The sequence below is a fragment of the Arthrobacter sp. Alg241-R88 genome (assembly GCF_900537115.1).
In the GTDB taxonomy this organism is placed as follows: Bacteria; Actinomycetota; Actinomycetes; order Actinomycetales; family Micrococcaceae; genus Arthrobacter.
This window is the reverse complement of the sequence record NZ_UNRG01000005.1, coordinates 1-57,671: the sequence shown is the minus strand read 5'-3', so window position 1 is coordinate 57,671 and position 57,671 is coordinate 1. Positions and strand designations below refer to the sequence as shown.

45 protein-coding genes and 1 pseudogene (1 of these 46 running past the window's edge) are annotated in these 57,671 nt (G+C 63.0%); 22 read left to right on the top strand and 24 right to left on the bottom strand.

Going from position 1 to position 57,671, the window contains the following annotated elements; all coding sequences use genetic code 11:
* The 6 genes and pseudogenes from G6R19_RS20425 to G6R19_RS12505 form a co-directional block, all read left to right on the top strand.
* Positions 1-386: pseudogene (locus G6R19_RS20425) on the top strand (IS3 family transposase); its annotated part reaches 163 nt to the left of the window's first position; the annotation flags it as partial.
* A 379-nt stretch (positions 387-765) separates the two neighbouring features.
* Entirely contained in the window at positions 766-3,885 is a 3,120-nt protein-coding gene (locus G6R19_RS12525; RefSeq protein ID WP_275898068.1) for a DEAD/DEAH box helicase, read from the top strand.
* An 883-nt stretch (positions 3,886-4,768) separates the two neighbouring features.
* Positions 4,769-6,346, top strand: coding sequence for a class I SAM-dependent DNA methyltransferase (locus tag G6R19_RS12520; protein WP_163165414.1), 1,578 nt, complete (start codon positions 4,769-4,771; stop codon positions 6,344-6,346).
* 146 nt (positions 6,347-6,492) lie between these two features.
* Entirely contained in the window at positions 6,493-7,506 is a 1,014-nt protein-coding gene (locus G6R19_RS12515) for a restriction endonuclease subunit S (RefSeq protein ID WP_163165412.1), read from the top strand.
* Positions 7,506-9,242, top strand: a complete 1,737-nt coding sequence (locus tag G6R19_RS12510; RefSeq protein WP_163165410.1) for a hypothetical protein — start codon at positions 7,506-7,508, stop codon at positions 9,240-9,242. The genes G6R19_RS12515 and G6R19_RS12510 overlap by 1 nt, the downstream gene beginning before the upstream one ends.
* Positions 9,239-12,379, top strand: a complete 3,141-nt coding sequence (locus G6R19_RS12505; protein WP_163165408.1) for a type I restriction endonuclease subunit R — start codon at positions 9,239-9,241, stop codon at positions 12,377-12,379. The genes G6R19_RS12510 and G6R19_RS12505 overlap by 4 nt, the downstream gene beginning before the upstream one ends.
* An 88-nt stretch (positions 12,380-12,467) precedes the next feature.
* On the opposite strand, the gene G6R19_RS12500 is transcribed toward G6R19_RS12505, so the two are convergent.
* Positions 12,468-12,728 (bottom strand): helix-turn-helix domain-containing protein, encoded by a 261-nt coding sequence (locus tag G6R19_RS12500; RefSeq protein WP_163165406.1) that lies wholly within the window; start codon positions 12,726-12,728, stop codon positions 12,468-12,470.
* Positions 12,729-13,445: 717 nt separating this feature from the next.
* Here G6R19_RS12500 and G6R19_RS12495 point away from each other — a divergent pair.
* On the top strand, positions 13,446-17,012 hold the full coding sequence (locus tag G6R19_RS12495) for an AAA family ATPase (RefSeq protein ID WP_163165404.1): 3,567 nt from the start codon (positions 13,446-13,448) through the stop codon (positions 17,010-17,012).
* 516 nt (positions 17,013-17,528) lie between these two features.
* On the opposite strand, the gene G6R19_RS12490 is transcribed toward G6R19_RS12495, so the two are convergent.
* On the bottom strand, positions 17,529-18,023 hold the full coding sequence (locus G6R19_RS12490) for a GNAT family N-acetyltransferase (protein ID WP_163165402.1): 495 nt from the start codon (positions 18,021-18,023) through the stop codon (positions 17,529-17,531).
* On the bottom strand, positions 18,020-18,886 hold the full coding sequence (locus G6R19_RS12485) for a ribokinase (protein ID WP_163165400.1): 867 nt from the start codon (positions 18,884-18,886) through the stop codon (positions 18,020-18,022). Before G6R19_RS12485 ends, G6R19_RS12490 begins: the two co-directional genes overlap by 4 nt.
* 142 nt (positions 18,887-19,028) lie before the next feature.
* Between G6R19_RS12485 and G6R19_RS12480 the strand changes: the two genes are divergently transcribed.
* The 3 genes from G6R19_RS12480 to G6R19_RS12470 all read left to right on the top strand — a co-directional run bounded on the left by G6R19_RS12480 (position 19,029) and on the right by G6R19_RS12470 (position 23,213).
* Entirely contained in the window at positions 19,029-20,468 is a 1,440-nt protein-coding gene (locus tag G6R19_RS12480) for an MFS transporter (protein WP_163165398.1), read from the top strand.
* A gap of 26 nt (positions 20,469-20,494) precedes the next feature.
* A complete protein-coding gene (locus G6R19_RS12475; RefSeq protein WP_163165396.1) occupies positions 20,495-21,496 on the top strand; it encodes a nucleoside hydrolase in 1,002 nt (333 codons plus the stop codon).
* A 400-nt stretch (positions 21,497-21,896) separates the two neighbouring features.
* Complete coding sequence (locus G6R19_RS12470) at positions 21,897-23,213, top strand: S8 family serine peptidase (protein ID WP_163165750.1); 1,317 nt, start codon at positions 21,897-21,899, stop codon at positions 23,211-23,213.
* A 12-nt stretch (positions 23,214-23,225) separates the two neighbouring features.
* On the opposite strand, the gene G6R19_RS12465 is transcribed toward G6R19_RS12470, so the two are convergent.
* Positions 23,226-24,008: a GntR family transcriptional regulator gene (locus tag G6R19_RS12465; RefSeq protein WP_163165394.1), complete on the bottom strand. Its 783-nt coding sequence runs from the start codon at positions 24,006-24,008 to the stop codon at positions 23,226-23,228.
* A 128-nt stretch (positions 24,009-24,136) separates the two neighbouring features.
* Here G6R19_RS12465 and G6R19_RS12460 point away from each other — a divergent pair, with 128 nt between their 5' ends.
* Complete coding sequence (locus G6R19_RS12460; protein WP_163165392.1) at positions 24,137-24,514, top strand: VOC family protein; 378 nt, start codon at positions 24,137-24,139, stop codon at positions 24,512-24,514.
* Between the two features lie 51 nt (positions 24,515-24,565).
* Here the strand turns inward: G6R19_RS12460 and G6R19_RS12455 are convergent, their stop codons facing one another.
* Positions 24,566-25,159: an HNH endonuclease gene (locus G6R19_RS12455; protein ID WP_163165390.1), complete on the bottom strand. Its 594-nt coding sequence runs from the start codon at positions 25,157-25,159 to the stop codon at positions 24,566-24,568.
* A 119-nt stretch (positions 25,160-25,278) separates the two neighbouring features.
* On the opposite strand from G6R19_RS12455, the gene G6R19_RS12450 reads away from it, so the two are divergent.
* Positions 25,279-26,688, top strand: a complete 1,410-nt coding sequence (locus tag G6R19_RS12450) for an amidase (RefSeq protein WP_163165388.1) — start codon at positions 25,279-25,281, stop codon at positions 26,686-26,688.
* Between the two features lie 71 nt (positions 26,689-26,759).
* On the opposite strand, the gene G6R19_RS12445 is transcribed toward G6R19_RS12450, so the two are convergent.
* The 4 genes from G6R19_RS12445 to G6R19_RS12430 all read right to left on the bottom strand — a co-directional run bounded on the left by G6R19_RS12445 (position 26,760) and on the right by G6R19_RS12430 (position 30,862).
* Positions 26,760-27,533: a DeoR/GlpR family DNA-binding transcription regulator gene (locus G6R19_RS12445; protein WP_163165386.1), complete on the bottom strand. Its 774-nt coding sequence runs from the start codon at positions 27,531-27,533 to the stop codon at positions 26,760-26,762.
* A 133-nt stretch (positions 27,534-27,666) separates the two neighbouring features.
* Positions 27,667-28,671 carry a 4-hydroxythreonine-4-phosphate dehydrogenase PdxA gene (gene pdxA / locus G6R19_RS12440; protein WP_163165384.1) on the bottom strand — a complete coding sequence of 335 codons (1,005 nt, stop codon included), beginning with the start codon at positions 28,669-28,671 and terminating at the stop codon, positions 27,667-27,669.
* On the bottom strand, positions 28,671-29,876 hold the full coding sequence (locus G6R19_RS12435) for a four-carbon acid sugar kinase family protein (protein ID WP_163165382.1): 1,206 nt from the start codon (positions 29,874-29,876) through the stop codon (positions 28,671-28,673). Before G6R19_RS12435 ends, pdxA begins: the two co-directional genes overlap by 1 nt.
* Positions 29,873-30,862, bottom strand: coding sequence for a 2-keto-3-deoxygluconate permease (locus tag G6R19_RS12430; RefSeq protein WP_163165380.1), 990 nt, complete (start codon positions 30,860-30,862; stop codon positions 29,873-29,875). Before G6R19_RS12430 ends, G6R19_RS12435 begins: the two co-directional genes overlap by 4 nt.
* 442 nt (positions 30,863-31,304) lie before the next feature.
* Here G6R19_RS12430 and G6R19_RS12425 point away from each other — a divergent pair, with 442 nt between their 5' ends.
* Entirely contained in the window at positions 31,305-32,147 is an 843-nt protein-coding gene (locus tag G6R19_RS12425; RefSeq protein ID WP_163165378.1) for an alpha/beta fold hydrolase, read from the top strand.
* A 101-nt stretch (positions 32,148-32,248) separates the two neighbouring features.
* On the opposite strand, the gene G6R19_RS12420 is transcribed toward G6R19_RS12425, so the two are convergent.
* From G6R19_RS12420 to G6R19_RS12400, 5 genes are all read right to left on the bottom strand, one after another.
* Positions 32,249-33,505: an SLC13 family permease gene (locus tag G6R19_RS12420; RefSeq protein WP_240341860.1), complete on the bottom strand. Its 1,257-nt coding sequence runs from the start codon at positions 33,503-33,505 to the stop codon at positions 32,249-32,251.
* 447 nt (positions 33,506-33,952) lie between these two features.
* On the bottom strand, positions 33,953-34,336 hold the full coding sequence (locus G6R19_RS12415; protein WP_163165374.1) for a universal stress protein: 384 nt from the start codon (positions 34,334-34,336) through the stop codon (positions 33,953-33,955).
* A 40-nt stretch (positions 34,337-34,376) separates the two neighbouring features.
* Positions 34,377-36,347, bottom strand: a complete 1,971-nt coding sequence (locus G6R19_RS12410) for a tripartite tricarboxylate transporter permease (RefSeq protein ID WP_163165372.1) — start codon at positions 36,345-36,347, stop codon at positions 34,377-34,379.
* A gap of 8 nt (positions 36,348-36,355) precedes the next feature.
* Positions 36,356-37,549, bottom strand: coding sequence for a hypothetical protein (locus G6R19_RS12405; protein WP_163165370.1), 1,194 nt, complete (start codon positions 37,547-37,549; stop codon positions 36,356-36,358).
* Between the two features lie 69 nt (positions 37,550-37,618).
* Positions 37,619-38,698: a PrpF domain-containing protein gene (locus tag G6R19_RS12400; protein WP_163165368.1), complete on the bottom strand. Its 1,080-nt coding sequence runs from the start codon at positions 38,696-38,698 to the stop codon at positions 37,619-37,621.
* Positions 38,699-38,971: 273 nt separating this feature from the next.
* Between G6R19_RS12400 and G6R19_RS12395 the strand changes: the two genes are divergently transcribed.
* Positions 38,972-39,886, top strand: a complete 915-nt coding sequence (locus G6R19_RS12395) for a LysR family transcriptional regulator (protein WP_163165366.1) — start codon at positions 38,972-38,974, stop codon at positions 39,884-39,886.
* Between the two features lie 99 nt (positions 39,887-39,985).
* Here the strand turns inward: G6R19_RS12395 and G6R19_RS12390 are convergent, their stop codons facing one another.
* From G6R19_RS12390 to G6R19_RS12375, 4 genes are read right to left on the bottom strand one after another with little or no spacing between them, the layout of a single operon-like run.
* Complete coding sequence (locus G6R19_RS12390) at positions 39,986-40,558, bottom strand: hypothetical protein (RefSeq protein ID WP_163165364.1); 573 nt, start codon at positions 40,556-40,558, stop codon at positions 39,986-39,988.
* Between the two features lies 1 nt (position 40,559).
* Positions 40,560-41,528 carry an ABC transporter permease subunit gene (locus tag G6R19_RS12385; protein ID WP_163165362.1) on the bottom strand — a complete coding sequence of 323 codons (969 nt, stop codon included), beginning with the start codon at positions 41,526-41,528 and terminating at the stop codon, positions 40,560-40,562.
* Positions 41,521-42,423 carry an ABC transporter permease gene (locus G6R19_RS12380; protein ID WP_163165360.1) on the bottom strand — a complete coding sequence of 301 codons (903 nt, stop codon included), beginning with the start codon at positions 42,421-42,423 and terminating at the stop codon, positions 41,521-41,523. Before G6R19_RS12380 ends, G6R19_RS12385 begins: the two co-directional genes overlap by 8 nt.
* Positions 42,420-43,157, bottom strand: coding sequence for an ABC transporter ATP-binding protein (locus G6R19_RS12375; RefSeq protein ID WP_163165358.1), 738 nt, complete (start codon positions 43,155-43,157; stop codon positions 42,420-42,422). Before G6R19_RS12375 ends, G6R19_RS12380 begins: the two co-directional genes overlap by 4 nt.
* Positions 43,158-43,278: 121 nt before the next feature.
* Between G6R19_RS12375 and G6R19_RS12370 the strand changes: the two genes are divergently transcribed.
* On the top strand, positions 43,279-44,763 hold the full coding sequence (locus G6R19_RS12370) for an ATP-binding protein (protein ID WP_163165356.1): 1,485 nt from the start codon (positions 43,279-43,281) through the stop codon (positions 44,761-44,763).
* On the opposite strand, the gene G6R19_RS12365 is transcribed toward G6R19_RS12370, so the two are convergent.
* Positions 44,749-45,438: a response regulator transcription factor gene (locus G6R19_RS12365; protein WP_163165354.1), complete on the bottom strand. Its 690-nt coding sequence runs from the start codon at positions 45,436-45,438 to the stop codon at positions 44,749-44,751. The genes G6R19_RS12370 and G6R19_RS12365 overlap by 15 nt on opposite strands.
* A 425-nt stretch (positions 45,439-45,863) precedes the next feature.
* Between G6R19_RS12365 and G6R19_RS12360 the strand changes: the two genes are divergently transcribed.
* Positions 45,864-46,709 (top strand): hypothetical protein, encoded by an 846-nt coding sequence (locus G6R19_RS12360; protein ID WP_240341859.1) that lies wholly within the window; start codon positions 45,864-45,866, stop codon positions 46,707-46,709.
* Between the two features lie 162 nt (positions 46,710-46,871).
* Here G6R19_RS12360 and G6R19_RS12355 read toward each other — a convergent pair whose 3' ends face one another.
* Positions 46,872-47,597 carry a hemerythrin domain-containing protein gene (locus G6R19_RS12355; RefSeq protein ID WP_163165350.1) on the bottom strand — a complete coding sequence of 242 codons (726 nt, stop codon included), beginning with the start codon at positions 47,595-47,597 and terminating at the stop codon, positions 46,872-46,874.
* 160 nt (positions 47,598-47,757) lie between these two features.
* On the opposite strand from G6R19_RS12355, the gene G6R19_RS12350 reads away from it, so the two are divergent.
* Both G6R19_RS12350 and G6R19_RS12345 read left to right on the top strand, forming a co-directional pair.
* Positions 47,758-49,014: a S8 family serine peptidase gene (locus G6R19_RS12350; protein ID WP_163165348.1), complete on the top strand. Its 1,257-nt coding sequence runs from the start codon at positions 47,758-47,760 to the stop codon at positions 49,012-49,014.
* A 190-nt stretch (positions 49,015-49,204) separates the two neighbouring features.
* Positions 49,205-50,102, top strand: a protein-coding gene (locus G6R19_RS12345; RefSeq protein ID WP_205484390.1) for an IS5 family transposase whose coding sequence is annotated in 2 segments (ribosomal slippage) — positions 49,205-49,555 and positions 49,557-50,102 — 897 coding nt in all. Because the reading frame shifts where the segments join, the coding sequence is not laid out codon by codon here.
* Here G6R19_RS12345 and G6R19_RS12340 read toward each other — a convergent pair.
* Together G6R19_RS12340 and G6R19_RS12335 are read right to left on the bottom strand one after the other, a co-directional pair.
* Entirely contained in the window at positions 50,099-50,551 is a 453-nt protein-coding gene (locus G6R19_RS12340; RefSeq protein ID WP_163165346.1) for a DUF4383 domain-containing protein, read from the bottom strand. The genes G6R19_RS12345 and G6R19_RS12340 overlap by 4 nt on opposite strands.
* Positions 50,552-50,764: 213 nt before the next feature.
* The gene (locus G6R19_RS12335) at positions 50,765-51,571 is read right to left on the bottom strand and encodes an alpha/beta hydrolase (protein WP_163165344.1); all 807 of its coding nucleotides are present in this window, start codon (positions 51,569-51,571) and stop codon (positions 50,765-50,767) included.
* A 337-nt stretch (positions 51,572-51,908) separates the two neighbouring features.
* Here G6R19_RS12335 and G6R19_RS12330 point away from each other — a divergent pair, with 337 nt between their 5' ends.
* The gene (locus G6R19_RS12330) at positions 51,909-52,112 is read left to right on the top strand and encodes a cold-shock protein (RefSeq protein WP_066274236.1); all 204 of its coding nucleotides are present in this window, start codon (positions 51,909-51,911) and stop codon (positions 52,110-52,112) included.
* 99 nt (positions 52,113-52,211) lie between these two features.
* On the opposite strand, the gene G6R19_RS12325 is transcribed toward G6R19_RS12330, so the two are convergent.
* The gene (locus G6R19_RS12325) at positions 52,212-54,014 is read right to left on the bottom strand and encodes an SARP family transcriptional regulator (protein ID WP_240341858.1); all 1,803 of its coding nucleotides are present in this window, start codon (positions 54,012-54,014) and stop codon (positions 52,212-52,214) included.
* Between the two features lie 117 nt (positions 54,015-54,131).
* On the opposite strand from G6R19_RS12325, the gene G6R19_RS20235 reads away from it, so the two are divergent.
* Entirely contained in the window at positions 54,132-54,299 is a 168-nt protein-coding gene (locus G6R19_RS20235) for a hypothetical protein (RefSeq protein ID WP_205484388.1), read from the top strand.
* Positions 54,300-54,426: 127 nt separating this feature from the next.
* On the opposite strand, the gene G6R19_RS12320 is transcribed toward G6R19_RS20235, so the two are convergent.
* Positions 54,427-55,161 (bottom strand): FCD domain-containing protein, encoded by a 735-nt coding sequence (locus tag G6R19_RS12320; RefSeq protein WP_163165340.1) that lies wholly within the window; start codon positions 55,159-55,161, stop codon positions 54,427-54,429.
* Between the two features lie 190 nt (positions 55,162-55,351).
* Here G6R19_RS12320 and G6R19_RS12315 point away from each other — a divergent pair, with 190 nt between their 5' ends.
* Together G6R19_RS12315 and G6R19_RS12310 are read left to right on the top strand one after the other, a co-directional pair.
* Complete coding sequence (locus G6R19_RS12315; protein WP_163165338.1) at positions 55,352-55,888, top strand: gluconokinase; 537 nt, start codon at positions 55,352-55,354, stop codon at positions 55,886-55,888.
* Positions 55,889-55,938: 50 nt separating this feature from the next.
* Positions 55,939-57,342, top strand: coding sequence for a GntP family permease (locus G6R19_RS12310; RefSeq protein WP_163165336.1), 1,404 nt, complete (start codon positions 55,939-55,941; stop codon positions 57,340-57,342).
* Positions 57,343-57,671: the final 329 nt, after the last annotated feature.

Sequence of the window (57,671 nt, the reverse complement as noted above, 5' to 3'; positions counted from 1 at the left end):
GTCCAACCCCGTCTCGGTTCGGGATGGGGGGAAGCACATTTCATCAACGCTGCGATTGACGTCCACGCCGATGACCCGGCATTCGGCTACCGGTTCATCGCCGACGAACTCAACGCCGGCGATAAAAAGGTGGCCAGCGAACGCCGGATCTGGCGGCTCTGCTCGGCTAATGGCATCCTTTCGGTCATCCACCACCGCTAACGGGTCGGAGGTCGTAAGGCTGGTCCGCCGGTCCACGATGACCTGCTCAAGCGGGACTTCAGCGCCGCTGCACCGGATAGGAAGTGGGTCGCGGACATCACCGAGCACCCCACTACGGAGGGCAAGCTCTACCTGGCGCGATCAAGGACCTGTATTCAAACCGGATCGTTGGCTATTGGTTGCTTGGTCGCTGCCGATTCAAAGAGGCCGTGGCGTCATTCCTCCCGCACCACGCCGCACTATAAGCGGCACAACTACGGCGTCAGCCTCAGACGACCCTAACCATGCTCATCTGCGAAGGGCCTGTTTGGTCCTGGGGGTCCCGATCCGAGAAAAACGCTCCGACGAACCAGTTCTGTTTCGGGGTATCTACCTCTTCTGACAACATGCCTCGAGAACTCCTGTTTTCATGTAACGGCCCGATCCGGCCAAGGATCATTAGACCACCACCCAGTGCAATCCTGAGTGCACGACGCTTGAATGGTCTTCCGCATCGATTGCGGTTTTGCACGCTAACCTGGCGAAGTGACTAATTCCATTGGGGGAGTGGCAGCGGCAGGGCAGCTGCCCGAAGGCTTGTACGAACTATTGAATACGGACGTACTTGGTCAGCGTTTGGGCCGCGCTGCAGAACTCCAGCCCGTGTTCGCGGACGTGGAAGACGAAGACACTCCTGATATCCTCTCCCGTCATGTCGCCGACGCCGTTCGCGACGCTCTCGCTGACGCACGCCCTGCGGACAGGGTTGCCCTGGCCAACCGGCTACTCGAAGCGTTGCAGCAGAATGACCGCATCGCGGACGGGCCCACGGTGCTCCACTCGCTCCACCGCCCGGATGCGCTCAAGCGTCGCCAGCTCCGCCGTCCCACGACAAGACTCAGCGACTCCGCGCTCCTGACCAACAGCAACGAGGACCCAAACCTGGCAGCAGAACTGCGCGCAGAAATCGAATCGGCGGACAGCGTCGACCTCCTCTGCGCCTTCGTCCGCTGGACCGGCATCAGGCTCCTCGAGCCGGCACTCGAGCAGCTCAGAGGCCGCGGCGTGAAACTTCGCGTCATCACCACCACCTATATGGGCGCCACCGAACGCCGCGCCATTGACGTGCTCGTCAACAGGTACGGGGCCGAGGTGAAGATCAGCTACGAAACCCAGGCCACAAGGCTGCATGCGAAGGCCTGGCTGTTCCGCCGTAACACCGGATTCGACACCGCCTACGTAGGCAGCTCCAACCTGAGTCAGGCCGCGCTGCTCGACGGGCTGGAATGGAACGTCCGCCTTAGTTCCGTCGCAACGCCTGCCCTCCTGCAGAAGTTCGAGGTTACCTTCGACAGCTACTGGGAGCAGCGGGCCTTCCAGAGCTACGATCCAGAACGCGACGGCGAGAAGCTGGACGCTGCACTGGAACGCAATGGCGGACGTCGCACCGCGGCCCCGGACGCTCCCACTGGGCTTGAGGTTCAGCCGTTCTTGCATCAGGAGGAGATGCTGGAGGACCTGGAAGCAGAGCGCCTCAAGGGCTTCAACAACAACCTCCTGGTCGCCGCCACCGGTACCGGAAAAACCGTCATCGCAGCGCTGGACTACAAGCGGCTGAGTGAATCTGCCGGCAGAGACCTAAAGCTGCTCTTCGTCGCCCACCGGCAGGAAATCCTGAAGCAAGCGATGCGCACTTACCGCGACGTCATGCAGGACGGCGCCTTCGGTGAACTCTACGTAGGGGACCACAAGCCGCAAGCGTGGAAGCATATCTTCGCGTCGGTCCAGTCGCTGTCTTCCCTTGGCATAGAGCAGCTTGAATCGGACTTCTTCGACATCGTGGTCATCGATGAGTTTCACCACGCCATGGCGCCCACCTACCGCCGCCTGCTCGACCACCTCAAGCCGCAGCAACTCCTCGGGCTCACTGCTACACCGGAACGCGGGGACGGCGTCGACGTCGCCAAGCAATTTTTCGACGGCCGAACCGCCAGCGAACTGCGTCTATGGGACGCCCTGGACGCCGACCTGCTGGTGCCCTTCCACTACTTCGGCGTCTCGGACGACGTCGACCTAAGCCAGTTGGAATGGAAACGCGGCAACTACGACACCACCCAGCTGAGTGCCCTCTACACGGGAAACGACGCCCGTGCTGCGAAAGTAATCCGCGAACTCAGGGACAAGGTCACCAGCACCGACCAGATGCGGGCCATCGGCTTCTGCGTCTCGGTGCAGCACGCGCACTACATGGCTGAGGTCTTCAACCGGGCGGGCATTGCCTCCGTGGCCGTCGACGGCACGACTGACAATGCTGACCGCGAGGATGCCCTCAGGCGCCTGGGGCAACGGGAGATCAACTGCATCTTCGCCGTCGACCTTTTCAACGAAGGCCTGGACCTGCCGCAGGTGGACACCATCCTGCTGCTCCGGCCCACGCAGAGCGCCACGGTGTTCCTCCAGCAGCTGGGACGCGGGCTGCGGCGTGCGGACGGCAAGGCGGTGCTGACGGTCCTGGACTTCATCGGCCAGCAGCGCCGTGAGTTCCGCTTTGATCTGCGCTACCGCGCGCTGACAGGCTACGGCCGAAAGGAACTGGAGAAGGCGGTCGAGGACGAATTCCCGTACCTGCCTTCCGGCTCGCACATCGTGCTGGACCGGGTGGCGCAGAAGGTGGTGCTGGACAGCATCAAGGTACAGCTCCGGTTCAACCGGCCACAGCTGGTCCGGGACATTGCCTCGTACGCCGAGATTGAGCTGGAGGCTTATCTGGAGCGGTCCGGCAACGACGTGAAGACGATCTACCGTTCCACCAAGGACTCATGGACCGGTTACCTCCGGCAGGCAGGGCTCATCGAGGGGCTTTCACCGCTGGAGACCGTGTTGCGGGGGAAGCTCGAGGAGCTGTCGGACGCGGAGGAGAAGAAACTGCTGGGCCGCATGGCCGCGCTGATTCACGTGGACGATCCGGAACGCGCCGCCGCCTATTCGATGCTGGTGGTTCCCGACGCGCCCCGCTACGCGGAGCTTGGCATACGCGACAAGGCTTTTGCCCGCATGCTTTTTTATACGCTGTGGGATGACGGCGGCGGATTCACAACGTACGACGACGGCCTGGACCACCTGCGCGGCTACCAGTTTGTGTGCCGCGAAATTTGCGAGGTCGTGAAGCTTGGAGTGGCGGCATCGAAGCATGCGGCGAAGAGCCTCGGCGCGGGTCTGCAGCACATTCCGCTGCTCTCGCACGCCACCTACCGGCGCGAGGAGGTTCTGGCCGCGTTGCAGTACGGCTCGCTGGAACAGGGCAAGAACGTCCAGCACCGGGAGGGCGTCGCTTGGTGCCCTGCAACTTCCACCGATGCCTTCTTTGTCACCCTTAACAAGGATGACAAGAAGCACTCGGCGACGACGATGTACAAGGACTACGCGATCAGCCCCGAGCTGTTCCACTGGGAATCGCAGAACGCCACGTCTCCAAAGAGTCCAACAGGGCGGCGGTACGTGGACCGGGCCTCACATGGTACGAGTGTTCTGATCTTCACGCGGGACACGGCGGACGATGAGACCGGTCTGACAGTCCCCTACACTTGCCTGGGCCAGGTGGACTACGTTCAGCACTCTGGGGAGAAACCGATTGCGATCACATGGAAGCTGCACCGGCCAATGCCGGCGGATGTGTTTGCGACTGCAGCGGCAATTGCTCAATAGCAATTCGCAATCACTGCTCCTGGTTAGGTGTTTGGAGCATGTCCGCCTCTAGCGCTTCCCAGCTCTAGCACAGTCTTCTGGCGGTGCGCAGGCTGGACTGCTGTGGTTTCGAATTAAAGATGATTCTGTTCCGCAACTCGAAGCAACCAACGGTGAAGGTGAAAGGCCTGATCAAGTTGCAACATAGTTGTCAATGGTCCAGCACCGGCAAGGCAGCGAACGTCCCACTAGTACCATTGAAAGTCTGCACAGCGTTTTGCCGTAAATGGGCCAAGCACCGTTTGCTGGTGTCCCCCATCAGAACCCCTACCAATGTTTGAAAGCCTATGAGAGAACAATAGAACCCTGTCTCAGGATTGGCGACGCCAGGTTGACTGGGACCGAGCTCACCGGATTAACGAGCAGTGTGCATCTGAACACTCCCCTTGAACGACCAGGAACCTCCTGTTGCTGCGCGTTCAAAAACGAAACTGGCAACAGCTGTGTCCGCCTACTCCTCGTCCACGCGGCCTGGCACCTGCAGAACAGGCGCCGACGCTCGTTCGCGCCCAGCGGGAAGATCCCGATTCGGAACCCCGCAGCGTACGCCAGCTCCCCCCGAGGCGCCAACCGAGATGATTTCGCAACCAGGCCCGCTGACCTGGACCAGGTTCCAGGAAGATGCACGCCTCGCGCAAATGTTGCCATCGCTGTTGAACGAGATCGCATAACATACGAAAAGGGCGTATGTCTCAGTGTCTGGTGAGTCGTTCTGCTTAGCGCGAGTCGAGCATCACCCGGGGCCAGCGGCGCGGCATTGCGGTAATTCCAGCGGCCGCTTATATCGTCGGACAAGATTACGTAGGAATGAAATCGCGCTCAGGCGCGGAGGAGAAAAACGCATATGGTGGGACCCACACCGAAACCGAAACGCACAAAGTCGCTAGAGCAGACCCTGTGGGAAGCTGCCGATAAGCTGCGCGGGAATCAGGAGCCAAGCGAGTACAAGCATGTGGTGCTTGGGCTCGTATTCCTCAAGTACATCTCCGACCGGTTTGAAGAGCGCCGGCAGGCCCTTGAAGCCGAGCTGACCGCCGACGGCATCAAACCCGAGCGGCTTGTATCTTTCCTGGAGGATCGGGACGAGTATGCTAGTCACAACGTCTTTTGGGTGCCTGAGTTTGCTCGCTGGGGCTACATCCAGTCCATAGCAAAGCTGCCCCATGTTGGCGAGCATATCGATCAGGCGATGGACTTGATCGAGAAGGAGAATCCCTCAATCCGCGGTGTGCTGCCCCGTAACTACGGCCGCGACGGCCTCGACAAGCGCCGCCTCGGTGAGTTGGTCGACCTGATAGGCTCGATCGGCTTCACGACGACAGACGACCACGGAGCTGACGATGTACTCGGCCGGGTCTACGAGTACTTCCTCGGCCAGTTTGCGGGTAAGGAAACGGGCAAAGACGCCGGAGCCTTCTACACTCCTCGATGGGTGGTTAAACTACTCGTTGAGATGCTCGAACCCTACAAGGGTCGTGTCTACGACCCTGCCTGTGGCTCGGGCGGCATGTTTGTGCAGTCAGCCGACTTCGTGAAGGCCCATGGTGGCAAGCGAACCGATCTCTCCGTTTACGGACAGGAGTTCACCGATACCACCTGGAAGCTTGCCAAGATGAACCTCGCCCTGCGGGGCATCGAAGCCGACCTTGGCGTGCGGTCCGCAGACTCGTTCCTTTCGGATCTACATCAGGATCTACGGGCCGATTTCATCATCGCCAATCCGCCGTTCAATGTGTCCGATTGGTGGGATCCGAAGCTTGCGGACGATCCCAGATGGAAGTACGGCACCCCACCCCAGGGCAATGCCAACTTCGCCTGGGTGCAGCACTTCATCCATCATCTCGCGCCGAAAGGCACAGCGGGTTTCGTGCTCGCCAACGGCTCGCTGAGCTCCAAGACCGGCGGCGAGGACGAAATCCGTCGCAAGGTCGTTGAGGCTGATCTCGTCGACTGCATTGTCGCCTTGCCCGACAAGCTCTTCTTCAACACAGGTATCCCCGTCTCGCTCTGGTTTGTCTCAAAGGACCGCCATGGCAACGGTTACCGCAGACGTGAAGGCGAAGTGCTTTTCATAGATGCGCGCAAGCTGGGCTCGATGGTGAACCGAAGGCTGCGTGAACTGACAGATGGCCCCGAAGGCGACATACAGAAGATCGCCGGCGCCTACCATGCCTGGCGTAACCATGAGGGCGGTTATGAGGACGTACCCGGGTTCGTTAGGGCGGCGTCATTGGAGGAGATCAGACGACAAGACTTCGTACTTACGCCTGGCCGATATGTTGGTGCCGGGAAAGTGGAAGCCGACGACGAGCCGATCGACGAAAAAATTGAGCGCCTAACGAATGAACTATTTGACGAGTTCGATCGTGGCAAGGCATTCGAGAAGGTCGTGCGCGAACGTCTAGGGGGTATACAGGCGTGACAGTGATGTCGATTCAGGATGCCTTTCTAATGAATCCCCCGGTGGCCCTGCGAAGGACAATTGCGGCGCCCTTCGTCGATATGGCGTCTCTTGCGCCTTTCACACGCGATGTGAGGGCGGCGTGTACGAAGCCTTACTCGGGCGGGATGAAGTTCATGGATGGCGACGTCTTGATGGCGAGAATTACGCCGTCGCTCGAGAACGGTAAGACCTCCATCTACCGTGCCAGTCCAGAAGCCGAGGGTCTCCCAGCGTTTGGCTCGACTGAATTCATCGTGATTCGTGGACGTGAAGGAGTTTCGGACAGCACCTTCGCCTACTACGTCTTCACGTCACCGGAAGTGCGCGAGCACGCAATCAGTTCAATGAATGGCAGTTCTGGACGGCAACGCGTCCAACACGACTCATTGGCGCGATTTAAGATCGACCTGCCGTCGATCGAGGAGCAGCGCGATATCGCCGGGACGCTAGGCGCCCTCGACGACAAGATTGAGTCGAACCGGCGTCTGCGCGCGCTGCTGCGTGAGCTTGGACGCGCAAGGTTCCAGCAAGCTGTCGAACACGAGAGCCATACGAAGGTCTTGGACGACCTGACGATCTCGATAACTCGTGGCGTGACACCCAAATACGCTGATGGGGAGCCGCTGGCTCCTCTCGTGATCAACCAGAAGTGTATCCGGGACGGATGGGTTTCGCTCGGACCGGCTCGTCAGATGCAAGCGCGCGATGTGCCCGTCACGAAACGTGCCGGGAGTGGCGACATCTTGGTGAACTCTACGGGGACCGGTACACTAGGTCGGCTTGCTCGCTGGCATAGCGGCGACATTTTCGTCGATAGTCACGTTTCGGTAGTTAAGCCCGATCCCAGCCAAGTTGAGCCAGTCATCCTGGCCTACGCATTGTTCGGTCGCCAGGCGGATATCGAGGACTTTGCCACAGGCAGTACCGGGCAGACTGAGCTCAGCCCCGCTCGGCTGGGGTCGCTCCCGGTCTACATTCCGGGTGGAAAGCTTAATGGTCTGTCTGTCGACCTGTATGCAATTGAGGAAAGGGCCCAGCAACTTGAGGCTGAGATTACGCGACTTGAAGCCGTTCGCGACACGCTTCTTCCTGAACTGGTTTCCAGGCGCATTGGCCTCCCAGTAGAAGTACGCGCCTGATGCCGGTAACTGGAGCAGTCGCAGCATTAGGCGCCATCTGCTCGTTATTGTTCGTTGCCATTGCGGCAATGGTTGCCGCGCGGAGGAAGTCAGAGGAGCCATGGCTGCTGCGCGCGCCGCTGCTCTGGCTTGTCCTGGCTGTACTGCTTGGCCTCATCTCGATTTATTCTCTCCTGATGCTGCTCGCTTTCGATGCTCCCGACTTCAAGCTCCCGGCCACTGCCAACGTATCCAACCCGGTCTTGGTTGCAGCGACGTTGGTTGCTGGTGGTCTCACTGCGGCCTATGCCGTTCTGCGGCTGAGGGCTCACCTCGTGGCCGAGGAGAAGGGGAAAATTGACGCTCGCGGTGATTCACGGGCAGATGATAAACACCGGAGCGATCTGGAAGTGGCACTTATAGAGCGCTTCGCCAAGGGCGTTGAGTTGCTTGCTTCGAACCATGCGATCTCGAGAATCGCGGGTGCGCACCTGATTCTCGCGCTTGGTGATGAGTGGAAACGCGGAGTGCAGCGATGTCTCGATGTGCTCGTCTCGCATCTTCGAGGACTGCGGGAGAATCATTCGTTCGATGATGAAGCGGGAAGTTCCTATGGTGTTCGTGAAGAAGTTCGTCTAATTACGAGCGAGGTGATCAGGCGTCTCTCCGAATTAGAAGGTCGATGGGATGTCCGGGCTGGTGATTTCCGCGGTGCAGTTCTTGGAGATGTAGATCTAACGGAAGTTAGGGGACTCTCCGTGCTTGACTTCCGCGAGGCGCGCATCCTCGGTGACTTGACACTCTCGAGACGGGCGAGCGATGAGGTGCCCCAGCTTGCAGGTTTGACCTGTGACGGCGATTTGTCCGTTGAGTGGACGAAGTCCCATGAACAGCGGGAGGCTGAACTTCGAGATGAGATTGACCTTTCAGCGGCAGCCGTAGGTGGATCTATCGTATTTTCCGGCGAGTTGCTGGATCTTGACTTGAAGTGTTCTGACCTTCGGGCTGGAGGGGATTTCTCACTCGCCTTTGAAGAGTTCGAATGCGATGTAACGCTGGATGCAGCGAACGTACAAGGAGAGATCCGCATAGGTTCTACGGCCCTGAGTACAGCGTTCGGCGTGAACGGCGAGCAGACCTCGCTCTCTCTCGCGGATGCTGCGTTTTCGAAGCTTACACTTAGAAATCTGTCATCAGGCCCGCTGCTCAACCTGTCTGGCGCGAGCGGCGAGGTTGATCTCTCGGACTCTCGGTTTTCTTACGAAGTTGTAGCGAATCATCTGGACGCCAGCACTGGGCTGAATTTAAGACGATCGAAGTTCGAAGCTGCTTTGGTTCTTGACGGGGCTACTATTCCTGCCGCCGTGGATGTAGAAGGACTTATCCTGTCGGCCTCCGCTCGTAGCGGCATTCAATCATCGGATTTCGCCTTTCGAGATCGTTTGCTTGGTTCGAGCGAGGTGCGACCCGCAAGGGGGCTCACTAGTGACTCAACATTCAACTGGCGTCGAGCAATGGAGCCTATACGAGATGGCGCAGATCCAAGCTTTATAGAGGAGCTCGAACGGCGACTGGCCGATGCCGAGACTAATCTCCCGCTCGATTGGCAGCAGAGGACAACTTTTACTTCGCGGATTATGAGCGATGTGTCAAGAGCGGCCGCAAAGACGGACCAAACAAAGGACGTTATGCGAAAGGTGCAGGAGGTTCTACGCGAGTCACTTGACCTGGCCTCTGCAGAGAGGGAATCTGTGTGAGCTCTTTCAGAGAGAACATCATTGAGCTCGCGACACTCGAGTACTTCGCAGAACTTGGCTTTCAGCGGCTTCATGGCCCGGACATTGCGCCGGGCGAACCTGCCGCAGAGCGCAACTCTTACGAGGATGTCTTCCTGTGGGGACGACTGCAGGATGCCATTCGGCGGATCAATCCCGAGATCACGGCGGCCGTCGCTGACGAAGCGTTGAAGCGCATGCAGCGAGCTGAATCGCAGAGTCCGATTGATGAGAACTATCGCCTTCACAAGATCATCACCGAGGGCTTGCCGGTGGAGAGCCGTGCGGCGGACGGAACGCTGCGCACCTCACGGGTGTGGCTCGTGGATTTTGAGAAACCATGGAACAACGACTGGGCAGCGGTCAATCAGTTTACGATCATGGAAAACGGGAAGAGCCGACGCCCCGATGTGCTCGTGATGGTAAATGGCATGCCGCTCGCACTGTTCGAGCTGAAGAACCCGGCTGCTGAGCATGCCACCTTAAAGTCGGCCTGGAATCAGGTACAGACTTACCGGCAAAACATTCCGTCGGTGTTCGTGCCCAATGCTGTTACCATCCTCGCCGACGGTACTTCTGCATCGATGAGCTCGTACACCGGCGGCTTCGAGCATTTTGCGCCATGGAAGACGATCGGGGGGCCCGAGATTGTCGGGAGTCTTCCTGCCCTGGAAATACTTATAAAGGGTGTTTTCGAGCCGAAGCGGTTCCTTGATATCCTGCGGAACTTCGTGGTTTTCAGCGACGAAACCGCAACAGACAAAACGACAGGTCAGCCGACGCGTGTTCTGCTGAAGCGTGTGGCAAAGTATCACCAGTACTGGGCGGTGAACGCAGCCGTTGAGTCGACCGTGCGCGCATCGCGTCCGGACGGTGATCGCCGCGGTGGCGTGGTTTGGCACACTCAAGGTTCTGGTAAGAGCTTCGAAATGTTGTTCTACGCCGCGAAGATAATGCGAGATCTGCGCATGACGAATCCAACCTTGGTGTTCATCACTGACCGCAACGACCTAGACGACCAGCTCTTCGGCGAGACCTTCGCGCCCGCGCGAATCCTTCCAGAGAAACCTGTGCAGGCGGCAACGCGTACCCATCTTCGTGCGAAGTTGAAGCGCGCCTCAGGAGGAATAGTCTTCACGACGCTGCAAAAATTCGTGCCTGGGGAAGATGGCGATGTCGATCCGATGCTGACTGACCGCCGCAACATCGTTGTAGTGGCGGATGAGGCGCATCGATCTCAGTACGGCTTCAGTGAGAAGCTCGACCGGCATGGCAGGCTGAAGGCTGGCATGGCGAAACACCTGCGCGATGCCCTACCCTCTGCGACCTACCTTGGATTCACCGGTACCCCGATTGAGTCAAATGACAAGAGCACGAGCTCAGTGTTCGGCGACTACGTTGACGTGTACGACCTAACCCGCGCTGTCAAGGATGGCGCGACGGTGAAGATCTTCTACGAATCGCGGCTTGCCAAGATTGACCTTTCTGATCAAGATCTCGAGGCGCTTGACGAATTGGCCGAAGCGATCACTGAGACCGTCGAGGAAGATGCTGCTACGGCAGCTAAGTCGCGTTGGTCGCGCCTGGAAGCCATCGTCGGTGCGGACTCACGTCTTGACTTGGTCGCTCACGACATCGTGGACCACTGGGAAAAGCGCCGTGCAGCGCTATTGGGCAAAGGCATGATCGTGGTGATGAGCCGCCGCATCGCGGTGAAGCTTTACGAGAAGATCGTGGCATTGCGCCCGGACTGGCATTCGGACGACCCGGCAAGCGGCAAGATCAAGGTCGTCATGACTGGGTCTGCCTCCGACCCTGCTGAATTCCAGCCACATATCCACTCGAAAGATGTCCGTAAGGACCTCAAACTCCGTGCCAAGAACCCCGACAATGAGCTGGAGCTTATGATAGTGCGGGACATGTGGTTGACCGGTTTCGACGCCCCATCGCTGCACACGATGTACGTTGACAAGACAATGCGAGGTGCGGGCCTGATGCAGGCCATCGCCCGTGTGAACCGCACCTTCCGGGACAAGCCTGGCGGCCTCGTAGTCGACTACATAGGGGTCTTTGCAAACCTTCAGGCAGCACTTGCCGAGTACTCGCCGTCAGACCGCGATCAAGCCGGTGTGCCGATTCACGAGATGGTGTCGGTGATGCTGGAGAAGCACGACATTGTGCGCGGCTTGCTGCACGGCGTTCAGTACGACTCCTCGCCTGGTCTCTCCGCGTCCCAGCGTCTCGCTGAGTACGCGAAGGTGCTCGACTTCGTTATGGTCGATCCCGACCGGACGAGCCGCTTCAATAATCAAGTGCTGGCACTTGCCAAGGCCTTCGCCTTAGCGGGTGCCCGCGACGAGGCTGCCGTAGTCCGTAACGACGTGCGGCTCTTCACGGATGTACGCGCAGCAATTCTAAAGATTCAGAACCCCGACTCAGGACGAGGCGGGTCCGGTGCAGTCGAGATTGACACAGCGCTTGGCCAGTTGCTGAACGAAGCGGTCGCTGCGGATCAGGTCGTCGACATCTACAGGCTCGCGGGGGTCGAGACGCCGGAGCTATCTATTCTTTCGGATGCGTTCCTTGACTCCCTCGCCGATAAGGAAAAGCCCAACCTGCAGATGGGGCTTCTTCGCCGCCTACTCAACGATCAAATCCGAACAGTGCGTCGCACGAATCTCGTGCAAGCCCGAAAGTTTTCCGAGCTGTTAGACGAGGCCATTAACCGCTATACCAACCGGTCGCTCACCACGGCAGAGATCATCGCGGAGCTGATCACTCTCGCGAAGCAGGTGCGTGAGGAACAGAAGCGCCACGTCGACCTCGGACTCCGTGAGGACGAGGTGGCCTTCTACGACGCCATTTTGCAGAGCGATTCGGCAGTTCTCCAGCTCGGTGACGAGGTACTCAAAGACATTGCGCGGAAGCTGGTGACGACTGTGCGTGAGTCTGCCACGATTGACTGGAACCTCAAGGATTCAGTGCGTGCGGCCATGCGGTCCAAGGTCCGCCGTTTGCTTGCTCGCTACGACTACCCCCCGGACGTCGAGGCGAAGGCGATCGAATTGGTTTTGGAGCAGGCGGAGCTGTTCGCATCCGGTGAAACGCTGAACTCGTAGCTGCGGCTGAGGGAGGCCGGCTTTTTGCGTAAGTGGCTACCCGAGCCCTACGCCCGAGGTACAACTGCGTGTCGTTCTAGTCGTCCATCTACATGCTCACGGGCGTGTCCAGTTCCTCCTCATTTTCAAAGTCGCCCGCTACTATACGTGCGGCGGTCCGCCGATAAGCCTCGGCGATAAAGTCTTCAATGTCGTTGGACGCGATTCGCCACATGCCACGTCCGCCGACCTGGATCCCGCGAAGCTTCCCGGTCCGAAGCAGCGCCCGGATCTGGTTCTGATTTACATTGAGCTCTTCTGCCGCCTGCGCGATGGTCAGGAAGCGGTGCTTCTTGGGTTCGTCGGTCATACGTGCATTTTATGACCGTACAACGGTGGCGTGCTCAGGTAACGCAACAGACGGGATTGTCTCAACGGCAATTCGAGCGACCGGAATAGAGCTGGACACCCGCAAGGGCGTTCAGCATAAGTTTTCGTGCCCACGGCACCGAGCAAACGGGCGCTGGCGCCCAGCCGTGCCGCCACCGCTGCATGTTTGGCCGTTTGCTGCCGGAATACTCCGACAGGACGCCGCCGTCGAAGCTTTCCCCGCCTGTACGGGGGCTAGGCATAAGTGAAGGCTCGCGTGCCGCGTCGTGCTCTCGCTCTTGGGTGGACTTCACGCAGTACCTTGAGAACAAACTGCTCTCTGATAGGGCTATGGAGGGTCCGCTCGCAGCTGGGTGTTGGCTAAAAGTTCGGTGCATCGAGGGTGCGGCTATGAGGTTGAACAGGATGCCGGGGCGCCACCAGTACGAAAGCGGATTGTCGGTTCGTTTAGGTGGCTTCAAATCAGAGATATGTCGCACAGGCAACGCTAACCTTGTCCAAGCACCTCAAAGCGGAACCAGATCGAGAGAAGGAATCAGTGACAGCACGGGCACTGCCATACAGACATCTTTCCTTCCGTGTACCCTGGCATGACTCAGGCTGGAACGGGTCCATATGCGCAAACCCTATCGAAAACGGTTCCTGTATACGTCTGACGCGCATTGCTGAGGACCGCAATGACAGGCTCGAAGTTGCGATGGCAGGCAGACCCTGGGCGGAGCTGGCTGATGATGAGCTGCCGCCGTGCCACCTTGAACGGGCGGGATTCATGTCACCGGTGCCGCGTCGGATAGTGAAGGCTCATCCCTACTCCGACTGGAACGACGTCTATCGGAAGTTCGAGCCGGTCTCGCTTGATCTACCTGCTTACTCCGCAGATTGTGTCCCATTTCGGTGGATGTTGCGAGAGAACGCTGACAGTCTGTCTCAAACCCACGGACTCGCCTACGAACACCGGCTCGAAGAAGAAATTGATCGAGAAGCCAAGCTGAAGGATCCCGCTTGGATTCAGCACGAGCAGAATCAGCGCGCGATGCTGGACGCGTTCTTCTCGGCCGTTGAGCCCGGCGCCTCCTTGGTGTTCATCTATGCCAAAGACACCCCGCTGTCAGATGATCCTAGGCGGGTTCTCGTCGGTGTCGGGCGGGTAACAGGAAAATCCAGGAGCCGACCTTACGGAAATCGTGGAAGCGGTTTCGGATCAGTTACCTGGGAAACCCCGATCCAGCACTCAATCCGACCAACGATGGAGGACGGATTCCTGTTGCCGTACCACCAACTGCTGGAACTAGCGGAGGATAGGGATTTAGATCCCGGCGACTATGTAGTGATGGTTCCGGAGGAACTAACTAGCCAATTCTCTTATGCCACAGAGCACGTCAGCCACGATGCCGCGCTGAGCCTTCTACTCCTGTTGACTGAAAGCGTAGAGAAATTCTCCGCCGTAGTTCCCGGCGACTGGGACCGCGTCCGTGCATGGCTGAGCGAACGTATCGCCGAGGCCTGGGAGGCCCGGGGCGCTTTTCCTGGCCTTGGATCGGCACTGACTGCGTTCGGCATAACACAAGGGGTTCTGCTTGCTTATGCGATTCGCGGTATGACGTCCAACACTGACGACAACCCGTGGGACGTCGTCGATCGTATTTTCCGCAACCCATCAGACTTTCCTGACCTAAGACCCAAGCCGGGGCCAATGCTATGTAAGACGTGGGCAGCCCTGAAGCAACCCCGGCGCGAACTGCTCACGTTGATCTCCCGATTCGATTTCACGATCGAACAAGCCACGCGGATGTTCGTTGAAACCGAACGAATTAAGGCAGGCGTCGAGGTCAGCGATGACGAGTTGATTGAAAACCCCTACCGCTTCTTTGAGGCCGACCGTTTTCGGCCGGATCCCACAGCGCTTCCCATTATCGATCGGGGCGTTTTCCCCATCGAGACCCTTCGCAATAGCTTTCCACTTCCGGTACGCAGCCGCATCGATGACGCCCTGGACGAACGTCGCGTGCGCGCTATCTGCGTCGGCTTGCTCGAGCGGGCAGCCCAGGAAGGGCATTCCCTCATGTCTCAAAACAAACTCGTGCAGGCCGTCAGAGATGAACCTCTTGACCCACCTTGTCCGCTGACGAATGACATCATCGCCGTAGCCGAAGGGAAATTTGCTGCCGAAATTCAACAAGCTTCGATGGCCGATGGGCAGCCCGCCTACCAATTACTACGGCTTCACCACGCACGGGACAGGATCTCGACACTGGTCCGCAAACGTATGAAGGCGAAACCCTTGCCTGTAACAGCCAACTGGGAGGACGTGATTGGTGCCCTGTTGAGAACGTCGGCTTTAGACGACCCTGACGAGAGCCAAGCACGCATCGAAAAGGCTGCGGCGCTGGAGACGTTGGCCCAATCGAGGCTCTCGGTCCTGGTCGGGCCTGCTGGCACCGGCAAGACGACCCTCTTGCGCGCCCTGTGTTCATTACCTCAAGTCGCGGAAGAAGGTGTTCTTCTCCTTGCCCCGACTGGCAAAGCCCGGGTGCGCATGCAATCGGCAATCGGGATACCTGCGCAGACACTGGCGCAACTACTGGTCCCGTCGGGACGGTACAGCCCTGACACCGGGCGATACCAGCGATCCGACGAACCGCGACGTAGTGGTTTCTCAACCGTCATTGTCGATGAGTGCTCAATGCTTACGGAGGAGCAATTAGACGCTTTGCTGGACGGTCTTGAAGGCCACAAACGCCTGATCCTTGTTGGTGATCCTCGCCAGCTTCCGCCTATCGGCGTCGGTCGGCCATTCGTGGACATCGTAGAACACATACGGGCCGAAGGAGGCGTAGCAGGTTTCCCCCTTGTCGGCCCGTCAATCGCCGAACTTACGGTCAGGCGACGTCAACTTTTTACAGGAGCCGCCAATTCCGAACGACCCGACCTAGTCCTAGCCGATTGGTTTTCAGGCGTTGGTGTTCCGCCTGGAGCTGACAGCGTCTGGGACGAGCTCAATCGTCACTCTGATCTGGGCACCCTCGCGGTCCGCCAGTGGTCCACCTCAGCGCAGCTGCACCAACTCCTGAAGACCGAACTTGCGGCCTCTCTCGAGCAGATGTCAGATTGTGACGATCAGCTGGGGTTCCAGGCGTCGTATGGCGGCAACGTCAGTGGTCAGCACGTGTACTTCAACCGTGGGAGTGCTGGACTGGTGGAGGCTTGGCAGATTCTCTCACCGGTCCGTAGCGTAGTCGGTGGCGTCAATGAGCTGAACCGTTTGATACAGCACACTTACCGCGCATCCATGCGCAATTTGGCGCAAGAACCCGTCGTGTGGAAGCGCAAGATTCCCAAGCCGGTTGGGCCGCAGGAGATTGTTTATGGGGATAAAGTCATCAACGTCCGCAATAAGGCAAGGACTCGTTTCTGGCCCGAGAATGACGACGCGCTTGCCTACGTCGCGAATGGGGAGATCGGGGTCGTCGTGGGCCCATTCAAAAAAATCGGTTCCAAAATCTCGCTTAACCAGTGGGAGGTCGAATTTTCCACGCAGCCGGGAGTGGCTTACAAATTCTGGCGGTCGGAGCTAGGGGACGACGAGGGAAGCCCGTTCCTCGAGCTCGCCTACGCCCTCACCGTTCATAAATCCCAGGGCAGCGAGTTCGGCACTACGTTCGTCGTTATACCCAGCCCGTGCAGGCTGCTCACTAGAGAGCTCCTCTACACTGCTCTCACCAGGCACCAGAATCGGGTGGTGCTGTTGTTGCAGGGGGATCTAAGCGAGCTGCGCGGGTACTCCTCGCCCAAGTACTCGCAGACCGCTGCCCGTCTCACCAATCTTTTCAGTAATCCCAACGTTGTCGAGATCGACGGGCGCTTTATGGAAAAGGGGCTTATCCACCGAGCTAGGAATGGAGTCCATGTTCGATCCAAGTCCGAGGTGATTATCGCTGACCTGCTGTACTCCAAAGGAATCGGCTTCACCTACGAGCAAGAACTGACACGAGATGGCACGACCCGGCTTCCGGACTTCACGATCGAGGATCCGGACACAGGCGATACCTACTACTGGGAACATCTAGGCATGCTCAATAACTCTTCCTACAAAAGGAAATGGGAGAAGAAACGAGAATGGTATATCTCCCACGGGATCCATACGCGCGGCCTTGGCGCTGAGGAGGACCCGGATGGCAAACTCATAGTAACCACGGACGGACCTGACGGGTCGATCTCGTCCGCCTTCATAGAGGACCTCATTGACGACATCTTCGACCTTTAGCTGCTCAACCAGCCCTGTTAACGAGCACGTGATCAGGATTGGCGGGTTATCGTTCCGGACCTACTGCCTAAAGAACCCATCGGGTCCGACGGGGGTAAGTCCACAGCTTCGCTCGGCTCGGAACAAACATGGTGCGAGGCACCATGTTGTTCCGATTTCGGTTTCGGCCAATGTTATGGCTGACTGAACTACCCGCCGCACGGTGGCTTCGCGACTAGAGCTTGAAGAATTCGACGCTGTCTTTCACGTCCACGGGGAGGTTTTCCATGAGGGCCGGAGCTTGACGGACTCTGCCCAGGGCACGTTGACCGATTGGTTCCGATCGTCCGCGGGCATCGTAACTGGGTCGTGGGACTCCCATCGTTCGGGCTCATGGCCATATCCATTATTGTCATCACGTTAATCGACCCAACTGCCCTTACGGTGTAATTCAACGCTGAACGCCGGTGTTGATTGATGACAGCACGAGCACAAGGAAAACGACATATTGGTTCCAGGGGCGGAGGAAGTGCACCCCTACAACTCCAGCCGAAACACCCACAACAGCACGTCCTCGCCGGGCACGTACCAGTCCCGCTTCGGCGCGCGGCGGAAGCCCAGGGACTGATACAGCCCGTGCGCCCGTTCCATGAACGTGGCGCTGGTGATGCTGATCGCCCCGATGCCGGGCAGCTCGCGGGCGTGCTCCACGATTCCACCAACCACCGCCCGGCCCACGCCGCCGCCCTGGTGCGCGGGATCGACGGCCAGCATCCGGAACTCCAGCTCGCCGTCCGCGGCGATCTCGCTGTACGGCTGGCCGGCGAACGTCAGCGTCACCGCTGCCACCACCCGCCCGGCAGCCTCCGCCACCCACACCTGCGCATGCTCGGCGCGGTGCTCCACGTCCTCCAGTACGCTCATGTACGGATGGTCCGCTGCGAAGTGACCGGCACGAAGGTAGGCGTCGCGGGTGATGCGCCGGACCTCAGGAAAGTCCGATGGCGCCGCCCGCCTGAACCCGACACTCACCGCGCGTTCTCCGCGGCGGCGGTCCGCTCAACGTAGTAGCCCAGCTGTGCCAAATCCGGCTGCGAGGACGGATCGCCCACCGCGTCCCCGCCCACAGCATTCGCGACAGCCAGCCCCCGCTCGTAGTCCAACCCGTGCCGCAGCGCCAGGACCAGGGCGGCGCAGAACGCGTCACCCGCCCCCACGGTGTTCGCCACCGTCACCGCGGCCGACGGCGCCTCGGCCACCTTCCGGCCGTGCTCGAACATCGCCGACCCGTCCCCGCCGTACGTCACCGCCACCAGCCTCGCCTCCGCAAGGGCGGGGATCAGGTCGTACTCGCTTTCGTTGACGATCACCAGGTCGCAGCGCTCCAGCAACTCCGCCGGCAGGTCCATTGCCGGCGCCGCGTTCAGCACGAAGTGTCCAGTGTGCCGCCGGGCGGCCTCCACCACCACGGCCAGGCCGACCTCCAGCTGGCACAGCACCGTCTCGTCCGGGTCGAACTCCACGCCGCCCAGCGACAGGCTCGAATTCGCGCCCGGAGACACCACGATCTGGTTCTCGCCGTCGCGGTCCACCACGATCAGCGCCGTCCCGGTCGGCTCCGGCAGGACGGCCACGTCAGAAGTATCAACACCGGCAGCCGAGAGCGCGTCCAGCATCCGCTGCCCGTTCACGTCACTGCCGAGGGCGCCGACCATCCGGGCACTGCCGCCCAGCCGTGCGGCTGCCGCGGCCTGGTTCGCGCCCTTGCCGCCGGGCTGCTCGGACAGCACCGCGCCGCCGATGGTTTCACCCGCGGTGGGCAGCCGATCGGCGGTGGCGATGAGGTCCAGGTTGATGCTGCCGACAACGGTGACGGCAGAAGGTCGATTGCTCATGGGAAGTCCTAACGGGGGAGGGGCCGGAAGCGGCCGGATTGAGAAATAGTGTAGACCATGGTTGTACTTGTGCGTCATACGTGGTTGTATAACAACTCACATCCCAAGCGCAGGACCCGCCTGCAGAACAAAGGCGTTTAATGTGAACACCCCAACCCCGGCGGCCGCCGCGCCTTCCGCGGAAGCCGCCTCCGCCGTCGTACTTCCCAAAGAAACGCAATTCGCCGGCCGCCGCGCCGCCTTGCTGATCTCCACCCTGCTGCTGGGCGTGCTGTCCTTCCAGCTCAACGCCAGCATGGTGACCCCCGCACTGCCGCAGATCGCCGCCGAATTCGGCCAGGGTGCCGACAGCGCCGCGCCCGTCCAGTCCATGTTCTTCCTGGCCGGCGCCATCGCCGGGCCCGTGATCGGCCGGTGGAGCGACTTTATCGGCCGCCGCGCCGCCCTGCTCCTGGTCCTCGGGATCATGGGCGCCGGCACCATCCTCTGCATCACCGCCCCCACCCTGCCGCTGCTGGTCACCGGCCGGTTCCTGCAGGGCGTCTCCAGCGCCGTCTTCGCCCTCGCCTACATCGTGCTCAGCGAAAACCTGCACGCCAAAGTCTTCGGCACCTCCGTGGGCATCATCGCCGCCATCAACGGGGGAGTGGGCGGCGTGGACGGCTACGTGGGCGGGCTCATGGCCGAGACCCTCGGCTTCCGGTCCATCTTCGTCGTCGTGCTCGTCCTCACCGCCATCGCCGCCGCCTGCATCATCAAAATCGTCCCGGCCGGACGGCCGCAGGGCGTACGCGGCGCCATGGACTGGTGGGGTGCCGGCTCCCTCTCGCTGTTCCTGGTGTTCACCACCTACTTCGTCTCCGGCGGCTCGGCCGCAGGCTGGACCGCACCGTCCACCCTGGCCCTGCTCGCCGGCACCATCGCGTCCTTCGCCGCCTTCTGGATCATCGAGAAACGCCGCAGCCACCCGCTGATCACAGTCCACCACCTGCGCTCCCGCCAGGTGTGGCCGGTCATCGCCACCACCGTCCTCACCCTGGCCGGCATCTTCGCCATCATCAACTTCACCGTGGTGCTGCTCAGCCAGGACCCCGACGGCGGCTTCGGCCTCACCGCCTCCATCTCAGCACTGCTGTTCCTCACCCCCGCCGCTTTAATTGGCGTGTTTGCCGCGCCTTTGGCGGGCTGGCTGGCCGACCGCCGCGGCTGGATCAAGACCCTCCGGTTCGGCACGGGGCTCAGCCTGGCCTGCGCCATCGCCGCCGCCACCTTCTCGGACAACCAGGCGGCGGTGCTGATCGCCGTCGCGGCCCTGGGCATCTTCTACAACGGCTTCTTCCTCACCGCCATCAATGGGCTCTCGGTGCTGCTCTCACCCAAGGAAGCCCCGGCCGCCCTGCCCGGCATCAATGGTGCCTCCTTCGGCATCGGGGCGAGCCTCGGCGTCGTCCTCGTGGCACCGTTCGCCGCCCAGGCCACCGCCGCCGGGTACGCCACCGCCCTTTGGATCTCGGTGGCCATCACCGCCGCCGCGTTCATCGTCAGCCTCTTCGTCGCCGCCCCCAAGGGCGAGACCGTCTAACCCCCTTTTACCGTAGGAGAACCACCATGACCACGCCCTCCCCGTTCTACCTGGACTGCGACACCGGCATCGACGACGCCCTCGCCCTGGCCTACCTGCTGGCCTCACCTCTTGCTGACGTGGTCGGGATCGGGACCGTCAGCGGCAACGTCAGTGCCGCCGTTGGCGCCCGCAACACCCTGGACCTGCTGGCGCTTGCTAGTTCCGATGATGTGCCGGTGGCCCTTGGTGCGCACCACCCCCTTGCCGGGTCCTTCGGCGGCGGGGCGCCGTGGGTGCACGGCGAGAACGGGATCGGCGGGGTAACGCTTCCGACGGCGGCTGCTTCCCTCGTGGGGGAGTCCGCGGCTGAGATGCTGGTGCGGCTGGCCCGCACGTACCCGGGCACGTTGAAGGTGCTGGCGATTGGTCCGCTGACCAATATTGCCGAGGCCCTCCGGCTGGAGCCTTCCCTGCCGTCTTTGGTGGAGTCGGTCACGGTGATGGGCGGGGCGGCCCTGGCTCCCGGGAACATCACGCCGGTGGCGGAGGCCAACATCTTCAACGACCCCGAGGCCGCCGCCCTGGTGCTGGCCGCCGACTGGGACGTGACCCTGGTGCCGCTGGACGTGACCATGAACTCTGTCCTCGAGGAGACCCACCGGCAGGCGCTGCTGAAGTCATCGTCGCCGGTGCCGCAGGCGCTGGGGGAGATGCTCGGCTACTACTTCCGGTTCTACGAGGACATTTACGGCCGGCCCTGCTCCGCCATGCACGACCCGCTGGCGGCGGCGCTCGCTGTTGGCGCTGCTAGGGCCGCTGTCGCACCCGTGGTGCGTGCCGCCGTCGACACCTCCCACGGGCCTGGCCGCGGGCAGACCATCTGCGACCTCCGGGGCCTGTACAAGGGCTACCCTCCGGTGGCGGGGGCGCGGTGCCGTGTGGTGCTGTCACTCGAGGAGGACTTCGCGCCGCACCTGGTGGAGACGCTGCTTGGCTTCGAGCAGCGTACGACGGCGGCACTCGCCTCGGCAGGGTCACTCGCCTGACGCCCGGCCCACCCATTAAGAGTTTTTGTCCAGCTATGCAGGGTTCCGGACGGTTCAAGTCGGCATAGCTGGACAAAAACTCCGGGGACGGTCTGTGGCCAGAAGCGTTGCCCTCTACATCCTTGGCAGCGTGTGGAGCGGAGCACGTTGGAGTCCTTTTCGGCACCCGAACAAGGAAACCACCCCGCTGATAGCCTCCGGCTTAGTCCTGTCTGTTGCCATGACCATGCTGGGCCTGGGTGGGCGCAAGAGGGACATCGGCACTACCACTTGACCTCCATGGGCTGGCGTGCTTCTTCCGCGGCCGCGGAAGAAGCACGCCTCCCTCGATTAAGACTTGTTATGGGAGGTTGCCGGTTTCCTATAGCCAGGCAGTGCAGGTTGGAGCAATATGACCCCCATGAAAAAGATCGTTATGGCTGGCTTCGCAGCGGCAATGTTGGCGTTTGGGGCAATCAACTCGGCAGTTGTGGGAAACGCGGCGCCGGATCCATCGCACATCACAGGGCAAATCATGGTGAAGTTCCGGGACAACCGCGCCGCGGCCGGCGTGCTGCGGCAGCATGGGCTCACGGACGGCCCTGACATCGGGGGTACAGGGGCGCACCTCATCAAAGTGCCCGAAGGTAAGGAACTTCGGCTCATTGAGGCGCTGAGCCGGAACCCCGTGGTTGAGTATGCCGAGCCGGACCATGTGGTTACCGCCGCTACAAATGACACCTACTTCGACCGCCAATACGCACTGCACAATGGGGGCCAATCATTCACCAACAACTACACCGAGCCCGGCACAAATCCGTACATCCCCCGGGCCGATATTGCCGGGGGCAAGCCGGACGCTGATGTCGACGCCGTCGAAGCCTGGGGCACCACCACCGGCCTCGACAGCACCGGCGGCAGCATCAAGGTTGCCGTGCTGGATTCGGGTGTTGCTAACGTCCACGACGACATCGCGCCGCAGGTTGTTGGTTACGCGAACTTCGTGAGTGGGGACACTAAAGAGGATCCCAAAGCCGATCCGGAGGATAAGTATGGCCACGGCACGCACGTTGCCGGCATCGTTGCCGCCAAGAGGAACAACTCGATTGGTGTTGCGGGTGTGTGTCCGGATTGCGGAATCCTGGATGTCAAGGTCCTCAACGACAGCGGGTCCGGCTCCAGTTCAGTCATTGCGAACGGCATCAGCTGGGCGGCCAGCAACGGTGCCAAGGTAATCAATATGAGCCTCGGACAGCGCGTGTCATCACGCACCCTAGAGGCTGCGGTCAATAACGCCTGGAGCAAGGGTGCGGTGATCGTTGCGGCAGCCGGTAACGGCGGCACCCAGGCCCAGATCTACCCGGGCGCTTACCCGAACGTTATTGCCGTTGCCGCAACGGACAACAACGACGCCAAGGCATCCTTCTCCACCTACGGCAAGTGGGTGGATGTGGCCGCGCCAGGCGTCAGTGTCTTCTCAACCTTCCCAAACCACCCGTTCGTCCTGGGCACCCAGAACAACCGGTCCACGGGGTACGACATCGGCAGCGGCACTTCGATGGCCTCGCCCATTGTTGCTGCTGTTGCGGCGCTGGTCTGGAGTACAGCTCCCGACATCTCAAACGCGTCCGTCCGGGAGAAGGTCCAAACATCGGCCGAAAAGATCAAAGGCACCGGTACCCAGTGGGCGCATGGTCGCGTGAATGCCTGCGACGCTGTCGGTTGCGTACGGCCTTAGGCGGATCCTGAATTAGGACTGCAGCGACTGCATCACGGAGAGGTGCCCGGCCCTGGCGGCGATCAGGCATTTGGCCAGGTAGAAGGGCTGGTTGCCGTTCCGAACGTACTGGGTGAGGACCAGCACGGGGTCGGACGGGCGCAGGTCCAGCAGCTTCGCACGGCTGGGACCCACCTGGCTGAGGCTGATCTGGCACTCGCCCGGACCGGGCAGCCGGCTCAGCTGGTTGTTGAGCGCGGCAAGCAAGGTGGCGCCGCCGTCGTCCTTTATGTCCAGGGGCGCGGCGGCGCTTTTGCCGAGGCTGACGGGCTGGGCAGAGATGTTTTCCTGGAGATGGGCGATGGCCTCGCCGTCGCGGATCAGGATCGATTCCCAGAGCCAGCAGTCGGTGCCCGGTTCGACGCCGACGCCGGGGGCGGCAAACTCGGACGCGGGCTGGCGCACCACCTGGATGCGCTTGACCTCGAGCTGCTGGCCGGGGCTGCCGAGGACTTCCTCGAAGGGGCGGATGCGTTCGATGCCGATGCGGGGGAGCGTGTCCGAGACAAAACGTCCGACGCCGCGCCGCGCCCTGATGAGGCCGTCCTCCTCGAGCAGCATGAGGGCTTCACGGACCACCGTGCGGCTGACTTTCATGTCGGCACCGAGCTCGGTTTCGGTGGGGATCATGGAGCCGGGCGTGAGGAGGCCGTTGCGGATGGCTTCGGCGATCCGGGAGTACACCGCGACGCGGAGGGGTGAGCCGGGCTGGGCGGCCACCGGCTGGGACAGGAACCGGGCGGCGTCCTGGTGCACGTTATGCCTCGCTTTGTGGGTCTTGGAAGTTCCAGCCTACCGGTGTAACGGGTTTGTTGGACAAGCCTCCGTTTGGTGACCGTTCAGTTTGCTGACCGTTCGGGCAGGGCCTCCGTACACTGGAGTCCATGGTCTCCCGAATTAGCGAACTGGTCCTCAACTGCGCCGACCCGGAACTGCTGGCAGGGTTCTGGAGCGAGGTTCTCGGGTATGTCGAGCTGGACAGGGAGGACGGAGCCATCGAGATCGGCCCGCCGGACGCCGGGTTCGGTGGTCTGCAGCCGACCATCATCCTCAGCCCGAGCAGCAATCCGCGGCCCGGGCGCCTCCTTCTGCACATCGACATCAACCCGGTGGACCGGGACCAGGACGCCGAGTTGGAACGGCTGCTTAGCCTTGGAGCCCGCCCGGCCGACGTCGGGCAGACGGGCGACGAGCAATGGCACGTCCTGGCCGACCCTGAGGGCAACGAGTTCTGCCTCCTGCGCAGGCGGCTGGAACCCTGACCTGGTCCGCCATCCGGAGGCACGCCGCCAGGTTTACCGGCCAGACTGAAGTCAGGGGAGCGGCTGCCTTTCACCGACGCTGACGGAAGCCGACGGCGCAAGGTAGTCCCGCCGTCGTCGTTCCAGCCTTTCCTGCTGGCCCGGGGTGGGAATCCGGGCGCCCTTGGCGCGGTTGCACCTGGCGCACGCGGCCACAAAGTTCTGCAGGCTGGTGGACCCGCCCTTGGACCAGGGATAGAAGTGGTCGCCGTGCTCAGCGGGGCGGGAACATCGCCGCCGCAAACCTGCCTCCATCTCGCACAGTCCGTTCGCCCGGGCCATGCCCTCCCGGCGTTGCTGGCGAGTGAATCGACGCACCGGATCCCGGCGCCGGGTGTCCCGGGCATTCACGACGGCGGCGACGATGACCAGTGCGACGGCGAACAGGCCCGGTGCCATTATGGCGGCCAAGACGCCGTCGAACATGTCGCTGACCACCTCGCGGACCACACCTACGCCTGAGCTGGAGGATGGGCGCGGCGCCGCGCCGGGCTGCATGTTGGACGTGAGCGACAATAAGGCTGCAGACACCAGCCACAGCATGACGCCCAAGTATGCCAGCCGCAAACCTGTGCGGGTCCAATAGATGCGTTTCAGTTCCGGCATTAAGACTTCCCCCAATGATCCTTCAGCTCGTAAATCTGCCGCCCCTACTGGACTAGCAAGATCGTACAGTCAGGCGGGCGAGTGATTTCGGGCGGACATCGTCCTGATACGTTCGCTTCATGAAGACTGCACTCCGCGACGCCACTGCGCTTGCCTCCGCGGTTCGTACCGGTGAAGCCTCCGCGGGGAGCATCTTGGCGGAGTCGCGGTCACGGGCCGATGCAACCCCCGATCTTTGTGCTTTCATCCAGGAGGACTGGGACGGGGCTGCCCTTGCCGCGAGGGAGGTGGACCGCCGTCGGAACCGCGGGGAGGATCTGGGGCCGCTGGCCGGTGTTCCACTCAGCGTCAAAGATGTCATCGCTGTGGCAGGTTTGCAGCTGACCGGCGGCAGTGCCGCATACGCCGGAAATGTTGCCTCATTCACTGCCACTGCTGTGCGGCGGCTGCAGGAGGCCGGGGCCGTGGTGATTGGGAAAACCAACTGCCCCGAGTTTGCCTTCGGTGCCATCACCGAGAGCGCCGTCGGGGGCCGGACGCTCAACCCCCGGTTTCCCGGTGCGACGGCGGGTGGCTCGAGCGGGGGCGAGGCTGCCGCCGTCGCTGCCGGCATTTCGGCACTCGGCCTGGGCACCGACTACGGCGGATCACTGCGGTGGCCGGCGCAATGTGTGGGTATCACCGCACTGCGGCCCACCCCGCGTTCAGTTCCTGACCTGGGAATCGTTCCGGGAGCAGGCGGCTGGTACGGGAGCGCCAACCCGTCCCCGCCCGGTGCCCGCCTTCAGGCCGCCACTCAAGTCGTTGGCCCGCTCGCCCGATCCGTGCGGGACCTGCGGACGGCGCTCGCAGTGCTGACGGATCTACGCCCCGGGGTCCGGACTTCACTTGCCGGGGCTGTCCCCGGCAACGTTGTGGTGGCATGGAGTGATGGTTCCGCCTTGGGGCCGGTACGGCATGAAGTGTCAGCGATGATCGCGTCATTGGCGGAGCAGATCGCGCCGGAGGTCCGGACCCTGACGTATGTACCGGACCTATTTGCGGGGTCACTGGTGGCCTATAACCGGCTCCGCCCTATTGATCCGATGGTTGATCATGCCGCGGCAGTCGCCGGCCGGGAGCACCTGATTCTCCCTGCGAACCTCGACGTCATCCGGCGCTCCATGCAAACCGGCGCGGGGGAACTCGAAGCGGCCGTTGCGGAATCCGAACAGGCAAGAAGACGGGACCTAGCGGTGTTCGATACCGCTGACATCGTCCTCCTGCCGGTGGCCGGCGGTCCTGCTTGCGACGTGTCCGGAAAGCTGGACATTGACGGGCAGGCCATTTTTGGCTGGGACATCATGGGCCAATGCAGGGCTGTAACCATGGTTGGCGCACCTGTTGTTTCGCTGCCCATTGCGTTGTCCTCCGAGGGCCTGCCGCTGTCTGTCCAGGTTGTTGCACGGCCGGGGGCAGATGCGCTGGCGCTGGACTTTGCCGAATGGCTCGAGGGCTTCACGCGGTTTGATCTGCGGGTTTCACGTTAGTAGGTGGTTGTTATAGCCCTTGGTGCTTGAGGTCCAGAGGGTCTCCCGACACCTGCTCAGCAAGCCGGTACTTATCCCTTAACTACAGCCACCTCAACCTCAACCCCAGCGTCCCGGAACTTTTGCACCTGGACGGGGTCGGCGCCGTCGTCCGTCACCAACGTCCACGGCAAAGCCAGCCTTGCCCACGCGTGGAACGGCCGGAGCCCAAGCTTGGAGGAATCCGCCAGCACGTACACAGCATTGCCGCGCCGGGCCATGAGCTCCTTGAGGCGGGTCTGCTCGTGACTGGCCTCGCAGATGCCGTCCTCGGCGGTGACCGCGTCGGCGCCCAAAAACACGCGGTCAAAGCTCATCCGCTCCAGCGCCGCCTCGGCCAGCGGGCCCACAAAACTCTGCGAAACACTCCGCAGCCGGCCGCCCAGGCAGTCCACCTCGATGCCCTCGGACTCGGCGAGTTCCTGCATGGTGTTGATGCCCGGCGTGGTCACGGACAGCGTCTCGAACCCGCGCAGTTCGTGGGCCAGGGCGCCAACGGTGGAGCCGGCGTCGAGCAGGATGTTCTCGCCGGGCCGGATCACGGATGCCGCCCAGCGGGCAATGGCGTGCTTCTGCTCGAACGCCTCGCCGGTGCGCTGCCGCAGCGATGCTTCCGGGTGGGCGCCGAGGGCCATGGCGCCGCCGTAGGTGCGGGCCAGCCGGCCCTGCCCATTCAGCAGCGCCAGGTCGCGGCGGATGGTGGAGGCTGTTACCTCGAACCGGGCGGAGAGCTCCTCCACGGAAGCAAGGCCGGTGGTCACGGCAAGGTGGTAGATCTCCTCGCGCCGCGCGTTTGCGCTGAGCATTCCCAGTCTCCTTCCCGTGGCAGTGGTAACCATGCTAGTTCCGGCCCGGGGTTCAAGAGGCTCAACCACCGGGGCCGGAGACGGCAACGGCCGGTCAGCAATTCTACGCTGACCGGCCGTTCTGCTTGTGATCCTAGAGGACTTCCTCGCGCACCGGCGCCAGGTCCACTGCCTGCCGGAGAGCCTCAAGAAGCGACTCGTGGTCGGCGATGTTCTTGCCGGCGATATCAAAGGCCGTGCCGTGGTCAACGGACGTGCGCACCACGGGGAGGCCCACAGTGATGTTCACGCCGTTCTCCAGGCCAAGGACCTTCACCGGGCCGTGGCCCTGGTCGTGGTACTGGGCTACGACGAGATCGAAGTCGCCGCGGCCGGCCAGGAAGAACAGGGTGTCGGCCGGGAGCGGGCCGAAGGCGTTGATGCCGTCAGCCTGCGCCTTCTCGATGCCAGGCTGGATCTTTTCGGCTTCTTCGCCATAGCCGAACAGTCCGTTTTCGCCAGCGTGGGGGTTGATGGCGCACACCGCGATCTTCGGGTTTTCGATGCCCGAGGCCTGCAGCAGTTCGTGCCCGCGCTTGATGGTCCGGTAAACCAGGTCACCGTTGATCTTGGCGATCGCATCGATCAGGCCGATGTGGGTGGTCACGTGGATCACGCGCATCTTCGGGGCAGTCAGCATCATGGAAACTTCCTCGGTGCCGGTTAGTTCGGCGAGGAGTTCGGTGTGGCCGGGGTACTTGTGGCCTGCCGCGTGCAGGGCTGCCTTGTTCAGCGGCCCGGTGCAGATGGCATCCACCTGCTTGTCCATTGCCAGGGAAACGGCCTTCTCGATGAAGAGGAATGAGCCATGTCCAGCCGCGGCCGAGAGCTCGCCCCAGGCGAGGTCCTCCGGGATGCAGTCGATGTCGAGCACGTCGATGGTGCCCTCTTCGAACAGCGCCTCGGACGGGTCCGTGACCTTGCGCAGGGTCAGCGTGCTGGAGACGACGTCCGCAGCGAGCTGCAGCCGGCGGAGGTCCCCGATGACGAGCATGCGGGCCTTTGACCGGAGTTCCGCGTCGGCCAGGGCCTTGACGATGATTTCCGGGCCAATGCCGGCCGCATCGCCCATGGTGATGGCAACAATCGGGCGTCCCATTATTTGATACTCATTTCAGTCGTAGTGCCAGTGAGAAATTGTGTGGTCCGGGCCAGCGTACCGGCGTCTCCGAACGCGCCGGCCTTGGTGACCAGCAGGGGGAGGGGCTCGGGCAGCAGGCTCATCACGACGCCGGGCTCAATCTCGCCCAGGACGGTGAAGCTGCCCGCGCCGAGGGCTTTCAAGACCGCGGTGGCGGTTTCCCCGCCGGTCATGACGAGTGCATCACAGTGGCCGATGCCCGCAGCGGTGGCACGGGCCAAAGCCTCTGCCACCACGAGTGCCTGTGACTTGTCGACGGTTCCCATCGGATCCGGCGTCAGCACCACATCATTCCGGGTCATCGCTTCTGCAACCTGGCGGGCAACCGCCGGCTCGGCCAGCGCGTCGTGGTCCAGCGTGATGTGCTCAGCGCCGGCGGCGACGAGTTCCCCGGTCTGCTGCCGAGCAAGGCTGGAGTAGCTGCCGATCACGGTCAGGGTCCGGCTAATTGGCCGCACCTGCGCATTCCGCGCACCCGTTCCTTCTTCGCGTGCAGCGATGTGCCCGGCCAGTCCGCCGGAGCCGACCAGGAGCGCGGGGAAGTCCAACAGTTTCGCAGCCGCCGCGATAACTTTCAGGTCATGGTCCGAGGAGGCGTCCAGTACGACGGCGTTGATCCCGAGTTCCTGCACGTCCCGCAGGTGCGCCGCGAGTTCCTCCGGGGTGCGTCCGGAAGTTCCGGTCGCCACTTCGGCGGTGAGGCCGCCGTCGGCAAGTGCTCCGGCGATGTCGCCGCCGAAGCTTCCTTCAGTGTTCGGAACACCGCCCACGTAGACAATCCCGCCCTGGGTGGTCCTGCCCGTGGCCGGGAAGGCCGGTGCCACAATGGCGAGGCCCTTGCCGCGGCCCTGAGTGATCCCCGCCAGTGTTGCCGCGACCTCGGCTCCGACATTGCCTCGAAGCAATGAGTCGATCTTCTTGAAGACCCGGCGGTCCTGGGCCAAGGCGCGCCCCACGGCGGAGGTGACAGCCGAGGCAGCCTTTTCCGCCGCCAGGTAGCGGCTCTCGGTGTTGATCGAAAGGATCTCGGCCTCGGGCCAGGTGCAGTCGACGTCGAGGATTACGGAACTGGTGTGCGTGGGACCGTAGGCTGCGGCCGCATCTGCCGCTCCCGTCAGGTCGTCGGCGATGATTGCCCAGCGCGTGGCTGCGTTGGTGTTCATACCGCTGCGGACACCTCCTGTGACGCGGCGGCTTCCTTGTTCTTAAGGCGCTTGGCGTACCAGGCGACCATGATCGGGCAGCCGATGGCGGTGACCACTACGGACGCGGCAACCAGGACGGTGGCCGGTCCGGCAGCGGGGAGGTATGCAGGGTTGGCCGTGGCCACAAGCATGGGAACCGTGGCGGCGTTGCCCGCAGTGGTGGCAGCAGCCAGGCCGGCGAGGCCTGTGCCTCCGGTGAGCTTGTCAGCGAAGAAGAGCACCGTACCGCCGACGATCAGCACGAACAGGCCAAGAACCACGCCCAGCAGGCCTGCATTAACAACCTGTCCGAGGTTCAGGCCGAAGCCAAGGGCGAGGGCGAAGAACGGAATCAGGACAGGGGCCGCGGAGGAAAGGAACTTGCGCATGGCCGGGTCAAGGGCGCCGAGCACGGCTCCGAGGAGCAGGGGAATGATGGCGCCCACCAGGGTCTGCCACGGGAAAGCCGACAGGCCGGCGATGCCCAGCGTGACCATGGTCAGGAACGGGCCCGATTCCAGCGTCATGACGGAGTAGGCTGCCACGTCCTTGGGCTTGCCGTACTGGCCCATAAGTGCCATGTACATTCCGCCGTTGGTGTCATTCAGGGCTGCCAGGATGGCCAGGACCGACAGGCCTGCAAGCAGACCCCCGTCGATGGGAAGCTCACCCATGAACCTGCCGGCGATAACACCGATGATGGCGGCGAACAGGACTTTGGTGCCGAAGAGGACGCCGCCCTTTTTCAGGATGTACGGAGTCGCTTTGATATCGATGCTGGCACCCATGCAGACGTAGAACACGGCGAGGATGGTGGTGCCGCCGGTGAACAGTGCACCGGTGAAGGAGCCGAAGAATTTTGCGGAATCCGGGGCGAAGGTGCCGAGCATGGCACCGATGAGCAGGGGAATCAACATCATGCCACCGGGAACTTTTTCCATGGTGGCCTTGATTGGAAGAGACATCAATCAACCTCATTGTTGGGGGAGGGAAAGGTGGAGGGGACCGAGCCGCCAGGCTCCGATCATGATTAAAATCATAAAGAACCTGCGCGTTGAGCGCAACCCCACATGCGCACAACGCGCAAAAACTGACCGGATAAGGGCGTGCCACACGCGCTCGGCGCTGCCGGATCGGATGCAGCACGTTCGTGCAGGCTCCGCGAGAGCTTTTCCGGGCGCCTTTGACCGGCCACCCGGCTACTCACCAGTAACAATGCGCCCGGTTGCTATGAGTACCAAAAGGGGGAGGCCGGGCCCCTGGGACAAATTTCGCCGCACGTTTGTGCAGTCCACGCCCACTTCAGCGGCGGCGCTGCCAGCATGGAAAACCCGGCCGGTGCTGTTACGGCGCTACAAGTCCATCAGCACCGGTCGCCCCTGTTGGCACATAAACAAAGAGGTTTCCATGTCACTGCTCACCCGGGTCCTGTCCGCTGCCGCTGCCGCCGTCCTTGCCACATCCGTGGTTGCGGCTCCCGCCCAGGCCATCGAGATTTCCCCGCCGGGAGCCAACGACTGGTCCTGCAAACCCAGCGCCGCGCATCCTTATCCAGTCATCCTGGTGCCGGGAACCTTCGAGAGCATGGAAAAGAACTGGTCAACGCTGTCTCCGTACCTCAAGAGCGCCGGCTACTGCGTTTTCGCGCTCAATTACGGTGAGACGAACGGTGTGTACGCCACCGCGCCGGTGGCAGAATCAGCTCAGGAACTGGCCCCATTCGTGGATGCGGTCCGTACTGCGACCGGAGCCAAGAAGGTAAACCTGGTGGGCCACAGCCAAGGCGGCATGATGCCCCGCTACTACATGGGCTTCCTCGGCGGCGCGATGTACGTCAATCAACTCGTCGGCATCGCCCCTTCAAACCACGGCACGGAAGGCGTGATCGTCCCGCCCCCGAGTTTTATCGAGGATCCCGATTTCGCCGGTCTGGGCTGCGCTGCCTGTGCCGACCAGCAGGCCGGTTCCGTTTTTATGCAGAAGCTCAACTCCATCGGCGACACAGTGCGAGGACCGTCCTACACAGTCATCTCCACGATCTACGACGAAGTGGTCATTCCCTACAACAGCCAGTTCCTGGCAGGTCCGGCCCGGCAGGTCACCAACATCACCATCCAGGACAAGTGCCCGGCAGATGTCTTTGAACACGACCAGACGCCGAACGATCCCGTAGTGCATCAGATCGTAGCCCATGCCCTCGGCAATCCTTCCGGCCCGGCAGACCCCGCCTACCGGCCCACCTGCCTCTAGCAGCGGATGGCTCTGTCCTAAAGCCCGACGGCGGGCGGCCGGCACCAAAGCCGGCCGCCCGCCGTCGGACGTTCCCCAATCTCTGCGGAAAAAGGCGAGGGTCACATAATGTCCGTGGGCACCAGCAGCGCCCAGGCAAGTACCGGGGCGGCCAGGACGATGGCACCCGCGTAGAACATGAGCTGCCGGTACACGCGCTGCCTGTCTGCTTCCGGTGCGTTGGCCACCACCAGCGCGCCGTCGGTGGAGAAGGGGGAAACGTCGACGACGGTCGCGGCGATGGCCAGGGCGGCTACGGTTCCGGAGGCGCTGAGGCTGCTGGTGGCAAGGAGCGGGCCGGCCAGCGGGATAAAGGCGGTGAGCAACGCCGTCGAGGAGGCGAAGGCAGAACCGATGCCAATCACGTAGCAGAGAACGAGGGCGATGAGCAGCGGAGCCCCGAGGGCGAGGGCCTGCTCAGCGAGCGTGTCGATGACGCCCACATGCTGGAGCAGCGACACGTAGGTGATCATGCCGGCCACCAGCAGGACCGTTGACCAGGAGATGCCGCCGATGAAGGTCTGGTGCTCCTTGATGTTGATCAGGGCCAGCAGGAGTCCGGCGGAGAGGGCGACGAAGCCGATGGGCATGTGGAAGCCCAGGGTGCACACGAGCATGGTCAGGATCAGCACCAGGGTGAGGATCTGCTGCCCGTGGGGACGGGTGGTCTTCGAAATATCCAGGTCAATGAGCTGACCGGTTCCGCCCTCGCGCAGCCGCCCCAGCAGGGCAAACACCACGATGGTGAGGACGGACAGGATGAAGTTAACGGCGAAGCTGGCGACGAAGAGTCCGCCCTGGGAAATGGGAAAACCGTTCTCCTCGGCGATGTTGTGCACCAGGACACCGGCCACGGACAGCGGCGAGAAGCCGCCGGCGTGGGCTCCGTTGATAATGAACGCACCCATCACCACAGGGTGGATGCGGGATTCGTAGGCGAAGCCAATGGCCGCCGGTGCGAGCAGCGCGACGGCGGCGGGCGAGAAAGTGCCCAACGACGTCAGTGCGGCGGCCAGCAGGAAGAACACCCAGGGCAGCACCATCGTCTTGCCCCTGACAAGACGGACACAGGCTTGGACGATGATGTCGATGGTGCCGTTCTTCTGGGCCATGCTGAAGAAGTAAGTGACACCGATGATTGTCAGCACGATGCTGGCGGGGAAGTCTGCCAGGATCTCCCGGTCGGTCATCCCGAGCATAAAGTAGCCGACGCCGAAGGATGCCACCAGGCCCATCACGCCGATGTTCAGCGGCCATTTCGTGGCAATGATGAACATCAGGACGAGGATCACGAGCGGGATGATCTGGGTGGCGGTCAAGGTCGGCTCCGAGGTCGTGGCGGCCGCCGGGGTGAAGAGGCTCCCTCCCAGCACGAGGGCGACCAAACTCAGAATCACAAAAGCGGCCACCGCAATCAGTAGGATACGGCGGCGCGGACTGCGCGGGGGAGATTGCCTCGTGGTCCCGGCTTCGGAGGCCGTGGTGCGTTGTGCCGTTTTAATCATGGGTTTCCTCAGGGGTTCAGGTGGTGGCGCCGGTCTTCGGGCGCCGGTAAACCGTGACGCCGTCGCTGCGCAGGAAGAGGGCTGGCCGTCGGGAAGGAGGCAGGGGGACCGCGGGGTTCCCCTGCCTCCTTCTTGTGCGTGGTCCCGTCCCGCGCCCGTCCTTCGGGGTTCCTGTTGCGATGGAATGCGGGGTTGGACACGCCTGCCGGCGGAGGCCGGCAGCCACAGCGGGACCAGGACAGATCCGGTCCCGCTGGGTGGCTAGTTGAGCCGGTCCGGCCGGACCGCAAGGACCGGGCAGGTGGCGTCCAGCAGAATGCGCTGCACGGTGCTTCCCAGGATGAGTTTTCCCACCATGGAGCGGTGCCGCAGTCCGACGACGATCATGTCCACGTTTCGGTCTTGCGCAATTTGGATCACCGCGTCCCCGGGGTCCGAGAGGATGGAGGACTCAATGGTCAGCTCCCGCCCGGCCGCCTGCAGCTGGTTTTCGATGTCCTTCATTTCTGCGGGCTCGAGGCCGTGATGGCCGCGGCCAACGTGGACGATCAGGAGGTCCGAGGTTCGAAGGACTGCTTCGGTGATGCCCTGGCTAAGGGCTTCACGGCCCTCAGGCGAAGGGACATAGGCAACGAGAACCGTCATGGTTGTGTTCTTTCCTGTGGTGTTTGGAGGCATGGGGCGCCTAGACAAGCGTGTTCAGCCAGCCCTGCGGCAGGTCGATGGGAAGGAGTGACGGGAGCGCGAGAAGCACCACGTACAGCGCCACTGTGTAAATCAGGGCCACCTTGAGGCGCGCCCTGGCGACGATGAGCAGGAACGCCGGGATGAAGACCGTCACGGCAATCAGGTAGCCGAATGCTGCCGTGAGGGCGAGGAACCCTGTCATCCAGAGGAAGGTCTTCATGGCGAAGCCGGCATCGAGTGTCCAGCCGGCCGAGGCTGTCCTGGCGCGGAGCCGTGTCCGGATCTCCGTGAAGAGCAGGATCCCGGAGAAGACCAGTCCGCCGATGCTCACCAGCTGCGGCACAAGGCGTGCCTCGGGTGAGAATTGCGCGGAGGAGATCAGTGCCGCGGCAAAGGCGACGGCGAAGATTCCGGCTGCAGCGACGGACCAGGTGGAGTTCTTCAGCGGGCTCTCGTCATCTTCCGGGCGCTCGTTGCGGTGGCCGTCGTCGAGGTTGGTGTTCCGGCGGGCACGGATGAACTTGATGAAGGCCCAGAGGATGGGCAGGACCAGGATCGCGAGGAAGACCAGCACCCCGGGGCGTGCCATCCAGTCCAGCCCGTTGTACAGGCTGTCCGTCAGGAAGTAGTAGCGCTCCAGTGGGATGGCCAGGACGAATCCGATCAGGAACGGCGCCCGGGGGAACCCGGTGGACTTCAGGAGCCAGCCGAAGACGCCGAGGATGATCATGACCCAGAGGTCGCCGAGCTGGCCGCCCTCCTGGAAGGATCCGAGGAGCATCACGGCCACGAGGCCTGCGGCGAGGACGGCGAAGGGAACCTTGGTGAGCTTGGCGAGCTGCTTGACGCTGAGGAAGCAGAACAGGGCGCCCAGGATCGAAGCGATCGCGAAGGACCACACGATCAGGTACATCAGGTCCAGGTGTTCGGTGATGATTGAGGGGCCCGGCTGGATGCCGTAAGTGAGCAGCATGCCCAGGAGCATCGCCGAGGGAACGCCGCCGGGGATGCCGAACAGCAGGGTAGGGATCAGGTCGCCGGCTTCGACGGAGTTGTTGGCGCTTTCCGGGCCCACGATGCCGCGGGGGTCGCCCTTGCCGAACTGCCGCTTGTCCTTGGCCGTGGCCACTGCCTGTCCGTAGGCCAGCCACGTTCCCGCGGTGGCGCCGACGCCGGGCAGGACCCCTGCCCAGATGCCGATGAGGGCGCCGCGGATCACCTGCGTCCAGTGGGACAGCCATTCGCGGATGCCCTTGCCCCAGCCGCCGCCGAGGGTGATGTTTTCCGTCTGGCCGCGCCGCTGGCTGGCGCGGGACGCGATTTCGGCCAGGCCGAAGATACCCAGGGCCACAGCCACCAGTGAGAGGCCGTCGCCCAGGAACAGGCTGCCGAAGGTGAAGCGCTCCTCGGCCGTCGTCGGCGAGGTGCCAACCATGCCAAGGACCAGGCCGAGCAGGCCCGCCGAGACGCCCTTGATGATGTTGCCGCGGGAGAGAACGGCTGCCAAGGCGACACCGAGGACTGTCAGCATAAACAGTTCCGGGCTCGCGAAGGACAGCACCAGCGGGCGGGCCAGCGGGATGGCCAGCGTCAGGCCGACGGCACCGATGATGCCGCCCGCCATGGAGGACAGGAAGGCAAGTGTCAGCGCCCTGGCCGCCTGGCCCTTCTTGGCCATGGAGTAGCCGTCCAGCATTGTCACGCTGGCCGAGGCTGACCCGGGGGCGCCGAGCAGGACGGCCGAGACGGTGTCTGAAGTATGGACGACGGCGAGGGCTCCGATGAGGAGCGCCAGGGCCTGGGGCGGTTCCATGCCGAAGGTGATGGGCAGCAGGATGGCGACGGCGCCGGTGCCGCCGAGGCCGGGGATGAGGCCCATGATCAGGCCGGCGACGGTGCCGATCAGGAGCATAAGGAGCAGGGACGGGTCAGCGAGTGATGCCAGCGCTGCCATAGCGGAGTCAAGCATGATGGTCCTTATTCAACGTGGATGTTGTATTTGGTCTCCAGCAGTTCCTTGACGTAGGACCTGACGGAGTTGCTGACGGTGTAGGCATCCCTTACGCGGTCAGCCATTTCTGCGTCCGCTACGAGGGGGTAGCCGCCGAGGACTTTGCCGGCCTTGGTCTGGAATTCCTTGTCGGTACCGAGCTTCTCGCTTGATTCACGCAGCAGCGTGACAGCCTTCTCGGGAGTCTCCTGCGGGACCCACAGCCCTTTTTGGTAGGTGTACGTCAGCCCGAGCAGCGTCTTGTAGGCCTCGAACTTTTCGCCGGAAGGCTTTTTGCCGTGCAGTTGCTCGTAGGCTTCGGGAACGGTGGGGACGTCAGGGAAGTTCGGGTCGCGGACTACGTCCCCTGACCCATCCAGTTGCCCGAAGGACATCAGGACAGTTGCTTTGCCTTCTTTGGCTATGCCCTCGACGGCGGAGCCGTAAGCGGAGGTGGTCTGGTAGTCCAGGTCGATTTCGCCTCGCTGGAGTGCCAGGTTGACCGGGCCGCGCCCCTCGAAGCCGAAGGTGGACGTTACATCGGCCTCCAGCAGGTCGAAGGCGACCAGGGTGGTGATGTCCAGGCCGGTGGCGCTGATGCCGCCGAATTCGAGGGGCTTGTCCCTGTTGACGAGGTCGCCGATACCGTTGACCCCCGCTTCGGTGCGGGCGTAAATGACGCCTCCAGTGCCATTAACTACCACCGGTTTCAGGTCCTCGAACGAATACTTCACCGCGGAGCGGCCCAGGACCCACGGCACCACGGTAGAGGCGGTTCCCACCAGGATCTCCGTGCCGTCGGTCTTCGCCGAGCGGGCGAACTTGTTGGTGCCTGAGATTCCCTCGCCGCCGGGTTCGTTGACGGGGGCGAAGCCGGGACGGCCCGGAATGTAGTTGGTCAGCTCGGTGCCGATAAAGCGTGCCCAGGTGTCCGTGCCGCCACCGGAGGCCAGGGGAATCAGGAATTCAAGGGTTTCACCGCTGAAGTTCCCGTCTTCGGTGCTGGACGGCGGGTTGAGGAGGCCCTCGCCCAGGACGGTGGTGGCCAGGCCGAGAACGGCGAACGAAGCGACTGCTCCCAGCACGGTCCGGCGGCTGTGTTGCGGCGGATCAGGCAATTCGGTAGCCGCTGCTTCTTCGAAGCCCAGGGGAGGCTCCAGGGAAGACTTTTGACTCGTCATTGAGGTGTCCTTCGGTTGTGCCGTGCCGGTGTACGGGTGTCACCGGAAGCGGCGTGCTGTGGGTTGGCGCTACCAGGTGTCCGGCAGCAGGAGTTCTGCATCGGCAAGCCGGCGTGCACTGCGGAGCGCGCCGACGACGGGGGTTCCGTCCCTGGTTTCGGACCAGGTCTGGACCAGGCCAGCAGGCGTCCGCATGGTGACCCCTGCGGCGACGTCGCCACTGATGAGGTCCGCGACGACAGTTCCCTGGTGCTGGGCGGCCATGGTCAGGGCAACGCTTCCCGTGATGGCGAGGGCCGGGTGCAGCCGGCCCATCGAGAGCATCCTGACCACCACGTCGGCGTCGTCGTCCTCATCCGCTTTGGCCACCAGGGCCAGTTTGGGGATTGCACGCTCGGCGTCCGCCCGGCTTTCCGCCAGGCCCATGCGCACGGCGGCGTCCCTCCGGACATCATCAAGATGCACCAGCAGATCTGCCCGGCCGTCGATTTCCGCTGCCGTCTCGTGCCCGGTCAGGCCAACGGCCTCAGCCTCCAGCACGATCACCGGTGCGCCGGCGTCGATGAGGGTTGCCGTCACCAGGCGTCCGTCAAAGGTCACCTTGTCCACCGGTTCCCCGGTAGGGAAGAGCCGGCCCGTAGTCCTGCCGGCAGGGTCAAAAAAGCCCATCCCCACCGCAAGGCCGGGGAAGGGAACACCCGGGATCATCTGGTCTCCGGAGTCGGCAAGTACGCCGCCGGGGGTGGAGACCTTTTGCAGGATGAGCTGGTTGGTGTTGGTATTCAGTGCCCGGACGGCGGTACTGTCCTGGCCGGCGGCCACCCAGCCGCGCTGGATGGCATAGGGTGCGACGACGGCGGAACAGTTGCCGCAGTTGCTGCCCCAGTCCACGCGCTGTTCCTCGATGCCCACTTGGGCGAACGTGTAATCCACATCCGCTTCGTCCGAGATCGAGGGGGAAAGGATGACGGCTTTGCTGGTGGTGGAGGTACCGCCGCCGACGCCGTCGATCTGGCGGTTGTCCGGGCTTCCGAACAGACGCAGGAGTACCTCATCCACGGTCTTTCCTGGAACCTGCAGGCTGTCCCATTCGAAGACCCAGCACTTGCTGGTGCCTCCGCGCATCCACGCGGCAGGGATCTTTAACATTTGCTTCCACACCTTTCCCGGAGGCCTCATCGGGGGTTACTGGCCACCTCGGATAACCCAGTGTGATGCCGCTCCCATATGAATTACAAACGCTAAAAACTGCAGGAGTATGCACTTTTACTTCAAACGTGGGTGCGGATTTGGATCGTTTTGCGGGCCTTCTATGGCAAGGCGGTGAAATCAACGCGGCGACTGCGCTGGAGTGGCGCGCTGTGTGAAGTCAATGCCTAGAATTGTGAGGGGGGTTGAAGGAAACCTTCAGGGAGGAACGCTGTGCTGAACGTCAGAAGGCTGGAACTGCTGTTGGACGTGGTGGAACTTGGTTCCATCACGGCCGCGGCGGACAAGCACGTCTATTCGCCGTCGGGTGTCTCGCAGCAGCTTCGGCGGCTCGAGGCTGAGGTTGGGCAGCCGCTCCTGCAGCGCACGGCCCGGGGGATGGTGCCCACAGATGCCGGGCATGTCCTCACAGCCCACACGCGCAGGATCCTCCGGCAGATGGCAGCGGCCGAAGCGGATCTGGCCGAAATTGCGGGCCTCAACCGGGGGAGCCTGACCATGGGGACTTTTCCCACTCTGGGTGGGTCATTCCTCCCGTTGGTGATCAGCAGGTTCAAGGCCCAGTACCCGGCGATAAACCTGCACGTGCGCAGCAGCCGTTTCAACGACCTAATTGAAATGCTGGAAAACGGGCAGGTGGGGATGTCCCTGCTGTGGGATTACGAGTGGAACCGGATCAGCCCCGAGAACTTCGCCCTCACCACTGTCTTTGAGGATGCCACAGCCCTGATCGTGGGCAAGGACCACAGGCTTGCCCGGCGCAAGCAGGTGGACATGGCAGACCTGGCCGACGAGGAGTGGATTGTCCGGGAGGAGGAACACCCGGTGGTCGAGGTGCTGCACCGCAGCGCCCAGGCCGCAGGTTTCTCGCCCCGAATCTCATTCCATGCCAACGACTACCAGGAAGCCCAAGCCATGGTCAGTGTGGGATTGGGCGTTGCCCTGGCCCCGCGGACCGCTGTTGTGAACAAACATCCCGGCGTCAGCATTGTGTCCCTGGGCTCCAGTGCCCCGTCGCGTCGGGTGCTGCTGGCGCACCGACATGACCGGGTCCGCGCTGCCGCTGAAATTGCCTTCCAGGCCACGCTGCTTGAGGTAGCGAAAGACAGCAGCGTCGACTTTCGATAAGTAAAGCCGCCACCCGCCGTCGGGCTAAGTTTCGCCGGGCGAGCTTCATCAGCAACGAGCTTCGTCAGCAACCAGGGGCCTGACGGCGGCGGCTCAGTTCTAGTCGGCTTCCTCGAGGCCTGCCTCCTTGACGGCCGTTCCCCGTGCGGCCGCGAATCCCGGGGCGCTGGCCTCGATATCGAACTTCACTTCCTCGGGTGAAGTCCGGTAGATGCTGAACTTGTTCTCCGGGTAGTGGCCTTCTCCCGACTCGTTGTCGAAGTAGACCGTTGCTTCCTTGTTGGGGGCGATGGTCAGCCCCTCAAGCTTTTGGTAGTAGGACTCGGTCTTTCCGCTCGGCGTCTCGGTCATCGTGTAGTAGACCTCCACCCCGGTGATCTCTTCGGCAGAGGAGTTCTTAAGGGTGAACTGCAGCCTGTCGCTGACCTCCTTGCCTGACGCCTTGTCCATGTTGTTCTCCACCATGGTCTCGCTGATGGCCAGGCCCGTTTTTGTGCCGGTATTGGTGATCGGGTTCTTTGTAACGGGCAGGACAGCCGGGCCGGATGCGGCACCGGAGGCGGCGGGAGATTCCGTCCGCGGCGCGCTGCCGCTGCCCTGTGACGCCTCGCAGGCTACGAGGCCGATGAGGGCTGCCGCAAGGATGAATACCAGGGAAAGGAGCTTTTTCATATCAGGGGAGCTTTCTCAGTAGGGTCTCGCGGGTGGTGGAAAGGAAAGCTGCGGCCACAGTAAAGACGGAGGTGGTCAACAGCCAGAGGCTGTTGTGGGAGGTGGCGTCCCAGACGGCGCCGAGGGGCACTTGGTTGTACTGGGTTTTGACTCCCAGGTAGGCAAAGACGGCACGCTCGTACTGCTTGGTGGCGGACGTCTGCTCCACGAAATCGCGCCCGGTTTCATAGCTGGCGAAGTGTGTGAGGAGCGCCTTCTCGTTCGTCCTGTCGATTTGCAGGCTGGTGAAGAGGCCGCCGGGGACCTGGTTGTCCGGGTCCATGGTGTCTCCGATCTGCGGGATGACCAGGACGATAACGAGCCAGAGAACGAGGGCCAGGACCAGCCCGCTGGCTGGCTGGCGGGTGAGCGAGGCCAGAGTAAGGGCCAGGAGTGACCACATGATGAAGTAGGCCCAGGTGTGCGCTGCGGCGATGGCCAGGCGGAGGAAGTCCTGGCCCGCCAGCTGTGCCCGGCCGGCCAGCAGGACTGCCAAGGCGACCACGGCAAACAGAGCCGCCACCACCACGAGCCAGACGATGACTGTTGCGAGGATTTTCCCTCCCGCAAAGGCGTGCCTGCCTAGCGGCCGCGTAAAGAGGAGTTGGAGTGTGTTGCTGCCTTTCTCCTTCGCCACGAGCCCGTAGCCGAGGATTACCGCGAAAAGGCTGCCAACAATTTCCAGGTATTCGATGCCGGCCCGAAGCATCTGCAGGGGGAAGAGGTTCGGCGGAGGGGTGGGGGAGCCACCTGCGGCCTTCAGGGCGTCAGCATAGGCGGTGTACTCCGCCAGTTTCACGCGGTAGTCCGCGGCCGCGACCAGCACCGAGAGGAGGATGACCGCGCTCAGGAAAACAAGGAGCATCGCAATTGCCCTGCTGCGCGAAAGGTCCTTCAACTCCTTCCGGCAAAGGACTCCGACCTCAGCCATGGAGTTCCCTCCTCATGTGGCTCGGACCCGCTACCAGCAGGGCAAGGCAGGCTGCGAAAAAGAAACCGAGAAGCACCAGCAGGCCGCCTTCCGCAGTGCCACCTGACTGGGGATCTTCGAGGATCAGCGCTGTGGTTCTTTTGAACTGTTCACCCAGGGACAACGGACCCGTCACCGCGCTGGTCAGTTCGAAAAAACCTGACTCCGCGGGCGCAGCTTTGGATACCGGGTTCAGCAGGGAGACGGGATGGGCGGCGGTGCCCAGCAGGGGCAGGATAAAGATGACGATGCTCCAGACCACGATAGGGACCAGGAGCCCGGAGGTTGCGGTGGCGCAGCGGATGCCGTTGAGCATTCCGAGGGTGACGAAGGGAATCAGGAACAGCCACGCCACCCCGAACAGGGCCAGGATGCGGGCGCCCTGTGCTGGCGTGGGAAAGGAGCCGGTGGCGACGGCAATGCAGGCGAGGTTCACAAGGGCGGCAACGGCAAGGATGAACAGCAGCAGCAAACCGGTTCCGGCCAGCTTGGCCGCGAGGTATTTGGCGGGGGGTACGTCCCGGGAAAGCACCAGGTCAATGGTCCGGGCCCGGCGGTCACGCAGGGTGGACTGGGCACCAATGACGATGGCCAGCAGGGCGGCGATCAGGATGATGTAGATCACCGTGTTCCTGGCGTAGTACAAGGGCGAGATTGTTGTGAACGGATTCGGAGCCGACGTCAGTCCCTCCCTCACGGCTTCCTGGTACACCGCTGTGACGGTGCCTTTTGCGGCGGAACCGATAAATGCCGAGGCCGCGACCATGGCCAGAAAAACCACCAGCAGGAACTGGGGAAGCCGTTCCCGCCTGGCTGCGACGGTCTCCTGCCTGATGGTGCCAGCCCAGACGCTCATGATGGGGTTCCGGCTGCAATCGACAGGTAGATCTCCTCAAGGGAGTCCTGCCCGGGAAAGGAATCCAGAGTCGCGGAGATGGAGTCCTGGTAGATGAGCCGGCCCGCACCAAGGATGCCGATGCTCGTGCAGGTGCGCGTCACTTCCCCCAGGAGATGCGTGTTCATAAAGACTGTCACCCCCAGTTCCCGGTTGAGCCGGATGATGATGTTCCGCAGAGTGGCCACGCCCTGCGGGTCCAGGCCGGACGTCGGCTCATCGAGGAACAGGACCGCCGGTTCATGCAGGATGGCCTGGGCTATGCCGGCACGCTGGCGCATGCCCTTACTGAAGGTTCCCATGTGCTCACGTTCGTGGCCGGGGAAATCGACAATGTCCAGCACCGTGCGGATCCTGGCGGCTGGATGCTGCACACCGGAAAGCTGGGCGAAGAACATCAAGTTCTCATTCAGCGTGAGGTTGTCATAGAACTGGACGTTTTCCGGAAGGTAACCGATGACCCGGCGGACCTGTGCCGGCTGCGTCCGAATGTCCCGCCCGGCTACCGATGCCGTTCCCGAGCTGGGCGGCAGCAGCGTCGTCAGGATGTTCACCGTCGTCGTTTTGCCCGCCCCGTTGTGTCCGAGCAGCCCGAAGATCTCACCCCGGGGGACGGAGAGCGTGAGCTGGTCGAGTGCTGTTTTCCCGCCGTACTGCTTGACCAGGCCGGTGGCCTGAATCGCCATGTCCGTCATGAAGAGGACGGTACGCCGTGCTGGATAAGAGGAAGCTGAGAATTCACCTCCGAAAGCCGGCTTCCCCGCACCCTGCGGAAGGGGGTTTGTTCCTTGCCCCGGAACGGACCATTCTTAAGGCATGGATCCCGAAAGCACGGGTCCCCGCTCCCTTGCGGAGCGCTTCCGTCCCGGCAGGACACGCTGGGGCGTCCGCAAGCGTGCCACGGCCAGCGCGGTGGTGGTGGTGGCAGGCGCGCTCCTCGTCGCCGGGTCCATCCTGCTGATCCTGTTGCAGACGTATCTCAGCGCATCCACTGAGACGGCCGCCCTGCGCAAGGCTGACGACGTGATTGCCCAGATGGCGGACCATGACGTGGAAGAAGCGGCCGAGTACATCATGACCACCGCTCACGCCGGACAATACGTGCAGATCCTGACGCCTGCCGGAACTGTTTTCGCGTCCTCTGATTCCGCCGGAGCTGAACAGCCCGTGACTTCCTTGCGGCCATCAGCGGGAGAGGTCCTGACACAGAAAGTGCCCGGACTGCCCGAACTGGGCGACAGCGATGATTTCCTTGTCGTCGCCAAGGGGGTCCCGGTACGCGGGAAGACCTACACGGTGGCGGTTGCGTCCACAGTCCAGGTCCAGGCGGATACCGTCTCAACCGTCGCGTGGCTCATGCTGGGTCTGACGCCGGTGCTGCTCGCGGCTGTTGGCCTCCTGGTGTGGGAGCTGGTGGGGCGTTCCCTCCAACAGGTGCAGCGGATCCGGCGCCAAGTATCGCGTATCAACGTTCACAGGCTCAGCGGACGGGTGGACGTGCCGCCGACGGCTGATGAAATTACTGCCCTGGCCTTGACGATGAACAGCATGCTGGACAGGCTCCAGGCGTCCGAACAGGAACAGCGGCGGTTTGTCTCCGACGCCAGCCACGAGCTCCGGAGTCCGCTGGCAACCCTCAGTGCTGCGGTTGAGGTGGCTTCCGCGGACTCCACCGGCGCAACATGGAACGAGTTGAAGGATGTCCTTGCCGATGAAACAGCCCGGATGCGCTATCTCGTCGAAAACCTGCTGACCCTGGCCAAATCCGACGACGGCGGGCTACGGATCGACGTGACGGACGTCGACTTGGACCATGTGGTGCAGGATGAGATTCGCCGCCTGCGGGCCACCAGCGCGCACCGCATTGAGGCGGACCTCCGGCCGGTGCGGATCCAGGGTGACCCGATGCGGCTTGGGCAGGTGCTGCGGAACGTGCTGGACAACGCGGACAAGCATGCCCGCTCCCGCATTAGGATCACCCTCGACACCCGCCCCGGCGAGGCCGTCCTCGCCGTCGACAACGACGGCGACCTCGTGCCGGAAGGCGACCGTCTCCGGATCTTCGGCCGCTTCGTCCGGCTGGATGAAAGCCGGACGCGCGGAAGCGGGGGCAGCGGCCTGGGACTGGCCATCGCGGAAAGCATTATGGCGGCACATCACGGCACCATCAGTGCTACCGAAAGCCCTGCTGGCGAGTGCCGGTTCGAGCTCGTCTTCCCGCGGGCCGATCCAGTCGGGCTTCCGGACCATCATCGTGGTGACCGGCTGCCGTCTCCGCTTCCAAAGCTAAGTCCGCCGTGAGGCTGCGTCCGCGGTGAGGACGTAGCCCATACCCCGAACAGTGGCCAAGGTATGCAGATTGAACGGAATGTCGATCTTCCGCCGGAGGTAGCCGATGTATACCTCCACCACGTTGTCGCCGCCTTCGAAGGCCGGATCCCACACGTTGTCCAGGATCTCCGCCTTGGATACCACCTGGTCGTGGCGCCGCATCAGGTATTGCAGCAGTCCGTATTCTCGGGCGGTCAGTACGATGGCGCGGTCACCCCGGCAGACCGTCCGCCGCGCAGGGTCCAGGACCAGTGACCCCAGCGACAGCACAGCAGGCCGTTCTGGGGCACCACGGCGAATCAGGGCGCGGATGCGGGCCACCAGGATCAGGAAACTGAAGGGCTTCGTGAGGTAGTCATCGGCTCCGAGATCGAAGGCATCGGCCTGGTCGTATTCCCCGTCCTTTGCCGTCAGCATCAGCACCGGGGTCCAGATTCTCCGTTCCCGGATCTCCTTCAAGACTTCATAACCGTTCTTCAACGGCAGCATGACGTCCAGGAGGATGACGTCGTAGATGTTCTCCGTCGCAGCCCACAGCCCGCTGACGCCGTCATGGGTGACCTCAACGACGAACCCCTCGTTGGACAGGCCTCGGCGCACCGTTTCACCCAGCATCTGTTCATCCTCGACCATCAGCACCCGCATAGGGCCCGCCTTCTTCACCGGAGACGAAATACACGCTGCTTAAAGACTAGGACTGCACCCTGTAAAAACCTTGGGATCAGGGGTGGATTCTGCTGCAAAGTGCCCCTGCGTCCTGCTGTCGCAGGTCAGGGCATCGCGCGCCCTTGACAGCAGTCTCGGCCTGACGGACTATCAAGGTGCCGCGGAGCTTGGCTGTCTTGGAAGCCGGCCTGCGGTCCGGCTTCTCGAAGGGGTATCGGATGCATGCAGCACTCCCTCGTCACAGATCCTTCCGCAGTGTGGCCGCAGCCGCCGCTGCCTTCCTGGCGCTCTCTGCCGCGGGCTGCACAAGCCCTCCGGAGCCGCCTGAGCCGCCGTCCCCAACGGCGACTACGACGGGTCCGCCACCGGCCCCTGGTGATGTTCGGATCGCTGCTGTCGGTGACATGAACGGTCCCAAGACCACTAAGACTGACAGCCCGTCCGGCATGAACGGCGCGGCGATCACCCGGCTCGTGCAGAACAACGAGATTGACGCTTTCCTGGGGCTCGGGGACTTCCAGTACGACATCGCGCGCTGCGAGGACTACGTGGACTACTGGGCGCGGCTGTGGGGTGGCACGATGCCCAAGCTGTACTGGGTGTCCGGCCCGAGCCATGACTGGAGGCCCGGCCGGAACGAAGACCTCGACAACTTCATGAATGGCGAATGCCCGGGGTCTGACGCGAAGGCTGCGATCAACCAGGAGCGTGGGTTCATCGAGAACGGGCAACCGTACTCCAAGGACTTCGGGAACTGGCACTTCGCGTTCCTGTCCTCCGCGCAGTGGCGCTATGACACCACGAAGGCTATGGAGACGACTACCTGGCTGGACGAGGACCTTGCCGCTGCCAAGGCGGCCGGAAAGCACCTGGCAGTGGTGTACCACGAACCGTACTTCACATCGAACACGGAAGAGCATGAGCGGGCAAAGAACCACAAGCCGTGGATCGACGTGATGTGGAAGCACCGGGTCCGGCTGACCCTGTCAGGGTCACAACACAACTATGAACGGTCATGCCCGGTAAACAACGAGGACGAGTGCGTCGAAGATGGGATGACAGCGTTCCAGGTTTCCACGGGAGGTATCGGTCTGCGCACCTTCGCCAGTGATCCGTCGTACATCGAGGAGCGGTTGAGCGACACGCACGGGTTCCTTCGGATGACACTGCGGGAGGACGGGTCCTTTGACTGGAACTTCGTCCCAACGACGGGGCAGGGCACGGACTCGGGTACGCGTTCCGCGCCGTAGCAGTAGTAGGACCCGCCGCCCAGCCCTTGGACGAGGCAGACGAAGCAGCGGTGACGTAGAACAGCAAGGCGACCGCCGCCGTCGTCCTTTAGGTCCAAGGGCGCGGCGGCGGCAGCCGGCCCTTGGCCTGGTGCTTGAGCCTGCGCAAACCCGCAGCCCGGACTAAAGCGTCTCGGGAACCGGACGTCCCGGGAAGAGCGTCGAATACTGCTTCCGGTACATCCTGCGCCCGACGAGACGGTAGGCCAGACGGACCGGCACGGGGATCTCTTTGAACAGTTCCTTCCGGTCTGCGGGCGGATTCGTGGCGAGCACCATGCCGAGGTAGCCCACCAGGAACTTGTTGCTGACCTGGCTGCTCCCGTGCTCCGCGGCTGCCTTCATCTCCTTCTGCGTCATCACCTTGTCCACGGCGGGCATCACCTCGGTGACCTCCCGGCGCAGATGCACATTGAGGACAGCCTTCAGGTCCTCGTAGCGCTCAGCCAGTTCCTGGCCGGTCGCTGCGTCTGCCGTTTCCATCCAGCGCAGGCGGACGGGTTCGATGTTCTCCAGCCGTTGTGTGACCTGGCGGTGTTGCTCGAGCATCTGGCCCACGTGAAGGGCGCACGCCGGTGCCCGTTCGGCCAGCTGCGGGTACATGAGCTCGTCCTCGCTCTCATGGTGGAGGTGGAGCAGCTTGTCGAAGTTGCTTAGCACTTCGCCCACGTAGGCGGCGCGGGCGGTGTCGCCAGGAGCGGCGGAACGCACCAGGCCGGGGGCCTCCTCATAGGCCCAAAGGAAAACGCGGTGAATGCGCCGCATGCCCGCCGTCCCGGTGCACAGGACGGGCCCCGGTGGGACGGGGGCCGCGGTCTCGCCGGGCTGCATGGTGAAGAAGTCGGTCATGGGCACCTCATGGTCGTTATGCGAGACCAGGACCTCTCCCCGGCAGCATCGTAGCGTTTGCCCTTAGGCCGCACAATGGCACCTGGTTAGGGCGGGATTAGGTAGGGGAGTAGCCGAACTCCCCTACCCCGGCCGGTCCGGGTAGGGGCAAAATTGCGAAATGAAACGACGTATAGTGGCTAGCTTCGCAGCGGCAATGATGTCGCTTGGCGGAATCGCACTGGCATCCCCCGGCAATGCAGCGCCTGGCTCATCCCCAGACGCGGGGCAAATTATGGTCAAATTCCGTGACGATGCTGCTGCACCAGGCCTGCTTCGCCAGAAAGGCCTTAACTCGAGCGCGACCATCGGAAGCACCGGCGCCGTCCTCGTGAAAGCGCCCCGTGGGAAAAAAGCACAACTCATCCAGGAGTTGAGCAGCAATCCGGACGTTGAGTATGCCGAGCCGGATGAGGTGGTTACTGCCACCACAGCCGATCCCTACTTTGAACGCCAGTACGCTCTTCACAACGTTGGGCAGTCGTTCACGGATACCGCCAGCACGCTTACTGTGCCGGCGGGCACCAGGGACGCCGACGTGGACGCTGTCGCAGCGTGGAACGTCACCAGGGGAAGCGGTACCAGGGTGGCCATCATCGATTCAGGGGTGGCGATAGACCACGAGGACATCTCGCACAAGGTGGTTGCGCGGGCCAACTTCAGCACCACGATCATCGATGAACCCGCGGACCACGACAGGTACGGCCACGGCACCCATGTCGCCGGAATCGTTGCCGCCGAACACAACTCCGCAGGCGTCGCCGGCGTATGCCCTGACTGCACCATCCTGGATGTCAAAGTGCTCGACGACAACGGGGCCGGTTCCAGCTCAGCCGTTGCCGAGGGCATCGACTGGGCAGTGGCAAACGGGGCCAAGGTAATCAACATGAGCCTGGGGCAGTCCGTTCCGTCACGCACCCTCGAAACCGCCATCCAGAACGCATGGGACAAGGGCGTGGTCCTCGTGGCCGCAGCGGGAAATGCCGGTACCCAGGCCCAGATCTATCCGGCGGCATATCCAAAGGTCATGGCCGTGGCGGCAACCGACAATAATGATCTGAAAGCACCCTTCTCAACCCATGGAGAGTGGGTGGACGTGGCGGCGCCGGGTGTCGACGTCTATTCAACGTTCCCCAACCATCCGTTTCTGCTGGGCATCCAGAGCGGCAGCCAGACCGGTTATGACCTTGCCAGTGGAACGTCCATGGCTTCACCGATCGTTGCCGGTGTTGCTGCACTTGTCTGGAGCTCCCATCCCCGCACCACCAACGAGTCAGTCCGGGAAGATATCGAATCCACCGCCGAGCCGATCGAAGGCACTGGCACCTACTGGGAGCACGGCCGCGTGGACGCAGACGACGCCGTCAGCGAGCGGTGAGCCGGACGGGCCCGTCCGGCTCACCGTAACCGGCCGCGCCCCTAGCTTCCCCGGGACGTGACAATGGCCCCGACCACAGCCGAAGCTGTGGTTCGGGGCCATTGCGCTGGTCCGAGGGCTGTTAGCGCCGATGGAGGCGCTTAGGGCGTGTCTCCTAAATACTGTGCGCCTCGGCCTCGATGCTTGAGGGGTGTCTCGCACTTCTGTATTGACTGATGGGCAGTGGGCCCGCATCCAGCCGTTGCTGCCGACTTCTGCTGGCCGCCGGGGCCGTCCTTTCCGGGACGACCGCCGAGTGGTCGAGGGAATCATCTATCGGTACCGGTGCGGGATTGCCTGGCGGGATGTGCCGGCCGAGTTCGGTCCGTGGCAGACCATCTGGAAGCGCCACCGCCGCTACAGCGGAGACGGAACCTGGGACAGCATCCTGGCAGCGCTGCTAACGGTGGCCGATGCCCGCGGTGTAGTGGATTGGTCGGTCTCGGTTGACTCGACAGTGAACCGCGCCCACCAGCACGGCACCAACCTTCCGCGCACCACAGGGGGCCCGCTCGAATTACATGAATCTGTTTGCTGAACCGGACGACCACGCCATTGGGCGGTCCCGCGGTGGCTTGAGCACAAAGATTCACGCTTTGGTTGACGGTAGAGGCAGGCCGCTGGTGCTTCTGGTTGCCCCCGGCCAAGGCGGAGATGCACCCATGTTCACCCATTTGATGGACCAGCTGAAGATCAACCGGGCCGGTCCGGGCAGGCCACGCACCCGCCCAGACCGAGTCCGCGGCGACAAGGCCTACTCATCCAAAGCCATCCGAGCCCACCTTCGCGACCGCGGCATCGTCGCTGTTATCCCGCAACCATCCGACCAAATCGGTCATCGAAAACGACGTGGATCCACGGGCGGCAGACCTCCGGCTTTCGACAGAGAGGATTACAAAGGCCGGAACGTCGTCGAACGGAACTTCAATATCTTCAAGCAATGGCGCGCACTGGCAACCCGCTACGACAAACTCGCACTCACCTATCGTGGCGGAGCAGTCCTGCGGGCAATCAGCATTTGGCTGACAGCTTTAGGAGACACGCCCTAGGCGCGTGCCTTGGTGTGCCCCTTGGTGAGGACGAGCGCCAGGGCCACCATGCCGACGCCGAGCAGCAGGTGCAGGATGTTGTCGAAGCCGTTCAGCGGGACGAAGTTTCCGGCCGAATCCTGCGGGATCACCAGGCCATAGACGAAGAGGACCAGGTAGATGATGCCGCCGTAGAGCAGGAAGGATCGGGCGCCGCCAGCGGTCTTGGCCAGGACGATACCGGCCACGCCGAAGAGCAGGTGGACGATGTTGTGCAGGGCCGAGACCTGGAAGAGGCCCAGCAGCAGGGCCTCGGAGTGGTGGCCGGCGAAGTGCAGTTGGTCAAAGTTGGCTGTGATGCCTGGAACGAAGCCCAGGACGCCGACCAGCAGGAACACTGCGCCCACTGCCATCGATGCCTTTTGCACGTTGGTGCGGGTGGCCATGCCGGTGTTTGTGTGTGTTGCCATGGTGATCTCCTGAATGCGATATGTGTGTCTGGATCAGGTGGTTATGCCTGCCAACCCCAAGGGGTTATGCCAGCTATTCGGGCAATATCGCACTTCGGATGGGTAATTTCTGGAGCAATTTGAAGAGCGGGCCGGCGGCGTACGGCACGTGCCGCCGTAAGCCCTGCCTCATCCGCCGTCAGTCTGCCCAGCCCGGACTTGGACGGCGACGGCTCAGTGCGACCCTCGCAGGGGGACCGCGGTAGGGCCGGCGGCCTTGCTGGCTTCCGCCTGCTCCCAGTGCCGCCGGAGCAACTCCGCCAGCCGCCCGGGTTCGATCCTGTGCGGGGGGTCGAAGTGGTGGCGCTTGGGGAACACCTCCAGATGGAAGTCCGGGAAAAACACCCTTGCCAGCCGGCTGGCAATCTCGCCGTAGGCATCCGGGTTGCTCAGGCCGCCCAAGGCGTAGAACACGGGCCGCGGAAACGCTGCCAGCCGCTCCCTCTCCAAGTCGTAGTCCTTGAAGGACCGCAGGAAGACTTTGATGCCCGCGGGCCGTTTAGCCATCCACGGCGGCGGGGGGTCTGGCGGCGTTGGCGGAAGGACGGCGTCGGGCTTGACTCCCAGCCTGATAAAGGCGGGCAGGAACTGCTCCGGAGGGAGTGCTTCCAGCTGCCCGTACTTCTTCCAGAGTTCCGCGTGCCCGGGGCTCCAGTCCCAGTTCCCGGCCCAGGCGGGCTCAAGCAGCGCCAGGCTGAGCAGCCTGTCGGGGTGCCTGGCGGCGAATGCCAGGGCAGCTGAGCCGCCCCCGGAGTATCCCACCAGGTGGAAGGTCTCCCAACCGAGGGCGTCGGCCTGGCGCAGTACGCCGTCAACCTCTGTGTCCAGGCTCCAGCCAGGCGGAGGCTCGTCGCCCGCATAGAGCTCCAGGTCCTTGGCGACTGCCTGTACCTCGGGTCCCAGGGCTTCAATCAGGGCCTCGTACGCTGGCTGGGCCGGGAGAATGGAGCCCGGAAGCAAAATGGTTCGAATCCGATCCATAAACGAACCATACGCCCGGTCCGGCTGTTCCTGACAGCCCCGTGGCGAGCCTATAAACGAGGCCCAGCCGAGGCCCCGAAAGGGACGGTCTGGTCCGCACTTCGCCCGGGGAGTGGCGGGCGAATTCGGTGGCAGGATGTGCCGGCTGAAGCCGGTGGTAATTGGTGCTCCAAATCTCCTGTAGGGTTGATCCTGTTGTTGTGTTTATGCAGTTGGTAGTTCAGGCAGTACGCGGGGTCGAAAGTCCTCGTTCTTCTGAAGTAGCGGTTTTGAACACCCCACACCGGAGGACCCGAAAGTCGGGACTTTTCCTCCACCTTCACGAAGGACAAAAATAATGGCTACTGGTACCGTCAAATGGTTTAACGCTGAAAAGGGCTTCGGCTTCATTTCCCCCGATGACTCCTCACAGGACGTTTTCGCACACTACTCTGCGATCGCTTCCTCCGGCTTCCGCTCACTCGAAGAGAACCAGAAGGTCTCCTTCGAAACCGAGCAGGGCCCCAAGGGTCCCCAGGCCGTAAACATCCAGTCCCTCTAATTTTTAGAGAAACTGGGGCCTAAGGGTTTCAAATTTTGAAAGCAGGGCCGGTCACTGACCGGCCCTGCTTTTTGTTAACCCGAGTGTGCTGGTTCCGGCTCAGCCGTGGTGCCGCTGCGCCAGGAACTCGGCCAGTGCAGGGTTGTCGATGTCCTTCGCCAGCCAGGGAACTGCCTGTGCTGCCGCTTCGTCACCGAGCACGGCCCGATGGGACTGCCCCCGCACCACGAACTCCCGCATCCCGCTCCGGCTCGCCAGCTCTGCCAACCGCTCCACAAAAGCAGCGGCACGCGGTGACCGGCTGGCAATGGACACTTCCGCCGCCGTATCCAGCAGCCGGGCCGAATACCAGAGGTACCACGGCTTGGGTTCGAGGCCCCGGTCTATCCAGTGCTCGGCGGCTGTGAGATCGCCGTGCTCCATGAACAGCCGAGCCTCGGCACCGGCGGCCAAAGCCATGTAGCAGTGGTCCCCGGCCAAATCAGCCATCACCCAGGACCGGTCGATCATGGCAGCAGCCTGCTCCAGTTCCCCGGCGGCCAGGTAGGTCTCTCCTCGCACCCCCGCCACAAACGGCTCGAACGACGTCCAGTGTTCCTCCGCGATCCAGACCAGTGTCCGGTCCAGGGAGTCGGCCGCCTGCTCCAGCTCCCCGCGAAGCAACCGAACGCGGCCCAGCAGCGCCTCGCTGAACGCCTGCTGCCGGCGGTTACCCAGAGCCTTGGCCAGGTTTCCGGACTCCGTCAGCGCGGTCACGGCATTCCCGTACCGTGCGGTGTCTGAGGCCAACATGCCCTGGATCGCCAGGATTCTTGCCTGTTCATCGGGGAATCCCTCCGCCGCCAGCATCGCCCGGTCCAGCCAGCCGGCAGCGCGGTCCGGCACACCCCGCTGCACGGACAGGTAGCCCAGCTCCCGGTATGCGGCAGCGGAAGTCCGGGAGACGCCGTCGGGCCCTTCCGCCTGCAGCGCGCGGTGCAGGAAATCAGCCACCTCAGCGCCGCGGCCGCCCGCTTGGTGGATCAGCGCCGCGGACAACGTCACCAGGGACTCGGCGAGCAGATGGCCGTTGCCGGTGCGCTGGGCCAGTACCACGGCGAGCCGCAGCTGTTCCAGCCCCCGGTCCACGGCCCCGGCCCAAAGCGACGAACCGCCGGCGTCGAGATAGGAGCGCACGGTGGCTTCGGTGGCCGGCACTCCGGGATCTGCTTCCGGGGCCGCAGCGGAGAGTGCCCGCCGGATTTCCGAGGGCAGCGGCAGGCCGAGCTCCTGCCGGTAGAGGTCGCCGGACCTGGTGACGTGCTCACGGGCCCGGCGGTGCTCTCCCAACGCCACAAGCGCCTTGACCAGGACGGCGTTGCTGTCTGCATGGAAGGGATTTCTCTCCAAAGCCAGGGTCGCCAGTTCTGCAGCCTCCCCGGGAGCACCGGAAGCAAGAGCTGCCAGCGCTGCCTCGTAGAGCAGTGACTGGACCACGTTATCGAGGCGGTAACGCTGGTCCGCCAGCCATGAATCGAAGACGGGGCAGTCAGCGAAGGACAACCCCTCAAGCAACTGGCCGGTGAAGCTGCGGGGCTCCAGGGCAGGATTGGCGGCTGAGTCCACCACTTCCAGGGCATCGCAGCGCCATGGCGGCAGCAGCTCCAGCCGCAATGGATCGCCGGCCACCGTAACGCCGTCGAGGGCGCGCCGCAGCTCGGACAAATTCCAGCGCAGGGCACCGAGGGGATCGGCGGCATCCGGAAACAGCAGCGACGCCGTGCGGGACCTGCCGGTGCCATCGGCCTGCAACGCGAGGTAGGCAAGCACTGCCCAGGCCTTGCGGCCTCTGGGCTGCAGGTGAGTGGTGCCGGATGACTCGATGGCAGGGGGCCCGAGGAGCCGAATCCAATTCTCGGCCATACGGCTCATGGTACCGCCGGCCGCTCCCGGCGTCTGCGGCGTTCACACGCTTGCTCACACGCCCGCCGCACACACTCAAATCACCACATCCGCCACACTCACAAGAGGCACAAAACAATGGAACTGATCGGCTTGCTGCTATTTGTTCTCTGGGTTCTCATCTCTACCGTTTCCACCGTCCTGACAGACGGCCGGAAACACCGCGGCCGTACGGACGACCTCCGCTCCACCAAGCCGTGGGCGGCAGGCAACCTTCCCAGCGAGTCCTATGCGTCGCTGCTGTGACTATGGTGTTCGGCAGGTGCAGGCATCGCGCGTACGACGGCGGGTAGCCGGCTAATCTGCCGGCTGCAGCCAAGCACCTGGCAACGAAGCAGGGCCGGTCACCGACCGGCCCTGCTTTTTGCATTGATTAGTGCAGCCCCATCGCGTTCCGCACCTCATCGAGGATGTGGTGCATCGCGTTCTCGGCAGCAACAGCGTCGCCGCCAGCGACAGCAGCAGCAACATCCTCGTGCGCCTGCAGCGCCTCGCTCCGCGGCTTGAAGGGCATCAGCCCCTGCTTGGTGCGGCTGGTGAGCACCTCGGCAACCATCCCCTCCAGCGCAAGGAACATCTCGTTGCCGCAGCTCTCCAGCAGCAGGCAATGGAATTCGATGTCCGCCGCCAGGAATGCCTCAAGCTCCCCGGCCTCGCCGAGCCGGCGCAGGTCGGCAGCGAGCGACGTCAGCTTCGCCCGTTCAGCGGCGCTCGCCCGGCGCGCGGCGCCGGCAGCAGCAATAGGTTCGACGGCGATGCGCAGCTCCGTGAGGCTGCTGTACTGGATCTCGCGCCGGTCCGAGGCGAGCCGCCAGCGCACCAGCTTCGGGTCAAAAACATTCCAGAGCCGGCGCTCCTGCACCACGATGCCCACCCGCCGGCGCGAGTACACCAGGTTCATGGACTCAAGGACCTTCATGGTGTCGCGGGCCACGGTCCGGGAAATGCCGTACTCCTGCTGGATCCCCTCCAGGGTGAGCCGGCTTCCGGGCGGTAATTCGCCGGAAGCAATGGCAACGCCAACCGCCTCCAAAACGCGTTCATGCATGGCGGGGGAGGCCCCGCCGTCGTGCGCGTTGTCCGCGTCCTGTGGTGTCGCCGTCGACATCTTTCCTGCCTTCCTCTGCGCCTGCGCGCTCTTCCAGCTTACTGAAAAAGTCCTAAAGGTATGACTTGTGACACGGAAAGATAGTATCTGTCGTGCAAAAAGGTGCTACCTTATTCCAAGCGCACCTCCTCACGGGATGCGCGACGAGCTTTCTTCACTAAGCCAACGGCGTCTTCTTCGGAGGTAAAACATGCAGTATCCCGCCACGCACCTGGTGGTGATGGGGGTTGCCGGGTCCGGCAAGTCCACCATTGCGGCAGCTCTTTCCCAGCAGCTGGGCTGGGCCTGCGCCGAAGCGGACGAGTTCCACCCCCAGTCGAACATCCAGAAGATGAGCCAGGGCATTCCCCTGCAGGACGAGGACCGCTGGCCCTGGCTCCAGGAGATCCAGAACTGGATGACCGCCCAGGCCAAGGCCGGCAAGAGCACCGTTCTGACCTGCTCCGCCCTCAAGCAGAGCTACCGGCAGCTGCTTGCCCAGGCGGAGGGCCGCGTCCTGTTCCTGCACCTCCACGGCGAAGCGGACCTGATTGGCCAGCGCATGCAGGGCCGCGAGGGCCACTTTATGCCGCCCACGCTACTGCCCAGCCAGCTGGCAACCCTGGAACCGCTCAGCGACGAGGAACTGGCAGCCGGAAGCCTCCGCCTGGACATCTCCAAGTCCCCGGAAGAGCTGGTTAGAACCATTATCGCCTCGCTGAAGCTTTCCGCCGGCCAGGCGTCCTAAGCACTTTCGATTCCCCAAACCCCAACAAAACCCTGTTTCAAAGGAGAACCATGACCATCGAAGGATGGACTCAAACGATGGGTGCAGGCCCACTGCTGCTCATCGCTGCGGCCGCGATCGTCGCGCTGCTGTTCCTGATCATCAAGCTGCGCATGCACGCGCTGCTCGCCCTGATCGTCATCAGCCTCGCGACCGCCTTCGCCACCGGCATCCCCGCCAACCAGGTGGTGCCCGTACTGATCAACGGCTTCGGCACAACCCTGGGCACCGTGGCACTCCTCGTGGGCCTGGGCGCCATGCTCGGCCGCATCGTCGAAACCAGCGGCGGCGCCAAGGTCCTGGCCGACTACCTCATCGGCATCTTCGGTGAGAAGCGTGCACCCTTCGCCCTGGGCCTTGCCTCGCTGATCTTCGGCTTCCCCATCTTCTTCGACGCCGGCCTGGTGGTCATGCTGCCCGTCGTCTTCGCCGTCGCCCACCGCCTGGGCGGGGGAGTGCTCCGCTACGGCCTGCCCGCCGCCGGCGCGTTCTCCGTGATGCACATCTTCCTGCCACCGCACCCGGGACCGGTGTCCGCGTCCGCCTTTTTTGACGCCAACGTTGGCCTCGTGACCATCGCCGGCCTCATCGTCGCCATCCCCACCTGGTACGTCACCGCCTACCTCTTCGGCCTCTACACCGGCAGGAAGCTCGTCCTGCCCGTTCCGGAACTGCTGGGCCACGCGAGCGCCGAAGCCGAGTCCCACCCGCCGCGCTTCCGCACCATCGTGGGGCTGCTGCTCCTGCCGCTGGTCCTGATCTTCATGAACACCGGCCTGAACACGCTGGCCTCCTCCGGCGTGTTGAGCGAAGGCGTCAAGGACGAGCAGTGGTTCCAGGTCCTGCGCACTATCGGTGAGACGCCGGTGGCACTGCTGATTGCCGTGATCGTGGCCATGTTCGTCCTGGGCGCCAAGCGCGGCAAGGACGCCGGCGCACTGGAGAAACTGCTCGAATCCTCCCTGGGCCCGGTCTGCTCCGTCATCCTGATCACCGGTGCCGGCGGCATGTTCGGCGGCGTCCTGCGCACCTCCGGAATCGGCGCCGCACTCGCCGACGTCCTGGGCAACCTGGGCATCCCGCTGATCCTGGCCGGCTTCCTGATCTCGGCCATCCTGCGCATCGCCCAGGGTTCCGCCACCGTGGCCCTCACCACCACCGCGGGACTGATCGCTCCGGCTGTTGCGCTGGCAGGCCTGAACGGCATGCAGGTCGCCGCACTGGTCATCGCCGTGGCCGCCGGCTCCGTGGTGGTTTCCCACGTCAACGACTCCGGCTTCTGGCTGGTGGGCCGCTTCTTCGGCATGGACGTCAAGACCACCCTGAAGACCTGGACCGTGATGGAAACCCTCATCGGCGTGATGGGCTTCGCCATCGCCGCCGTGATCTTCCTGCTCGCCGGCCTGGCGGGATAGCTTTCCCCAGCTGGCCCCCCAACTAAGTAGCGCCAAGTGTCGTTTTCAACCTCCAAAACGACACCTGGCGCTAGTCCGAAAATGGGGTGACGTGGCTTTGTTGGTTGGGCGTGGTTGATCGTTCGGGCCACGTTTGGGCTTATGCGAGTATGTGTGGTTGTCAGGCTACCGGGGTGAGGGTCACGGTGTAGCCGAGGGCTTCGAGTTGGCGGATGTGGTTGTGCTTCCTGGCGTCCGGGTTGGTGCGGGCATGGACGTAGTCGTGGCCCAGATCCTGGAACCTGGTGTCGGGGTCTTGGAGGATGTGCCAGGTGGCGACCAGGATGGAT

Coding starts and splice junctions, on each gene's coding strand:
- G6R19_RS12520 (WP_163165414.1), top strand. CDS start 4,769: ATGGTGGGACCCACACCGAAACCGAAACGCACAAAGTCGCTAGAGCAG.
- G6R19_RS12515 (WP_163165412.1), top strand. CDS start 6,493: ATGAAGTTCATGGATGGCGACGTCTTGATGGCGAGAATTACGCCGTCG.
- G6R19_RS12510 (WP_163165410.1), top strand. CDS start 7,506: ATGCCGGTAACTGGAGCAGTCGCAGCATTAGGCGCCATCTGCTCGTTA.
- G6R19_RS12500 (WP_163165406.1), bottom strand. CDS start 12,728: ATGACCGACGAACCCAAGAAGCACCGCTTCCTGACCATCGCGCAGGCG.
- G6R19_RS12495 (WP_163165404.1), top strand. CDS start 13,446: ATGGCAGGCAGACCCTGGGCGGAGCTGGCTGATGATGAGCTGCCGCCG.
- G6R19_RS12485 (WP_163165400.1), bottom strand. CDS start 18,886: ATGAGCAATCGACCTTCTGCCGTCACCGTTGTCGGCAGCATCAACCTG.
- G6R19_RS12475 (WP_163165396.1), top strand. CDS start 20,495: ATGACCACGCCCTCCCCGTTCTACCTGGACTGCGACACCGGCATCGAC.
- G6R19_RS12470 (WP_163165750.1), top strand. CDS start 21,897: ATGAAAAAGATCGTTATGGCTGGCTTCGCAGCGGCAATGTTGGCGTTT.
- G6R19_RS12460 (WP_163165392.1), top strand. CDS start 24,137: ATGGTCTCCCGAATTAGCGAACTGGTCCTCAACTGCGCCGACCCGGAA.
- G6R19_RS12455 (WP_163165390.1), bottom strand. CDS start 25,159: ATGCCGGAACTGAAACGCATCTATTGGACCCGCACAGGTTTGCGGCTG.
- G6R19_RS12450 (WP_163165388.1), top strand. CDS start 25,279: ATGAAGACTGCACTCCGCGACGCCACTGCGCTTGCCTCCGCGGTTCGT.
- G6R19_RS12445 (WP_163165386.1), bottom strand. CDS start 27,533: ATGCTCAGCGCAAACGCGCGGCGCGAGGAGATCTACCACCTTGCCGTG.
- pdxA (WP_163165384.1), bottom strand. CDS start 28,671: ATGGGACGCCCGATTGTTGCCATCACCATGGGCGATGCGGCCGGCATT.
- G6R19_RS12435 (WP_163165382.1), bottom strand. CDS start 29,876: ATGAACACCAACGCAGCCACGCGCTGGGCAATCATCGCCGACGACCTG.
- G6R19_RS12430 (WP_163165380.1), bottom strand. CDS start 30,862: ATGTCTCTTCCAATCAAGGCCACCATGGAAAAAGTTCCCGGTGGCATG.
- G6R19_RS12425 (WP_163165378.1), top strand. CDS start 31,305: ATGTCACTGCTCACCCGGGTCCTGTCCGCTGCCGCTGCCGCCGTCCTT.
- G6R19_RS12415 (WP_163165374.1), bottom strand. CDS start 34,336: ATGACGGTTCTCGTTGCCTATGTCCCTTCGCCTGAGGGCCGTGAAGCC.
- G6R19_RS12410 (WP_163165372.1), bottom strand. CDS start 36,347: ATGCTTGACTCCGCTATGGCAGCGCTGGCATCACTCGCTGACCCGTCC.
- G6R19_RS12405 (WP_163165370.1), bottom strand. CDS start 37,549: ATGACGAGTCAAAAGTCTTCCCTGGAGCCTCCCCTGGGCTTCGAAGAA.
- G6R19_RS12400 (WP_163165368.1), bottom strand. CDS start 38,698: ATGTTAAAGATCCCTGCCGCGTGGATGCGCGGAGGCACCAGCAAGTGC.
- G6R19_RS12390 (WP_163165364.1), bottom strand. CDS start 40,558: ATGAAAAAGCTCCTTTCCCTGGTATTCATCCTTGCGGCAGCCCTCATC.
- G6R19_RS12385 (WP_163165362.1), bottom strand. CDS start 41,528: ATGGCTGAGGTCGGAGTCCTTTGCCGGAAGGAGTTGAAGGACCTTTCG.
- G6R19_RS12380 (WP_163165360.1), bottom strand. CDS start 42,423: ATGAGCGTCTGGGCTGGCACCATCAGGCAGGAGACCGTCGCAGCCAGG.
- G6R19_RS12375 (WP_163165358.1), bottom strand. CDS start 43,157: ATGACGGACATGGCGATTCAGGCCACCGGCCTGGTCAAGCAGTACGGC.
- G6R19_RS12370 (WP_163165356.1), top strand. CDS start 43,279: ATGGATCCCGAAAGCACGGGTCCCCGCTCCCTTGCGGAGCGCTTCCGT.
- G6R19_RS12365 (WP_163165354.1), bottom strand. CDS start 45,438: ATGCGGGTGCTGATGGTCGAGGATGAACAGATGCTGGGTGAAACGGTG.
- G6R19_RS12360 (WP_240341859.1), top strand. CDS start 45,864: ATGAACGGTCCCAAGACCACTAAGACTGACAGCCCGTCCGGCATGAAC.
- G6R19_RS12355 (WP_163165350.1), bottom strand. CDS start 47,597: ATGACCGACTTCTTCACCATGCAGCCCGGCGAGACCGCGGCCCCCGTC.
- G6R19_RS12350 (WP_163165348.1), top strand. CDS start 47,758: ATGAAACGACGTATAGTGGCTAGCTTCGCAGCGGCAATGATGTCGCTT.
- G6R19_RS12340 (WP_163165346.1), bottom strand. CDS start 50,551: ATGGCAACACACACAAACACCGGCATGGCCACCCGCACCAACGTGCAA.
- G6R19_RS12335 (WP_163165344.1), bottom strand. CDS start 51,571: ATGGATCGGATTCGAACCATTTTGCTTCCGGGCTCCATTCTCCCGGCC.
- G6R19_RS12330 (WP_066274236.1), top strand. CDS start 51,909: ATGGCTACTGGTACCGTCAAATGGTTTAACGCTGAAAAGGGCTTCGGC.
- G6R19_RS12325 (WP_240341858.1), bottom strand. CDS start 54,014: ATGGCCGAGAATTGGATTCGGCTCCTCGGGCCCCCTGCCATCGAGTCA.
- G6R19_RS20235 (WP_205484388.1), top strand. CDS start 54,132: ATGGAACTGATCGGCTTGCTGCTATTTGTTCTCTGGGTTCTCATCTCT.
- G6R19_RS12320 (WP_163165340.1), bottom strand. CDS start 55,161: ATGTCGACGGCGACACCACAGGACGCGGACAACGCGCACGACGGCGGG.
- G6R19_RS12315 (WP_163165338.1), top strand. CDS start 55,352: ATGCAGTATCCCGCCACGCACCTGGTGGTGATGGGGGTTGCCGGGTCC.
- G6R19_RS12310 (WP_163165336.1), top strand. CDS start 55,939: ATGACCATCGAAGGATGGACTCAAACGATGGGTGCAGGCCCACTGCTG.